Annotated in this window: 56 protein-coding genes; 30 read left to right on the top strand and 26 right to left on the bottom strand. The window is 70.8% G+C overall.

Going from position 1 to position 54691, the window contains the following annotated elements:
- Nucleotides 1-14: 14 nt before the first annotated feature.
- The 6 genes from GGQ91_RS09370 to GGQ91_RS09345 form a co-directional block, all read right to left on the bottom strand.
- Complete coding sequence (locus GGQ91_RS09370) at nt 15-890, bottom strand: bifunctional helix-turn-helix transcriptional regulator/GNAT family N-acetyltransferase (protein WP_182591855.1); 876 nt, start codon at nt 888-890, stop codon at nt 15-17.
- 32 nt (nt 891-922) lie between these two features.
- Nucleotides 923-1765 (bottom strand): hopanoid biosynthesis-associated protein HpnK, encoded by an 843-nt coding sequence (gene hpnK, locus GGQ91_RS09365; RefSeq protein WP_182591854.1) that lies wholly within the window; start codon nt 1763-1765, stop codon nt 923-925.
- A 120-nt stretch (nt 1766-1885) separates the two neighbouring features.
- Nucleotides 1886-3319, bottom strand: a complete 1434-nt coding sequence (hpnJ, locus tag GGQ91_RS09360) for a hopanoid biosynthesis associated radical SAM protein HpnJ (protein ID WP_043386333.1) — start codon at nt 3317-3319, stop codon at nt 1886-1888.
- Between the two features lie 57 nt (nt 3320-3376).
- Nucleotides 3377-4585, bottom strand: coding sequence for a bacteriohopanetetrol glucosamine biosynthesis glycosyltransferase HpnI (hpnI, locus tag GGQ91_RS09355; protein WP_182591853.1), 1209 nt, complete (start codon nt 4583-4585; stop codon nt 3377-3379).
- Nucleotides 4586-4672: 87 nt separating this feature from the next.
- Entirely contained in the window at nt 4673-5326 is a 654-nt protein-coding gene (locus GGQ91_RS09350; protein ID WP_043350575.1) for an MlaC/ttg2D family ABC transporter substrate-binding protein, read from the bottom strand.
- Nucleotides 5317-6429 carry a flippase-like domain-containing protein gene (locus GGQ91_RS09345; RefSeq protein ID WP_043350577.1) on the bottom strand — a complete coding sequence of 371 codons (1113 nt, stop codon included), beginning with the start codon at nt 6427-6429 and terminating at the stop codon, nt 5317-5319. The genes GGQ91_RS09350 and GGQ91_RS09345 overlap by 10 nt, the downstream gene beginning before the upstream one ends.
- A gap of 209 nt (nt 6430-6638) precedes the next feature.
- Between GGQ91_RS09345 and GGQ91_RS09340 the strand changes: the two genes are divergently transcribed.
- Nucleotides 6639-7814 carry an amidinotransferase gene (locus GGQ91_RS09340; protein ID WP_043350578.1) on the top strand — a complete coding sequence of 392 codons (1176 nt, stop codon included), beginning with the start codon at nt 6639-6641 and terminating at the stop codon, nt 7812-7814.
- Nucleotides 7815-8002: 188 nt separating this feature from the next.
- Here GGQ91_RS09340 and GGQ91_RS09335 read toward each other — a convergent pair whose 3' ends face one another.
- Nucleotides 8003-9013 carry an alpha/beta fold hydrolase gene (locus tag GGQ91_RS09335; RefSeq protein WP_182591852.1) on the bottom strand — a complete coding sequence of 337 codons (1011 nt, stop codon included), beginning with the start codon at nt 9011-9013 and terminating at the stop codon, nt 8003-8005.
- Nucleotides 9014-9186: 173 nt separating this feature from the next.
- Between GGQ91_RS09335 and GGQ91_RS09330 the strand changes: the two genes are divergently transcribed.
- Together GGQ91_RS09330 and kdsA are read left to right on the top strand one after the other, a co-directional pair.
- Nucleotides 9187-9675, top strand: a complete 489-nt coding sequence (locus GGQ91_RS09330; protein ID WP_182591851.1) for a hypothetical protein — start codon at nt 9187-9189, stop codon at nt 9673-9675.
- A 10-nt stretch (nt 9676-9685) separates the two neighbouring features.
- Nucleotides 9686-10540: a 3-deoxy-8-phosphooctulonate synthase gene (gene kdsA / locus GGQ91_RS09325; protein ID WP_043756093.1), complete on the top strand. Its 855-nt coding sequence runs from the start codon at nt 9686-9688 to the stop codon at nt 10538-10540.
- Nucleotides 10541-10545: 5 nt separating this feature from the next.
- On the opposite strand, the gene GGQ91_RS09320 is transcribed toward kdsA, so the two are convergent.
- On the bottom strand, nt 10546-11220 hold the full coding sequence (locus tag GGQ91_RS09320; protein ID WP_182591850.1) for a class I SAM-dependent methyltransferase: 675 nt from the start codon (nt 11218-11220) through the stop codon (nt 10546-10548).
- 334 nt (nt 11221-11554) lie between these two features.
- Here GGQ91_RS09320 and GGQ91_RS09315 point away from each other — a divergent pair, with 334 nt between their 5' ends.
- Complete coding sequence (locus tag GGQ91_RS09315; RefSeq protein ID WP_043756095.1) at nt 11555-11893, top strand: hypothetical protein; 339 nt, start codon at nt 11555-11557, stop codon at nt 11891-11893.
- Between the two features lie 64 nt (nt 11894-11957).
- Here the strand turns inward: GGQ91_RS09315 and queF are convergent, their stop codons facing one another.
- Complete coding sequence (gene queF, locus GGQ91_RS09310) at nt 11958-12410, bottom strand: preQ(1) synthase (protein ID WP_182592128.1); 453 nt, start codon at nt 12408-12410, stop codon at nt 11958-11960.
- Nucleotides 12411-12604: 194 nt separating this feature from the next.
- Here queF and eno point away from each other — a divergent pair, with 194 nt between their 5' ends.
- A complete protein-coding gene (gene eno, locus GGQ91_RS09305) occupies nt 12605-13894 on the top strand; it encodes a phosphopyruvate hydratase (protein WP_043356273.1) in 1290 nt (429 codons plus the stop codon).
- Nucleotides 13891-14295: a DUF3574 domain-containing protein gene (locus GGQ91_RS28105; protein ID WP_236962139.1), complete on the top strand. Its 405-nt coding sequence runs from the start codon at nt 13891-13893 to the stop codon at nt 14293-14295. Before eno ends, GGQ91_RS28105 begins: the two co-directional genes overlap by 4 nt.
- A 56-nt stretch (nt 14296-14351) precedes the next feature.
- On the opposite strand, the gene GGQ91_RS09295 is transcribed toward GGQ91_RS28105, so the two are convergent.
- On the bottom strand, nt 14352-15554 hold the full coding sequence (locus tag GGQ91_RS09295) for an adenylate/guanylate cyclase domain-containing protein (RefSeq protein ID WP_182591849.1): 1203 nt from the start codon (nt 15552-15554) through the stop codon (nt 14352-14354).
- Nucleotides 15555-15649: 95 nt separating this feature from the next.
- Between GGQ91_RS09295 and GGQ91_RS09290 the strand changes: the two genes are divergently transcribed.
- The 7 genes from GGQ91_RS09290 to lpdA all read left to right on the top strand — a co-directional run bounded on the left by GGQ91_RS09290 (nt 15650) and on the right by lpdA (nt 22528).
- A complete protein-coding gene (locus tag GGQ91_RS09290) occupies nt 15650-15961 on the top strand; it encodes an FtsB family cell division protein (RefSeq protein ID WP_043356265.1) in 312 nt (103 codons plus the stop codon).
- Between the two features lie 137 nt (nt 15962-16098).
- Nucleotides 16099-17172, top strand: coding sequence for a pyruvate dehydrogenase (acetyl-transferring) E1 component subunit alpha (gene pdhA / locus GGQ91_RS09285; RefSeq protein ID WP_043356263.1), 1074 nt, complete (start codon nt 16099-16101; stop codon nt 17170-17172).
- 58 nt (nt 17173-17230) lie between these two features.
- Entirely contained in the window at nt 17231-18673 is a 1443-nt protein-coding gene (locus GGQ91_RS09280) for a pyruvate dehydrogenase complex E1 component subunit beta (RefSeq protein ID WP_043356260.1), read from the top strand.
- A 70-nt stretch (nt 18674-18743) separates the two neighbouring features.
- Nucleotides 18744-19031, top strand: a complete 288-nt coding sequence (locus GGQ91_RS09275; RefSeq protein WP_043356258.1) for a DUF5076 domain-containing protein — start codon at nt 18744-18746, stop codon at nt 19029-19031.
- 15 nt (nt 19032-19046) lie between these two features.
- Nucleotides 19047-19640: a Uma2 family endonuclease gene (locus GGQ91_RS09270; RefSeq protein WP_075379790.1), complete on the top strand. Its 594-nt coding sequence runs from the start codon at nt 19047-19049 to the stop codon at nt 19638-19640.
- 4 nt (nt 19641-19644) lie between these two features.
- The gene (locus GGQ91_RS09265; protein WP_182591848.1) at nt 19645-21075 is read left to right on the top strand and encodes a pyruvate dehydrogenase complex dihydrolipoamide acetyltransferase; all 1431 of its coding nucleotides are present in this window, start codon (nt 19645-19647) and stop codon (nt 21073-21075) included.
- Between the two features lie 13 nt (nt 21076-21088).
- Entirely contained in the window at nt 21089-22528 is a 1440-nt protein-coding gene (gene lpdA / locus GGQ91_RS09260) for a dihydrolipoyl dehydrogenase (RefSeq protein ID WP_053610584.1), read from the top strand.
- A 62-nt stretch (nt 22529-22590) separates the two neighbouring features.
- Here lpdA and GGQ91_RS09255 read toward each other — a convergent pair whose 3' ends face one another.
- Together GGQ91_RS09255 and GGQ91_RS09250 are read right to left on the bottom strand one after the other, a co-directional pair.
- Nucleotides 22591-22794 (bottom strand): hypothetical protein, encoded by a 204-nt coding sequence (locus GGQ91_RS09255; RefSeq protein ID WP_043356243.1) that lies wholly within the window; start codon nt 22792-22794, stop codon nt 22591-22593.
- A 133-nt stretch (nt 22795-22927) separates the two neighbouring features.
- On the bottom strand, nt 22928-23146 hold the full coding sequence (locus GGQ91_RS09250; protein ID WP_051045078.1) for a hypothetical protein: 219 nt from the start codon (nt 23144-23146) through the stop codon (nt 22928-22930).
- Nucleotides 23147-23355: 209 nt separating this feature from the next.
- Between GGQ91_RS09250 and GGQ91_RS09245 the strand changes: the two genes are divergently transcribed.
- Nucleotides 23356-24372 (top strand): threo-3-hydroxy-L-aspartate ammonia-lyase, encoded by a 1017-nt coding sequence (locus GGQ91_RS09245; RefSeq protein WP_403091088.1) that lies wholly within the window; start codon nt 23356-23358, stop codon nt 24370-24372.
- Between the two features lie 122 nt (nt 24373-24494).
- Entirely contained in the window at nt 24495-24872 is a 378-nt protein-coding gene (locus GGQ91_RS09240) for a HesB/IscA family protein (RefSeq protein WP_043356239.1), read from the top strand.
- Nucleotides 24873-24984: 112 nt separating this feature from the next.
- Here the strand turns inward: GGQ91_RS09240 and GGQ91_RS09235 are convergent, their stop codons facing one another.
- From GGQ91_RS09235 to GGQ91_RS28100, 3 genes are all read right to left on the bottom strand, one after another.
- Nucleotides 24985-26043: a GGDEF domain-containing protein gene (locus tag GGQ91_RS09235; protein WP_043356236.1), complete on the bottom strand. Its 1059-nt coding sequence runs from the start codon at nt 26041-26043 to the stop codon at nt 24985-24987.
- A 101-nt stretch (nt 26044-26144) separates the two neighbouring features.
- A complete protein-coding gene (locus GGQ91_RS09230) occupies nt 26145-27722 on the bottom strand; it encodes a DEAD/DEAH box helicase (protein WP_182591847.1) in 1578 nt (525 codons plus the stop codon).
- A gap of 209 nt (nt 27723-27931) precedes the next feature.
- On the bottom strand, nt 27932-28159 hold the full coding sequence (locus tag GGQ91_RS28100) for a hypothetical protein (protein ID WP_246410639.1): 228 nt from the start codon (nt 28157-28159) through the stop codon (nt 27932-27934).
- Between the two features lie 623 nt (nt 28160-28782).
- Between GGQ91_RS28100 and GGQ91_RS09220 the strand changes: the two genes are divergently transcribed.
- Both GGQ91_RS09220 and GGQ91_RS09215 read left to right on the top strand, forming a co-directional pair.
- Nucleotides 28783-29649, top strand: a complete 867-nt coding sequence (locus GGQ91_RS09220; protein WP_043349412.1) for an outer membrane protein — start codon at nt 28783-28785, stop codon at nt 29647-29649.
- A gap of 226 nt (nt 29650-29875) precedes the next feature.
- Nucleotides 29876-30367, top strand: coding sequence for a PRC-barrel domain-containing protein (locus tag GGQ91_RS09215; protein WP_043349409.1), 492 nt, complete (start codon nt 29876-29878; stop codon nt 30365-30367).
- A 45-nt stretch (nt 30368-30412) separates the two neighbouring features.
- On the opposite strand, the gene parE is transcribed toward GGQ91_RS09215, so the two are convergent.
- Nucleotides 30413-32485: a DNA topoisomerase IV subunit B gene (gene parE / locus GGQ91_RS09210; RefSeq protein ID WP_182591845.1), complete on the bottom strand. Its 2073-nt coding sequence runs from the start codon at nt 32483-32485 to the stop codon at nt 30413-30415.
- Between the two features lie 359 nt (nt 32486-32844).
- Here parE and GGQ91_RS09205 point away from each other — a divergent pair, with 359 nt between their 5' ends.
- Entirely contained in the window at nt 32845-33033 is a 189-nt protein-coding gene (locus GGQ91_RS09205; protein ID WP_182591844.1) for a hypothetical protein, read from the top strand.
- A gap of 180 nt (nt 33034-33213) precedes the next feature.
- Here the strand turns inward: GGQ91_RS09205 and topA are convergent, their stop codons facing one another.
- The 3 genes from topA to GGQ91_RS09190 all read right to left on the bottom strand — a co-directional run bounded on the left by topA (nt 33214) and on the right by GGQ91_RS09190 (nt 37908).
- The gene (gene topA, locus GGQ91_RS09200) at nt 33214-35898 is read right to left on the bottom strand and encodes a type I DNA topoisomerase (protein WP_043387664.1); all 2685 of its coding nucleotides are present in this window, start codon (nt 35896-35898) and stop codon (nt 33214-33216) included.
- A 205-nt stretch (nt 35899-36103) separates the two neighbouring features.
- Entirely contained in the window at nt 36104-37051 is a 948-nt protein-coding gene (locus GGQ91_RS09195; protein WP_043387666.1) for a molybdopterin-dependent oxidoreductase, read from the bottom strand.
- Nucleotides 37048-37908: a cytochrome b/b6 domain-containing protein gene (locus GGQ91_RS09190; RefSeq protein ID WP_043387667.1), complete on the bottom strand. Its 861-nt coding sequence runs from the start codon at nt 37906-37908 to the stop codon at nt 37048-37050. Before GGQ91_RS09190 ends, GGQ91_RS09195 begins: the two co-directional genes overlap by 4 nt.
- A gap of 357 nt (nt 37909-38265) precedes the next feature.
- On the opposite strand from GGQ91_RS09190, the gene GGQ91_RS09185 reads away from it, so the two are divergent.
- The 3 genes from GGQ91_RS09185 (at nt 38266) to coaA (ending at nt 40647) form a co-directional block, all read left to right on the top strand.
- Complete coding sequence (locus tag GGQ91_RS09185) at nt 38266-39213, top strand: aspartate carbamoyltransferase catalytic subunit (RefSeq protein WP_043356791.1); 948 nt, start codon at nt 38266-38268, stop codon at nt 39211-39213.
- A gap of 124 nt (nt 39214-39337) precedes the next feature.
- Nucleotides 39338-39661, top strand: coding sequence for a phosphoribosyl-ATP diphosphatase (locus GGQ91_RS09180; RefSeq protein ID WP_043356782.1), 324 nt, complete (start codon nt 39338-39340; stop codon nt 39659-39661).
- Entirely contained in the window at nt 39658-40647 is a 990-nt protein-coding gene (gene coaA, locus GGQ91_RS09175; RefSeq protein ID WP_043356784.1) for a type I pantothenate kinase, read from the top strand. Before GGQ91_RS09180 ends, coaA begins: the two co-directional genes overlap by 4 nt.
- A gap of 109 nt (nt 40648-40756) precedes the next feature.
- Here coaA and thpR read toward each other — a convergent pair whose 3' ends face one another.
- Nucleotides 40757-41296: an RNA 2',3'-cyclic phosphodiesterase gene (gene thpR / locus GGQ91_RS09170; protein ID WP_053610801.1), complete on the bottom strand. Its 540-nt coding sequence runs from the start codon at nt 41294-41296 to the stop codon at nt 40757-40759.
- Nucleotides 41296-41991 carry an arylesterase gene (locus GGQ91_RS09165; protein ID WP_436266875.1) on the bottom strand — a complete coding sequence of 232 codons (696 nt, stop codon included), beginning with the start codon at nt 41989-41991 and terminating at the stop codon, nt 41296-41298. Before GGQ91_RS09165 ends, thpR begins: the two co-directional genes overlap by 1 nt.
- Before the next feature lie 93 nt (nt 41992-42084).
- Here GGQ91_RS09165 and GGQ91_RS09160 point away from each other — a divergent pair, with 93 nt between their 5' ends.
- Both GGQ91_RS09160 and GGQ91_RS09155 read left to right on the top strand, forming a co-directional pair.
- Nucleotides 42085-42786, top strand: a complete 702-nt coding sequence (locus tag GGQ91_RS09160) for an ABC transporter ATP-binding protein (protein WP_374701379.1) — start codon at nt 42085-42087, stop codon at nt 42784-42786.
- Nucleotides 42786-45362, top strand: coding sequence for an ABC transporter permease (locus GGQ91_RS09155; protein WP_182591843.1), 2577 nt, complete (start codon nt 42786-42788; stop codon nt 45360-45362). Before GGQ91_RS09160 ends, GGQ91_RS09155 begins: the two co-directional genes overlap by 1 nt.
- A 57-nt stretch (nt 45363-45419) precedes the next feature.
- Here the strand turns inward: GGQ91_RS09155 and GGQ91_RS09150 are convergent, their stop codons facing one another.
- Together GGQ91_RS09150 and GGQ91_RS09145 are read right to left on the bottom strand one after the other, a co-directional pair.
- Nucleotides 45420-45899 carry a hypothetical protein gene (locus GGQ91_RS09150; protein WP_182591842.1) on the bottom strand — a complete coding sequence of 160 codons (480 nt, stop codon included), beginning with the start codon at nt 45897-45899 and terminating at the stop codon, nt 45420-45422.
- A 35-nt stretch (nt 45900-45934) separates the two neighbouring features.
- Nucleotides 45935-46267 carry a KH domain-containing protein gene (locus GGQ91_RS09145; protein ID WP_236952873.1) on the bottom strand — a complete coding sequence of 111 codons (333 nt, stop codon included), beginning with the start codon at nt 46265-46267 and terminating at the stop codon, nt 45935-45937.
- 111 nt (nt 46268-46378) lie between these two features.
- On the opposite strand from GGQ91_RS09145, the gene GGQ91_RS09140 reads away from it, so the two are divergent.
- From GGQ91_RS09140 to GGQ91_RS09130, 3 genes are all read left to right on the top strand, one after another.
- Nucleotides 46379-46966, top strand: coding sequence for a PAS domain-containing protein (locus tag GGQ91_RS09140; protein ID WP_043355306.1), 588 nt, complete (start codon nt 46379-46381; stop codon nt 46964-46966).
- A gap of 376 nt (nt 46967-47342) precedes the next feature.
- Nucleotides 47343-48113 carry a Bax inhibitor-1/YccA family protein gene (locus GGQ91_RS09135; protein ID WP_043355307.1) on the top strand — a complete coding sequence of 257 codons (771 nt, stop codon included), beginning with the start codon at nt 47343-47345 and terminating at the stop codon, nt 48111-48113.
- A 95-nt stretch (nt 48114-48208) separates the two neighbouring features.
- A complete protein-coding gene (locus tag GGQ91_RS09130) occupies nt 48209-49111 on the top strand; it encodes a dihydrodipicolinate synthase family protein (RefSeq protein WP_182591841.1) in 903 nt (300 codons plus the stop codon).
- 38 nt (nt 49112-49149) lie between these two features.
- On the opposite strand, the gene GGQ91_RS09125 is transcribed toward GGQ91_RS09130, so the two are convergent.
- Nucleotides 49150-49524: a DUF2794 domain-containing protein gene (locus GGQ91_RS09125; protein ID WP_043355313.1), complete on the bottom strand. Its 375-nt coding sequence runs from the start codon at nt 49522-49524 to the stop codon at nt 49150-49152.
- Between the two features lie 353 nt (nt 49525-49877).
- Between GGQ91_RS09125 and bluB the strand changes: the two genes are divergently transcribed.
- Both bluB and GGQ91_RS09115 read left to right on the top strand, forming a co-directional pair.
- Nucleotides 49878-50516 carry a 5,6-dimethylbenzimidazole synthase gene (gene bluB, locus GGQ91_RS09120; protein WP_043355309.1) on the top strand — a complete coding sequence of 213 codons (639 nt, stop codon included), beginning with the start codon at nt 49878-49880 and terminating at the stop codon, nt 50514-50516.
- 174 nt (nt 50517-50690) lie between these two features.
- On the top strand, nt 50691-51200 hold the full coding sequence (locus GGQ91_RS09115; RefSeq protein WP_182591840.1) for a L,D-transpeptidase: 510 nt from the start codon (nt 50691-50693) through the stop codon (nt 51198-51200).
- Between the two features lie 12 nt (nt 51201-51212).
- On the opposite strand, the gene GGQ91_RS09110 is transcribed toward GGQ91_RS09115, so the two are convergent.
- A complete protein-coding gene (locus tag GGQ91_RS09110) occupies nt 51213-51521 on the bottom strand; it encodes a cupin domain-containing protein (protein WP_043387678.1) in 309 nt (102 codons plus the stop codon).
- Nucleotides 51522-51737: 216 nt separating this feature from the next.
- On the opposite strand from GGQ91_RS09110, the gene GGQ91_RS09105 reads away from it, so the two are divergent.
- Entirely contained in the window at nt 51738-52751 is a 1014-nt protein-coding gene (locus GGQ91_RS09105) for a 2-keto-3-deoxygluconate permease (RefSeq protein WP_246410637.1), read from the top strand.
- A 33-nt stretch (nt 52752-52784) separates the two neighbouring features.
- On the opposite strand, the gene GGQ91_RS09100 is transcribed toward GGQ91_RS09105, so the two are convergent.
- Entirely contained in the window at nt 52785-53036 is a 252-nt protein-coding gene (locus tag GGQ91_RS09100) for a DUF1674 domain-containing protein (protein ID WP_043345843.1), read from the bottom strand.
- Between the two features lie 56 nt (nt 53037-53092).
- Between GGQ91_RS09100 and GGQ91_RS09095 the strand changes: the two genes are divergently transcribed.
- Nucleotides 53093-54472 (top strand): transcription antitermination factor NusB, encoded by a 1380-nt coding sequence (locus GGQ91_RS09095; protein ID WP_182591839.1) that lies wholly within the window; start codon nt 53093-53095, stop codon nt 54470-54472.
- Nucleotides 54473-54691 lie beyond the last annotated feature (219 nt).

The following is a 54691-nucleotide window of genomic DNA, read 5'->3' as shown; positions in this document are numbered from 1 at the left end:
CGCTACGGAAGGCCTCAGAGGGCCTTCTCGAAGAAATGGTCCGGGTAGGGGTCGTCGTTGAACCGGTCGATCTCCACCCAGCCCGATCGCCGGTAGAGCGTCAGGGCCTCGGGGAGGGCACTGTTGGTGTCGAGCCGCAGCGTCCGGATCCCGAGGTCGCGGGCGGCCACCTCGGCCGCCTGCATCAGCCGCTTGGCAAGGCCCAGCCCGCGGGCCGCGGGATCGATCCAGAGCCGCTTGATCTCCGCGACCGCGCCGCCGTTCCCCTTGAGCCCGACGCATCCGACCGGCAGGCCGTCGCCGCTCGCGAGCAGGAATACGCCGCGTGGGCGCACCATGGCGGCGGCCTCGGGGTCGCACGACCGCGCGACGTCGAACCCGCCGGCGAATCGGCTGGCCAGCTCGGCGTAGTAGGCGTCGAGGCAGGCGCGGGACGCCGCGCCGGTCGGATCAGTCTCCGTGATGGCGATGGCGTCGTGGCCGAGAACCAGGGCGACCCGGTCCATGGCGTGCAGGAGCGCGTCCACCTGCGGCGCGCGCTCCAGCAGGGCGACGGCGCGGGCATCCGACAGCGCCTCGTAGGCCGCGAACTCGCTCCGCCCGGCCTCGGTCAGCGACGCGATCCGGCGACGGGCATCCGCGGGATGCGGCGCCGTCGCGACCAGTCCCTCCTCCTCCAGGCCCCGCAGGAGACGGCTCATCAGGCCGGAATCGAGGCCGAGATAGGTGCGGATCGCGCCGACCTCCGTGCGCCCGGCCCCAATCGCGTTCAGGACGCGTGCGGCCCCCAGGGGACGGCCCCGGCCGAGGAACGAGGAATCGAGCGCACCGACCTCAGCGGTGACGGCACGGGCGAACCGGCGGACATGGGCGATCTCGGCGGACGTCATTTTATCTGACTAAAGTCAGATATCGGCGCTGGTCAACTGAGGAAGTCGGAGAAGCCGCCGCGGATCGCGCCCGAGGCTTCGGCTGCCGCGCGGGAGGCGGGGGCGGTCAGCGCATCGCGCTCGTCGGCATAGCGGTAGCCCGGCGCCTCGCCCGGGAAGCCGCCGCCGGTGGCCGGATGGGTGTAGAGTTCGGTCAGGCCGTCGGGGAGCTGGGCCAGCAGCGCCGCGACGCGCACCGGTGTCATGGCGCCGGACCAGGCCAGGCCGAGGGTGCGGTCGGGGATCAGCAGCCCGGCCTGACGGGCGCGCACGGCGAGCAGCGCCGCCCAGGGGGCGATGTCGAGGGCGGCCCGCGGCCGCGCTCCGGGCTCGGCGCGGCGCAGGATCTCCCGCGGCTCCCGGGGCACCCGCAGGGCGCGCATGCCGAAGTCGCGGCCGATGCGCAGCACCGCGCCCGCGATCAGCGGATGGACGTGGAAATGCTTGTGGGCGTTGACATGGTCGAGCGGCAGGCCGGTCGCCCGGTAGGCCTCGAACTGGGCGCGGATCTCGGCCGCGAGCTGCCGCCGGGCGGCGGGCTTGCGGGCGAAGTCGAGGCCGAGGCGCCCCATGTCGGCGCGCATCAGACCGGCCGCGTCGGTCAGGTCGGGCAGGTCCGCGGGGGGGAGGGTGGGCCACGCCTCGACGAGGACGAGGTGCAGCCCGACCCGCAGGGACGGCATCCGCCGGGCCCGCGCCACCGCGTCGGCGGCGGCCGGCGCCGAGACCATCAGGCTCGCCGCCGTGAGGATCCCGTCGCGATGGGCCTGCTCGACGGCCTCGTTGACCTCGGGGCTCAGCCCGAAATCGTCCGCGGTGACGACCAGACGCTTCACGCAAACCTCGTAACGGGTGTCGAGAGGGCGTGCCCTCTCGCGGGTCCAGGGCGGAGCCCTGGGTAGGGGGCGGGGCTCTGCCCCGCTCCCCGCCGGGGCCGAAGGCCCCGGACCCCTGACTTACGCCGCCTTGGCGGTGCCCTGACGCTCCTTGAGGAAGCGGTAGAACTCGACGCCCTCGCGCAGGCGGCGCTTCATCATGTCGGGCGAGCGCACCATCTCGCTCACGATCGAGGCGATCTTCGGCGCCCGGAAGTAGAACTTCTTGTAGAACTCCTCGACCGAGGTGAAGATCTCGGTGTGCGAGAGGTGCGGGTAGTGCAGCGGCGCGACCTGCACGCCGTTCTCGTCGACGAGTTCGGCGTTCTCGATGTCGAGCCAGCCGTTCTCCACCGCCTGCTTGTACAGGAAGGTGCCCGGGTAGGGCGCGGCCAGGGAGACCTGGATCGTGTGCGGGTTGATCCGCTTGGCGAAGGCGATCGTCTCCTGGATCGTCTCCTTGGTCTCGCCCGGCAGGCCGAGGATGAAGGTGCCGTGGATGGCGATGCCCAGGTCGTGGCAATCCTTGGTGAACTTCTCGGCGACCTCGACCCGCATGCCCTTCTTGATGTTGTGCAGGATGGTCTGGTTGCCGGACTCGTAGCCGACCAGCAGCAGGCGCAGGCCGTTCTCCTTGAGCACCTTCAGGGTCTCGCGCGGCACGTTCGCCTTGGCGTTGCACGACCACGTGACGCCGAGCTTGCCGAGCTCGCGGGCGATCTCCTCGGCGCGCGGGAGGTTGTCGGTGAAGGTGTCGTCGTCGAAGAAGAACTCCTTGGTCTGCGGGAACTCCTTCAGGCAGTACTTGATCTCTTCGATCACGTGGGCGACCGAGCGGGTGCGGTAGGTGTGGCCGCCGACGGTCTGCGGCCAGAGGCAGAAGGTGCAGCGGCTCTTGCAGCCCCGGCCGGAGTAGAACGAGATGTAGGGGTGCTTCAGGTAGCCGATGAAGTACTTCTCCATCTCCAGGTCGCGCTTGTAGACGCTGGTGACGAAGGGCAGCTGGTCCATGTCGGTCATGATCTCGCGGTCCTCGTTATGGACCACGACACCGTTGGCGTCGCGATAGGACAGGCCCTTGATCTCCGACATCGGGACGCCCTCGGCGACTTCCTTGACGGTGAAGTCGAACTCGTTGCGGGCGCAGAAATCGACCACCGGGGCCTGGGCCATGGCGCCGGCGGCGTCGACCGCGACCTTGGCGCCGATCAGGCCGGCGATCAGCTTCGGGTTGGCGGCCTTCAGCGCCTCGATCGTCTTCACGTCGGACTTGAACGACGGCACCGAGGTGTGGAGCACGACGAGGTCGAAGTCGTTGGCCTGGGCCACGATCTCGGGAAGCTTGATGTTGTGCGGCGGCGCGTCGATCAGCTTCGAGTTCGGCACCAGGGCGGCCGGCTGGGCCAGCCAAGTCGGGTACCAGAACGACTTGATCTCGCGCTTGGCTTGATAGCGGGAGCCGGCACCGCCGTCGAAACCGTCGAAGGTGGGGGCCTGGAGGAAGAGCGTGCGCATGGGGTTCAAGGCCTCAGGGCAATGCCGGGGGGAGGGGGAAGGAAGCGAAAGCCGGGATCAGCGGGTGGGCGCGCCGGCATCGCGGCCGAGTTCGGCGTCCGGGATCAGGGTGCCATCCGCAACCACGTGATAATCGTGACCTTTCCATGTCACCGCCCCCGACACGAAGGCCCAGGAGAAGTTCAGGAAGGAGAGGATGTCGCGGATCGGCAACAGTCCGTAGGGGTGCGGAGCCAAGCCGAAGGCACGCTCCAGTTGCCGACAGAGCAGGACCCGACTCGCCAGCGCCGCAGCGGCGACCCAGAGCGCGCCGGTGCCGGCGCCGGGCAGGAGGGCGCCCAGCAAGGCGAGGGGGAAGGCGTGGGTGACGATCGAGCCGGCATAGCCGGCCGGATCGACGGTGCGGATGGTGCGGTTCCAGCGCAGCTCGTGCCGCCACAGGCCGGCGAGGTCGGTGTCGACGCTGGTATGGCCGATGGTGAAGCTGGGGATCGCCACACGGCCGCCGAGGCCGCGCAGGGCGGCGCCGATGGCGTAATCGTCCGCGAGATCGTTGCGGAAGGTGCGGAAGCCCCCCACCGCCTCGAGGCTCGCCCGGGTGAAGGCCACGGTGGAGCCGAAGCAGGGCTTCGCCAATCCGAGGCTCAGGCCCATCACCACGTTGGGCAGGAACTGCGTGTCGATCGCGAGCGTCGAGAGCTGGTCGTAAAGGCCGCGATAAGCGGGCACGCCGTGATACAGGCAGGTGACGCCGGTGACGCCGTCCTGCGACAGCTCCGCCACGAGGCGCTCCAGATAGTCGGGGCCGACCACCATGTCGCTGTCGGCCAACACCACCACGTCGTGGGCGATGGCCTCGGCCATGTTGATCAGGTTCGAGACCTTCCGGTTCGAGCCGTGCTGGCGGCCGTCGATCACGAGATCGATGCGGGCATCGGGATAGGCCTGCTGCAGCCGCTCCACCACGCCGATCGCCGGATCGGTGGTCCTCTGGACGCCGAACAGGATCTGGACCGGCCCGGCATAGTCCTGGCGCAGCACGGTCTCGAGATTCGCGTAGAGGTTCGGCTCGAGACCGCAGAGCGGCTTGAGGACGGTCACGGAAGGCCGGGCCGCGCCGCCGGCAAGCACCGGGGGGCGGCGCGCCGCGTAGCGGCCGGCGCAGACGGCGGCGGCCAAGCCGTAGACGCAGCCCGCCGCCGCCAGGATCAGGCAGAGCAGCGAAAGCCACGAGAGGCCGAGCAGCGCCAGCGAAGAGACATCCATCCGGTCGGATCCGTGCGGTCGTCCGGCCGCCTCAGGCGGCGAAGGCCGCGAACGGCCGGTTCAGGTCGGCACTGGCGGAGACGACGCTCACGGCGTCGGCTTCGCGGCGAGCATGCCGTCGGCCCGCGCCCGGAGGAACTTCACGACGCCGTCGGCCCCCCCGGATTTCAGCGGCGCCGACAGGGCGTTCCGCTGCGCGGCGATCTCGCTGACATCGCCGTTGAGCAGCACATCCTGGATGCGGTTGTCGGCGTTGACCACGAAGTCGACGGCGGAATCGTCGCCATCCGCCGCGGTGACGCGGGTCGGCACCACGCGCTGGGCGCCGCGCTCCTCGATCTTCGGGGTCACCTCGAACTTGCCGCCGGCGGCGCGGGCCAGCCGGTTGGCGTAGGTGACGGTCAGGCTGCGCTTGAAGGCGTCGATCACCGCCGCCTGCTGCTCCGGGGTGAAGCTCGACCATTTCGAGCCCACGGCGATGCGGGTCATGGCGGGAAAATCGAACGCCTTCTCGATCGCGGGCCCGACGGCCTCGACCCGCGCCGGCAGGGGGCTCGGGCCATCCTTCAGCGCCGCCGCGAAGGCGGCGTAGAGGTCGCGCACGGTCTGAACGGCGGCCTCGTCGGCAGCCCAGGCGGGACCCGCGGCGAGCAGCGGCAGGGCCAAGGGAACGGTGATCGAGGGAACGGTGCTCAAGGGAGCGGCGACGAGGGCGGCCGCGAGCCGGCGGGTCAGGCGCACTTCTTCAACTCCTCGCCGTCACCGAGCCGCGATCCCATGCGCGGCGGGGCGTAGCTGTAGAACGGCCCCAGCGTCGCGGGCGGCGCGATCCTCTTGGCCTTGCGTCCGGCCTCCGGAACCGGCTCGCGCTCCTCCTCCTCGGGCGCCTCGGACCGGAGCTTGGACTCGATCCGGTGCCAGAGCAGGAGGCTCGGGAGCCCGACGCCGAGATCGGCGAAGCGCTTGACCAGGGAGAGGGCGAGCGCCGCCTCGGCCGGGATATCGAACAGGCCGCACAGGGCGATCAGGCCGCCCTCCTGCGCGCCGAGGGCACCGGGCACCGCGAAGGCCGCGCCGCGCACCGCCTGGGCGAGGCTCTCGATCATCAGCGCCTGCGCGAAATCGATGGGATAGCCCATGAAGCGCAGGCAGACGTAGACCTCCAGCGTTCCGATCACCCAGCCGGCGAGGTGCACCGCCAGAGCCAGCGCGAAACGCCCGTGGTTGCCGTAGAGCCGGCGCAGGCTGTCGTACAGCTGGTCGATCGCGCCGAAGGCGCGCCATTCGCGCCCCGAGGCGAAGCGGCTGAGCAGCCCCTGGATCAGGCGGTGCCCGGCCCGCCGCTGGATCAGGTAGAAGGCGCCGAGGGCCGGGACCGCCAGGGCCAGGCCGCCCTCGACCGTGTGGGCGATCGGGCCGTCGCCGGAGATCAGGACCAGCAGGGCGAGGCCGACCACGGTGAACAGGAGCTGTGTCAGCGCCTGGGTCATCAGATCGACGAACATGCTGGCGCCCGCGAGCGCGCCGGGGACGTTGCGCTTCGACAGGAGGCGCGCGCCGACGAAGTCGCCGCCGACGGTGGCAACGGGCAGCAGCGTGTTGATGCCCTCACGGACGAAGCGGAGGGACACGCAGTCGGCGAGCTTGGCCGCGGCCCGCGGAAAGACCACGTACCAGCCGAGCCCCGCCCAGGCGACGGCCACGATGCGGGCGAGCACCACCAGGGCGGCGCCCCAGCCGGCGCTCACGACGGCGGCCGACACATCCTCCAGTCCGGAGGACATGAACAGGCCGACGACCGTGCACAGACCGGCGATCGAGGCCAGGGTCGTGAGGCGCTTCATTGTCGTCTTTCAAGCTCGCAAAAGGCTTGATGCGGGAAATCGGTCACGGTCGCGGCAGAAATAGGTCCGTCGGCCCGGGAACGTTTCTGTCACGTTGCAGCACGGATTAGCGGTGTCTATCACCCGTTTGACACACCGGGTGCCAAAGCGGCGCGGGGCTTGAGCGCCTACGCAGAAGGCCGCGGCACGTCGCAGAAGGGGCACACGTCATGGAGCGCGAATCACCGATCACGGCCCTCGAGGCCGTGACCGACGAAACGCATGCCGGCGGCCTTACGGGCAGAATGGAACCGGGTGTCCCGGCCCCCCAGTCCCCGGTCATGGCTTGGAACGAGTGGGATCCGCTGGAGGAGGTGATCGTCGGCTCCCTCGACGGCGCCACGATCCCGACCCATCACCTCACGGTGATCTTCAACCTGCCGCGCGCCGCGCAGCCGTTCTACCGGCTGGCGAGCGGGTGGAAGTATCCGAAGTTCATGAAGAAGCTCGCCCAGGCCGAGCTCGACAATTTCATCACGATCCTGGCCGGCGAGGGCGTAAAGGTCCGCCGCCCCGACGCGGTGGACTTCTCCAAGAAGTTCAAGGCCCCGCGCTGGTCCTCCCGGGGCTTCTGCGTGGCCTGCCCGCGCGACCCGTATCTCGTCATCGGCGACGAGATCATCGAGAGCCCGATGTGCTGGCGCTCGCGCTACTTCGAGGGCGACGCCTACCGGTCGCTGTTCAAGGAATACTTCCGCGCCGGCGCCCGCTGGACCTCGGCCCCGCGGCCGCAGCTCACGGACGACCTCTACAACTACGATTACCGGGTGCCGAACCTGAAGGCCGGCGAGCCCATGCAGTTCACGGTGAACGAGTTCGAGCCGGTCTTCGACGCCGCCGACTTTGTGCGCTGCGGCCGCGACCTGTTCGTCACCCGCTCCAACGTGACGAACCTGATGGGCATCGAGTGGCTGCGCCGCCACCTCGGCCCGGGCTTCCGCATCCACGAGATCGAGAGCCGCTGCCCGCAGCCGATGCACATCGACTCGTCGTTCATGCCGCTGGCCCCCGGCAAGGTGCTGGTGAACCCGGACTATGTCGACGTCGAGAAGCTGCCGGCGGTCCTCAAGAAGTGGGACGTGCTGATCGCCCCGCGCCCCGACCCGGTTGAGGGCTTCATGAGCAAGATCTCGATGTGCTCGCCCTGGACCTCGATCAACGTGCTCGCGATCACCGAGAAGAAGATCGTCGTCGACCAGAGCCAGCCGACGCTGATCAAGGCTCTGAAGGATTGGGGCTTCGACCCGATCCCGGCGCCGTTCCTCAGCTACGGCCCGTTCGGCGGCTCGTTCCACTGCGCGACCCTCGACGTCCGCCGCCGCGGCGTGCTGAAGTCGTACTTCTAGCACCGGTCCACGCCGACGACCGTCATCGCCGGTCGTCGGCGATCGCCGGAGATCCGAACCACGCCCCGCATCCTGAGGCGGCGGGCGATCAACGATCGCTCGGCACCCCAGGATGAGATCGAGGACGGGATGGGCCGGTCGAGCACGCCGTCAGATGCATCCGCGCCGGCACGCAGACGACCGGACTTTCACGGCGCGGACATCCCCTTGATCAGCGCCGTGTTGAATCCCTCGGGGTCGGACATCTGCGGCGCGTGGCCCAGGGCCGGGAACTCCACGAGCCTGGCCCCCGGGATCGCCTGGGCGGCCGCCTTGCCGAGCTCCGGGTAGTTCCCGAGCCGGCCCCGCACCTCCGGCGGGGCGAGGTCCTTGCCGATCGCCGTGTTGTCCTTCTGGCCGATCATCAGCAGGGTCGGCACCGCGATCTGCGGGAACCGGTAGACCACCGGCTCGGTGACGATCATGTCGTAGAGGAGCGCCGAATCCCAGGCGACCGCCTCCTTGCCGGTGCCGCCGTTGAGACCCGCCAGCATCGTCACCCAGGGCTCGTAGCGGGGCTCCCACTGGCCGGCATAGTAGGTCGCCGTCTCGTAGGCTCGGATCGAATCCGCCGTCACCTTCAGCTCGCGCTCGTACCAGTGCTCCACCGAGGTCGGCGGCACGCCCTTGGCGGCCCAGTCCTCCAGGCCGATCGGGTTGACCAGCACGAGCTGCTCCACCGCCTTGGGGTAGAGCAGGGCGTAATGGGCGGCCAGCATGCCGCCCGTGGAATGGCCGACCAGGACCGGGCGCTCGATCCCGAGCTTGGCCAGGAGGGCGTGGGTGTTCTCGGCGAGCTGCCGGAAGGTGAACTGGTAGGCCGCCGGCTTGCTCGACTTGCAGAAGCCGATCTGGTCCGGCGCGATCACCCGGTACCCGGCGGCGCTGAGCGCCCGGATCTGGCTCTCCCAGGTGGCGGCGCAGAAGTTCTTGCCGTGCAAAAGCACCGCGGTCCGGCCGTTCGGCGTCGCCGGTCGGACGTCGAGATAGGCCATCTGCAGCGGCTGGCGCTGCGAGGTGAACAGGAACCGCTCCACCGGGAACGGGTAGGCGAAGCCCTCGAGCTCCGGCCCGTAGGTCGGCTGCGGTTGCGGCTCCGCGGAGACGCCGCCGGGCAGCGCCAGGGCCAGGAGGGCGGAGGCGAGGACGGTTCGAAGCATGGCCGCGACGGAGCCTGATCTGCGAGCGGCGTGCGGCGCCGCGCCGCCCGCTCAGATCGGGCATCCGGGATGCCCTGTCCATGCGCAGTCGGCATTTGTCGCGCCGCGGCTACGCGGCTCGGGCAACCCGCGCTATCTGCTGCGTGCCGATCTGTCCTGTCGCGGATTTCCCCATGCTGCGCCTCTCCGCTCTGACTGTCCTCGTCGGCGTGTTCAGTCTCGGATCCGCACCAGCCCGCGCCGCCGACGCCTGCGACGCGCTCGCCGCGACGGTGATCCGCGCGACCGGAGCCTCCCTGGCCGGTCGGACGGGCCCCGTCGCGGTATTCCGGGCGCAGGATGCCGAGCGGATGAGCCTCGATTGCCGCGCCCCCGCCCGGCTGACCGTGGCATCCCTCGATCGCGAGCCGCCCCCGGGCTACTTCATCCTGATCGGCCGCGCGGCGCGGGCGCTGGCCGGGGCTGACGCCGCCTCGGCCGAGGTTCTGGCGCTCAACCTCCACCAGGCCAGCCTTCTGGCGCAGGCCCCGCGCCGGGGCGGCATCGGCCCGATCCTGATGCTGTGCGAGACCGGGGCCCGGACCGATGGCCTGAGGGACGACCTCACCGTCTGCCGGCTGGCCCACAGGCCCGGGCTTTCGCGGATCCGCCGCGCGGGCTAGACCGGCCCGCATGTCGCAGATCGAGACACCCGGCCCCGTCGTCCAAGTCGGCGGCGTCCGCTTCGCCAATCACCTGCCGCTGACGCTGATCGCCGGCCCATGCCAGCTCGAAGGGCGCCAGCACGCCCTGGAGATCGCCGCCGCCCTCAAGGAGATGGCCGCGGGCCTCGGCGTCGGTCTCGTGTTCAAGACCTCCTTCGACAAGGCCAACCGCACCTCCGGCAGCGCCGCCCGGGGCATCGGCCTCGACGGGGCGCTCCCGGTCTTCGCCGAGATCCGCGAAACCCTCGGGCTGCCGGTGCTGACCGACGTGCACGCCGCCGAGCAATGCGCCCCCGCCGCCGAGGCGGTGGACGTGCTCCAGATCCCCGCCTTCCTGTGCCGCCAGACCGACCTGCTGCTGGCCGCGGCCGCGACCGGCCGGGCGGTCAACATCAAGAAGGGTCAGTTCCTGGCGCCCTGGGACATGAAGCACGTCGCCGCCAAGGTGACGGAGGCCGGCAATCCCAACGTCATCGTCACCGAGCGCGGCGCCTCCTTCGGCTACAACACCCTGGTCTCGGACATGCGCAGTCTGCCGATCATGGCGCAGGTCACGCAGGGCGCGCCGGTGGTGTTCGACGCCACCCACTCGGTGCAGCAGCCCGGCGGCCAGGGGGCGAGTTCCGGCGGCCAGCGGGAATTCGTCGCCGTCCTCGCCCGCGCCGCCGTGGCGGTGGGCGTGGCGGGCGTGTTCATCGAGACGCATCCCGACCCGGACCGGGCCCCCTCGGACGGCCCCAACATGGTGGCGCTGAAGGACCTGCCGGCGCTGCTCGAGGAACTCCTCGCCTTCGACCGCCTCGCCAAGCGCCGGACCGCCTGAGCGGCTCAGGCGGCCTCCGGCTCCAGCACGTGGATCCGCAGGGGCTGGACGAGGCCGAACCGCCCGTCCGCCTCGCGCGCGGCCGCCTTGTGGAAAGCCTCCGCGATCACGGGGCGCCGGTCCCGAATGGTCGCGGCGCGGGCCGGGTCCACGGCGCTGACGCGGGCGAGGAAGGCGTCGAGGGAGTCGAAGTGCTCCCGCCGCTCGACGGTCACGTCGCGGCGGCACGCGTAGGCGCGGCGGGCCAGGGCGTCGGCGATGGCCGCCTGGGCCGCGGCCCGGACCGCCGTCTCGTCCTCGATCGGCCGCAGGGCGTCGAAGAAGCTGCCCTCCGCCAGGGGCTCCACCACGACGAGCCGGCCGCCCGGGACCATCACGCGCGCCGCCTCGGCGAGGGCGGCCGCCGGGTCCGGCACGTGGTGCAGGGCGTTCAGCATCACGGCGCCGTCGAAGCCGGCATCGGGGAAGGGCAGGGCCTCGCCGGTCGCGGACTCGAAGCGCGCCTCCGGCACGGTCTCCCGCGCCCGGGCGAGCGCCGCCCCACCGGGGTCGATGCCGGTGACCGCCGCGCCGGCGTCAGCCAGCCGGCGCGCGAGCGCCCCGGGCCCGCAGCCGATGTCGAGGATCCGCTTGCCGGGCAGGGGCGCGAAGCTGTCGCGGATCAGGGTCCAGGCATCCATCGTCGGTCCTCCGGACGGAGCCGTAGCACGACCGCCCCGGAGGAGGGCGGATTTCCGCCGCCGGGCCCGGCCGATCGGCCAATGCGCCGCCCTCGGGCCCCGGCCGCCACCGTCGCCGGCCGCGGCCGCGCCAGGCTCTTCGCAAGAGTTCGGGCGTGCTCCACAGGCGAACGCTCAAGCTTGACCGCAATCACGGCGGCGCGAGCGCCGATGAACAACGGTTCAGGATCCCGACTGTGTGCGCATACGCACCAAAACTCCGGGCGAGATCTGGAACGGTATCGGGGTGACAACGTTATCGGGCATGTTCGATCGAGGATCGAGAAGGAACACTATGCGCAAGATCGGTATCATCGCCACCGCCGCCGCCATGGCCATTGGCAGCGTCGCCGCCACGACGGGCGCCGAGGCGCGTCCGTGGGGCTACCACGGCGGTTACGGCGGCTACGGCCACGGCTACTACCGCGGCCGCCGCGGCATCGGCACCGGTGCCGCCATCGGCCTCGGCATCGCCGGCCTCGCCGCCGGTGCGATCGCCGCCGGCGCGGCCCGCGACAGCTACTACGGCGGTGGCTACGGCTACGCCCCGTCCTACGGCTACGGCTACGCCCCGGTCTACGGCGGCTACGGCTACGCGGCTCCGGGCTACGGCTACTACGGCTACGGCTACTGAGATCTGAGATCCGGATGGATCGGGGGCGACCGGCGCGAGCCGGTCGCCCTTTTCGTTTGGCCGGTCAGCGTCCGCGGTAGGGCGGCACACCCGGATCCGGCAGCCACGCGTTCTTCGGCAGCTCGCCCGTCTGCCAGAACACGTCGATCGGGATGCCGCCGCGGGGATACCAGAAGCCGCCGATGCGCAGGTAGCGCGGCTCCAGGAGGTCGCGCAGCCGCTTGCCGATCGCCACGGTGCAATCCTCGTGGAACGCGCCGTGGTTGCGGAATGAGCCGAGGTAGAGCTTCAGCGACTTCGACTCCACGAGCCAGTCGCCGGGCACGTAGTCGATCACCAGGATCGCGAAATCCGGCTGCCCGGTGACCGGGCAGATCGAGGTGAATTCGGGCGCGGTGAACCGGGCGACGTAGTCGGTGTCCGCGTGCGGGTTCGGGACCCGGTCGAGTCGCGCCTCCTCGGAGGAGGTGGGGAAGGGCGTCGGCTGGCCGAGCTGGAGGTCGTTGGCGGAGGTCATGGCGGGCATATAAAGCCTGTCGGCGCCGCGCGCATCTGTCTGATCCGCGACGCTTTCCCGGGTGGACCGGGCTGTGCGCCGCCCGTCCCGACGCTTGCCGCCGGCCGCCGCTTGACGGATAAGCCGCCGCGATGCGCCGCACCCTCTGATTTGGGCGCGGCCACCGACCCGCGGCCCCCGCGAGAGGACGTTCCATGACCGCGATCACCAATATCAGCGCCCGCGAGATTCTCGACAGCCGCGGCAACCCCACGGTCGAAGTCGACGTCATCCTGGAGGACGGCTCCTTCGGCCGCGCCGCGGTGCCGTCGGGCGCCTCCACCGGCGCCCACGAGGCCGTGGAGCTGCGCGACGGCGACAAGAATCGGTTCCTCGGCAAGGGCGTCCTCAAGGCGGTCGAGGCGGCCCAGACCGAGATCCTCGACGCGATCGGCGGCATGGAGGCCGAGGATCAGGTCGCGGTCGACGAGGCGATGATCGAGCTCGACGGCACGCCCAACAAGGCGCGGCTCGGCGCCAACGCGATCCTGGGCGTCTCGCTGGCGGTGGCCAAGGCTGCGGCCGAGGCGTCCGGCCTGCCGCTCTACCGCTACGTCGGCGGCGTGCAGGGCCGGGTGCTGCCGGTGCCGATGATGAACATCATCAACGGCGGGGCGCATGCCGACAACCCGATCGACTTCCAGGAATTCATGATCATGCCGGTGGGCGCCGATTCGCTCGCCGAGGCCGTGCGCATGGGCTCCGAGGTGTTCCACACCCTCAAGGGCAAGCTGAAGAAGGCCGGCCACAACACCAATGTCGGCGACGAAGGCGGCTTCGCTCCGAACCTGCCGTCTGCCGAGGCCGCTCTCGACTTCGTGATGGAGGCGATCAGCGCCGCCGGCTTCAAGCCCGGCCAGGACATGGCCCTGGCGCTCGACTGCGCCGCCACCGAGTTCTTCAAGGACGGCGCCTACGCCTACGAGGGCGAGGGGAAGACCCGCACCATCGAGGCGCAGGTCGATTACCTCGCGCAGCTCGTCGCCACCTATCCGATCGTCTCCATCGAGGACGGCATGTCGGAGGACGACTGGGCCGGCTGGAAGCTCCTGACCGACAAGATCGGCGCGCAGTGCCAGCTCGTGGGCGACGACCTGTTCGTCACCAACGTCGAGCGCCTGTCCCGCGGCATCGCGGAGGGCACGGCCAACTCGATCCTGATCAAGGTCAACCAGATCGGCTCGCTCACCGAGACCCTGGCGGCGGTCGATATGGCCCAGCGCGCCGGCTACACCGCGGTGATGTCGCACCGTTCCGGCGAGACCGAGGATTCGACCATCGCCGACCTCGCGGTCGCCACCAATTGCGGGCAGATCAAGACCGGCTCGCTCGCCCGCTCGGACAGACTGGCCAAGTACAACCAGCTGATCCGCATCGAGGAAGGCCTGGGCCCGCAGGCGCTCTATGCCGGCCCGGCGGCGCTCAAGCAGCTCGCCCGGCGCTGATCCGGCGGATCCTGCTGACCGGCCTGCTCACCCTCGGAGCGGCCGGCCCGGCCTGTGCCGACCCGCTCTGCGACGGCGCACGTCCGACGCTCAGCGCGCAACTGCTGTTCGGCCTGTCGCGGCCGGATGGCGGCCTCATCCCGCAGCGGGCCTTCGACCGGTTTCTGGCCGAGCGGATCACCCCCCGCTTCCCGGACGGGCTGACGGTGTTCTCCGGTCGGGGCCAGTGGCGCGGGCCGGACGGACGGCGCGTGCATGAGGCTGCCCGCATCGTCCTCATCGTCACCGGGGCGACGCCCGAGGCGGTCGCGGCCCTGCGCAGCATCAAGGAAGAGTACCGGGAGCACTTCGCCCAGGGCGCCGTCGGGCTGGTGCTGCAGCGGAGCTGTGCGCTGTTCTGAGGGCGGCGGCAGGACGGGGGGAGGCCGGTCTTCCGGGCCCCGCAGCCTGCGCCGCCTCAGGCCGACGTGGCATCGGACGGCTCCGCCGGCACGGTCCAGACCCGCATCGGCCGCGACAGGCCCCGCAACTCGATCGTCCCGACAGGCTCCAGCCGCCGGGCGCACCGCTCGGCGAAGGAATCCGAGACCAGGAGCGCATGGCCGAGGGCCGCGCACTGGCTCTCGATCCGGCTGGCCTCGTTGACCGCCCGCCCGATGATCGTGAAGTCGAGGCGCCGCTCGGTCCCGACATTGCCGTAGATGACCGTCCCGAAATGCACCACGCACTCGGCCGGCAGCTCCGGCAGACCCGCGGCGCGGCGGCGGTCGTTGAGCGCCGCGTTGGCGGCGAGCCCCTCGGTCGCGGCATCCAGGGCGCCGCCGCAGACCGGGCAGGGGAGGGTGTCGGCGTCCGGCACCGGGAAGATGGCCAGGAACCCGTCACCCAGGAATTTCAGGATCTCGCCGCCGTGCCGCGCCACCGGGTCGCCCAGCGCGTCGAAATGCTCGTTGAGCCACGTGACCATGTCGGCCGGATCGACCCGGTCGGCCAGCGCCGTGAAGCCGCGCAGGTCCGTCAGCAGGATGGCGGCCGGAATGGCCCGCCCCTCGCCGCGCCGGATCTGGCCGTCGAGCACCCGCTCGGCGGTGGAACGGCCGAGATAGGTCGCCGACACCTCGCGGAACGTGTGGGCCAAGCTCATCTTGGCGATCGCCAGCGTCAGGAACGGCAGGACGTCGGCGATGGCCGACAGGTGCGCCTCGGTGAAGCCGCCGGCGCCGCGGGTGCAGAACGACACCGCGATGCCGCGCAGCGCGGTGCCGGGCGCAAACTCGACGATGTGCAGCACGTAATCGACGCCGCCCTGTGCCCCGAGGGCCTTCAGGACCGGAAAGTCCGTCTCCAGCTCGGGCGCGTCGAGGCGCCAGCGGCCGAAGGTCTCGCCCTTCTCCACCAGCGCGTAGACGGGGCTCAGGAGCCAGTCGCTCTCCTCGTCGGCACCGTGGGCGTTGGCCACGAAGGACAGCCCCTCGCCCGCGTGCCAGTTCAGGCTGACGCCGCGCAGGGTCGGATCGAGGGCCGGGGCCATGACGCTGACCCGCCAGACGGGGATGCCCGCGCCGACCAGCGCCTCGCAGAATCCGGAGAGCAGGCTGTCGTGGTCGTCGGTCGCCGTTGCGTGCGCGGCGACCCAGCGTCCCAGATGCGTCAGGTCCATCCCTCAGCCTCGCCCCTGTCCGTGCCGATCACGCCCCGAACCTGTCGCGGCACGATCGCAAAGAACCATTAACCTTTCCGCGCGAGGGTCGCGCCATGGTCGTGCGCCGCCGAGTCAGAATGGTTGTGTTGCCGCTGGGTCTCTGGACCCTGTCGGCGCTCGTGGTCGGCTATTTCGTGTGGCAGGCCGAGAGCGGCAACCGCGGACTCGAAGCCAAGAAGGCGCTGAAAATCCGCGCCTACGGCCTCAATCAGGAACTCGCCGCCGTGCGGGCCGAGCGCGCCACCTGGGAGCACCGGGTCGCGCTGCTGAAGAGCGACCAGATCGACCGCGACCTCCTGGAGGAACGGGCGCGGATCGTGCTCGGCCGGGTCCACGCCAACGACGTGGTTATCATCACGCCCTGATCGCCGCCGGGCCCCGTGAGTCCGCCCCGAAAGTCCTCTGACAAGAGCGGCTTCCTGTCAGAGCGGCAGCCCTCGCTTTCCAATCCTCGCTGTCCTACACCCCCACCACGTCGCGTGGAATCACGGGGAGAGCGCCGATGGACGCCGCCAAGGAGCCTGCCAAGGACGCTTCGTCCTCCCAATCGCAGGCCGCGAGCCCTCAGGCGGCCGAGGCGCACAAGCCGGCGCCCAACATGCCGCAATTCACCCGGGACGAGGATCTCCACGCCTACCACGAGATGCTGCTGATCCGGCGCTTCGAGGAGAAGGCCGGCCAGCTCTACGGCATGGGCCTGATCGGCGGCTTCTGCCACCTCTATATCGGCCAGGAGGCCGTGGTGATCGGCATGCAGATGGCCTCGGTCGAGGGCGACCAGGTCATCACCGGCTACCGCGACCACGGCCACATGCTGGCCTGCGGCATGGACCCGAAGGGCGTCATGGCCGAGCTGACCGGCCGCCGCGGCGGCTACAGCCGCGGCAAGGGCGGCTCGATGCACATGTTCAGCCGCGAGAAGCAGTTCTTCGGCGGCCACGGGATCGTCGGCGCGCAGGTCTCGCTGGGCACGGGCCTCGCCTTCGCCGACCATTACCGGGAGAACGGCAAGGTCAGCCTGACCTATATGGGCGACGGCGCGGCCAACCAGGGCCAGGTCTACGAGAGCTTCAACATGGCGGCGCTCTGGAAGCTGCCGGTCGTCTACGTCATCGAGAACAACCGCTACGCCATGGGCACCTCGGTGGCCCGGGCCTCGGCGCAGACGGACTTCTCGAAGCGCGGCCTCTCCTTCGGCATCCCCGGCGAGCAGGTCGACGGCATGGACGTGCGCACCGTCCGCGAGGCCGCCACCCGGGCGATCGAGCACGCCCGCAGTGGCCAGGGGCCCTACATCCTGGAGATGCAGACCTACCGCTATCGCGGCCACTCCATGTCCGATCCGGCCAAGTACCGGACCAAGGACGAGGTCTCGAAGATGCGCGACGAGCACGACCCGATCGAGATGGTGCGCAAGCGCCTGCTCGAGCTGCACGGCGTGCCCGAAGCCGAGCTGAAGGCCACCGACGCCAAGGTCCGCGAGACGGTGAACGCCTCGGCCGAGTTCGCCACCAACGATCCCGAGCCGGATCCGTCCGAGCTGTGGACCGACATCCTGCTGGACGCGCACGCCTGAGCGCGTCGCCGACGACGCTGGCCGCCCCCCGAACGAGACGACGACCGCAGAGCTGAGCATGGCGACCGACATCCTGATGCCCGCCCTCTCGCCCACCATGGAGGAGGGCAAGCTCGCCAAGTGGCTGAAGAAGGAGGGCGACCCGATCAAGTCCGGCGACGTGCTGGCCGAGATCGAGACCGACAAGGCCACCATGGAGGTGGAGGCCATCGACGAGGGCGTGCTCGCCAAGATCCTGATCGCGGAGGGCACCGAGGGCGTCGCGGTCAACACGCCGATCGCCGTCATCGCCGGCGAGGGCGAGGATCCGGCGAGCGTCCAGTCCGGCGGCGGGGCGAAGCCCAACGGCGCCGGCGGCCATCCGGCGCCGACGCCCGACATGCAGGCCGAGGGCATGGCCGACAAGCCCGCGCCCGCCGCCAAGACCGGCGACGACGCCCCGAAGGCGCCGGCGGCACCCGCCGTCATCACCAACAAGGCCCGAGAGCCGGTGATGGAGGAGTTCCCGGCCGACACGCCGATGGTCACCCAGACGGTCCGCGAGGCCCTGCGCGACGCCATGGCCGAGGAGATGCGCCGCGACGGCGACGTCTTCGTCATGGGCGAGGAGGTCGCCGAGTATCAGGGCGCCTACAAGGTCACCCAGAACCTGCTGCAGGAATTCGGACCGAAGCGCGTGGTCGACACCCCGATCACCGAGCACGGCTTCGCCGGCATCGGCGTCGGCGCGGCGCTCGCCGGGCTGAAGCCGATCGTGGAGTTCATGACCTTCAACTTCGCCATGCAGGCGATCGACCAGATCATCAACTCGGCAGCCAAGACCCTCTACATGTCCGGCGGCCAGCTCGGCTGCCCGATCGTGTTCCGCGGCCCGAACGGCGCGGCCGCCCGCGTCGCCGCCCAGCACAGCCACGATTACGCCGCGTGGTACTCCAACGTGCCGGGCCTCAAGGTGATCGCGCCCTACACGGCCTCCGACGCCAAGGGCCTGCTCAAGGCCGCGATCCGCGACCCGAACCCGGTGATCTTCCTCGAGAACGAGATCCTGTACGGGCAGTCGTTCCCGGTGCCGCAGCTCGACGACTTCGTGCTGCCGATCGGCAAGGCGCGGATCCACCGCACCGGCAGCGACGTGACCATCGTGTCCTTCGCAATCGGCATGACCTACGCCCTCAAGGCCGCGCAGGCCCTGGCCGAGCAGGGCATCGAGGCTGAGGTGATCGACCTGCGCACGATCCGCCCGATGGACACCGAGACGGTGGTGGAATCGGTGAAGAAGACCGGCCGCTGCATCACCGTCGAGGAGGGCTTCCCGCAATCCGGCGTCGGCGCCGAGATCGTGGCGCGCCTGATGGTCGACGCCTTCGATTTCCTGGACGCGCCGGTCCTGCGCATCACCGGCAAGGACGTGCCGATGCCCTACGCGGCCAATCTGGAGAAGCTGGCGCTGCCGAATGTGGCGGAGGTGGTCGAGGCCGCCAAGAGCGTCTGCTACAAGTGACGGGCGCGCGGGCGGGGCGCATGTCCCCGCCTCCGTCCCGGCAGGGGGCCCAAGGAACAGCCGGCGCGCCATGAGCCAAGATTCCAGCAGCGACTTCGCCGAACTCGCCATCCCGCCCGACGCCCTCGAACAGGGCGGCATCGAGGTGCTGCGCGCCGCCGTGGTCGACGGCGCGGTGAGCGTGGCCCTCCGCCGCTCCTTCGACGACCCGGCCACCTGGGGCCGGCTCCTGGCCGATCTCGCCCGACAGGCAGCCCGCGCCTACGCGCTGGAGACCGACATGTCGGAGGAGGAGGCGGTCGAGCGCATCCGCGCGGGCTGGGAGGCCGAGGGGCTCGACCCCGGCGGCCTCAACTAGCGATGGCTGCCGACCATGGCTGAGGCGGCTGTCCGGCAGGCGACCTACGCGGATCTGGAGGCCGTCCCCGCGCATCTCGTCGCCGAGATCATCGACGGTGTGCTGGAGACGCACCCGCGGCCGCGGCCCCGGCACGCGATGGCCGCGTCCGATTTGTCCACCTTGCTGGGCACCCCGTTCCGTTATGGACGCGGCGGACCCGGCGGCTGGATTTTCATGATTGAACCGGAACTCCACCTGGGTGCCCATGTCGTGGTGCCGGATCTGGCGGCTTGGCGCCGGGAGCGGGTGCCGACCGACTTGGAAGCGGCCCACATCGAGATCGCGCCGGACTCGGTCTGCGAGATCCTCTCGCCCTCCACGGTCCGCCTCGATCGCGGGCGCAAGCGCCGCATCTATGCGGAGGCCAAGATCGGTCACCTCTGGCTGCTCGATCCGGCCGCGGGCGTGCTCGAAGGCTTCGCCCTCGCGGACGGGCGCTGGGTGCTCCTCGCCACGGTCCAGCGCGGCGAGAGCGTGGCCCTTCCACCCTTCGACGCCGTCCCGTTCCCCCTCGACGACCTCTTTCCCTTCGACGATCCGGCCGCCCCGGCCTTGCCCGAGACCTGATGCCATGCCGATCAACGTGCTGATGCCCGCGCTCTCCCCGACCATGGAGAAGGGCAACCTCGCCAAGTGGCTCAAGAAGGAGGGCGACGCGGTCAAGTCCGGCGACGTGCTGGCCGAGATCGAGACCGACAAGGCCACCATGGAGGTGGAGGCCATCGACGAGGGCGTGCTCGCCAAGATCCTCGTGCCCGAGGGCACCGCGGACGTTCCGGTCAACGACCTGATCGCCATCATCGCCGCCGAGGGCGAGGACGTGTCGGAGGCCGCCGCCGGCGGTGCGCCGAAGGCAGCCTCCAACGGAGCGGCCAAGCCTGGCGCCAAGCCTGATGCCAAGCCTGAGCCGAAGGCCGACGCCTCGGCGGCCAACCAGAACACCACGCCCGGCGGCGGCCACATGGGGTACGAGCGGGTGAACGCGGCGCCGGAAGGCGCGCAGCCCGGCGGGGCGCCGCAGGCCAGCACGGGCGGACGGGTCTTCGCTTCGCCGCTCGCCCGGCGGATCGCCAAGCAGGAGGGTGTCGATCTCGGCGCCGTCCAGGGCAGCGGCCCGCACGGCCGCATCATCGCCCGGGACGTCCAGGCCGCGAAGGCCTCCGGGGCCACCCAGGCGCCCGCCGCCCCCCAGGCCGCCGAGGCGCCGAAGGCGGCCACCCCCGCCCCGAAGGCCGCCGCCGCGGGCGGCGCGCCGGCCGGCCTCACGACCGATCAGGTCAAGGGCTTCTACGCCAAGGATGCCTATGAGGAGGTGCCCCTCGACGGCATGCGCAAGACCATCGCCAAGCGCCTCACCGAGGCGATGCAGGTCGCCCCGCACTTCTACCTGACGGTGGATTGCGAGCTCGACGCGCTGATGAAGCTGCGGGAGACGCTCAACGGCTCCGCGGCCAAGGACAAGGACGGGAAGCCCGCCTTCAAGCTCTCGGTGAACGACTTCGTCATCAAGGCGATGGGCCTCGCGCTGACCCGCGTGCCGGCCGCCAACGCGGTCTGGGCCGAGGACCGGATCCTGCGCTTCAAGCACGCCGAGGTCGGCGTCGCGGTCGCCATCGACGGCGGGCTGTTCACCCCGGTGATCCGCCGGGCGGACGAGAAGACGCTCTCGACCATCTCCAACGAGATGAAGGACTTCGCCGCCCGCGCCCGCGCCAAGAAGCTGAAGCCCGAGGAGTACCAGGGCGGCGTCACCTCGGTGTCGAACCTCGGCATGTTCGGCATCAAGCACTTCACCGCGGTGATCAACCCGCCGCAATCGAGCATCCTGGCGGTGGGCGCCGGCGAGAAGCGCGTCGTCGTGAAGGACGGGGCGCCGGCCGTGGTCCAGGTCATGACCTGCACCCTGTCCTGCGACCACCGCGTCCTCGACGGCGCGCTCGGCGCGGAGCTGGTCTCGGCCTTCAAGGGGCTGATCGAGAACCCGATGGGCATGCTGGTCTGAGCCGGAGCACACGATGTCCGACACCTACGACGTCCTCATCATCGGCGCCGGGCCCGGCGGCTACGTCACGGCGATCCGCGCGGCGCAGCTCGGGTTCAAGACCGCCGTGGTCGACCGCGAGCATCTCGGCGGCATCTGCCTGAACTGGGGCTGCATCCCCACCAAGGCGCTGCTGCGCTCGGCCGAGATCTACCACTACTTCCAGCACGCCGGTGATTACGGGCTGACGGCGGAAAAGGTCGGGTTCGACACCGCCGCCATCGTGAAGCGCTCCCGCGGCGTCTCGGGCCGGCTCAACGGCGGCGTCGGCATGCTGCTCAAGAAGAACAAGGTCGACGTGATCTGGGGCGAGGCCGCGGTCGACAGCGCCGCACAGGGCAACCAGCCCGGCCAGGTCACCGTGACGGAGACCAAGCGCGCCGAGGCGCCGAAGGGCGCCAAGGGGGCCGGCACCTACAAAGCCAAGCACATCATCGTGGCGACCGGCGCCCGGCCCCGGGCGATCCCCGGGATCGAGCCCGACAAGAATCTGATCTGGACTTACTATGAGGCCATGGTCCCCGAGACGATGCCCAAGAGCCTGCTGGTCATGGGCTCGGGCGCGATCGGCATCGAGTTCGCCTCGTTCTACCGCACCATGGGCGCCGAGGTGACCGTGGTGGAGCTGCTGCCGCAGATCCTGCCCGTGGAGGATGCCGAGATCGCAGGCCTCGCCCGCAAGCGCTTCGAGAAGCAGGGGATCAAGATCCTCACCGGCGCCAAGGTCACGAAGGTCGAGAAGGGCGCGGATTCGGTCACGGCGACCATCGAGGGCGGTGACGGCAAGACCCAGCAGATCACCGCGGAGAAGCTGATCTCGGCGGTGGGCGTGGTCGGCAACATCGAGAATATCGGGCTGGAGAAGCTCGGGGTGAAGATCGACCGTGGGATCGTGGTGACGGACGGGCTCGGCCGCACCAACGTGCCCGGCCTCTACGCGATCGGCGACGTCGCCGGCCCGCCGATGCTCGCCCACAAGGCGGAGCACGAGGGCGTCATCTGCATCGAGACGATCAAGGGCCTGCACACCCACCCGATGGACAAGGCCAAGATCCCGGGCTGCACCTATTGCCAGCCGCAGATCGCCAGCGTCGGCCTGACCGAGGCCAAGGCCAAGGAGCAGGGCTTTGCCGTGAAGGTCGGCCGCTTCCCCTTCGCGGGCAACGGCAAGGCGATCGCGCTGGGCGAGCCGGACGGGCTGATCAAGACCGTGTTCGATGCCAAGACCGGCCAGCTGCTCGGCGCCCACATGGTCGGCGCCGAGGTGACCGAGCTGATCCAGGGCTACGTGGTGGCGATGAACCTGGAGAGCACCGAGGAGGAGCTGATGCACACGGTGTTCCCGCACCCGACGCTCAGCGAGATGATGCACGAGAGCGTGCTCGACGCCTACGGCAAGGTGATTCACACCTGATCCGGCAGTGGGAAGCCGGGCTCGGGTCGGGCTCCGGTCCGGCCCAGGCCGGCACGGGTCCGTCAGTCCGAACCGGGCGCCGCCGCGCGCGTCAGGCTCACCAGCTGAAACAGGAGGATCACCGCGACCGTCGCCGTACTGCCGCCGACGGGGATCAGGAGCAGCGCCGCGATGGGATCGAGCCCCCGGACGAGCAGCAGCGTGATGCAGCTGCCGAGCACGGACGCGAGGGTCATCCGGAAGATGCAGCATTCGGAAGGTTGCATGGTCCCTCCAGTCGAGCGTCCACGGGAATGTGGGAGCGCAGGGCGGTCCGGCAACCATAAATAGATAAAACTCAAAAACAAATGCTGAGGTTGCGCAAGGCGATCGCGATCCGCGCCGACACCGGAACGCCCGTCAGCGGCGCAGCCGATCCACCGGCTCGGCCTGATCCGGCGAGGGGACGTAAGCGCACCACTCGCAGATGCCGCGCTCGGCGCCGCGCTGTGCGTTGCGCTGCGAACAGAGCGGGCAGACGAGCAGGATCAGCCGCCGACCGGATTGCAGGGCCAGCCCGCGGCCCCGGAATGTGACCTCGGTCGCCGCATCGCCGGAGGCCTGATCCCGGGCGCTCATGACGCCACCCTGCCGACCGCCGGCCGGATCGCAGGTCTGCACATGGTCTCGATCCGCATGGCGATGCCGCCCCCCAGCGTTCCTGCCAAGACGTCGCTGCGGGGATAAGCGGCGAAGGGCCGAATGGCTCCGCTTCCGCATGTGGACCGGGCCGGATGCGCACGGACCGAAACGGCCCTATGACGTCCGGCACGACCGGCGCAGGAGCGATGCGAAACGCGATGCAGGACACGATGCAGGGCGACCCCATCGACGCGGCCGGCGGCCTTCCCACCTTCGCCGACGTGGCCCGCGCCGCGGAGCGGATCGCCGGAGCCGCCCATCGCACGCCGGTCCTGACCTCGCGCACCGCGGACGCGATGACCGGCAGCCGGCTGTTCTTCAAGGCGGAGAACCTGCAACGGGCCGGCGCCTTCAAGTTCCGCGGGGCCTACAACGCGATCAGCGCCCTTCCGGAGGCGGCCCGCGCCCGCGGGGTGATCACGTATTCCTCCGGCAACCACGCCCAGGCGATCGCGCTGGCGAGCCGGTTGCTCGGCGCCCCCGCCACCATCATCATGCCGGGCGACGCCCCCGCCGCGAAGATCGCCGCCACGCGCGGCTACGGCGCCGAGGTGGTCCTGTACGACCGCTACAGCCAGGATCGCGAGGCGCTCGGCCGGGAGATCGCGCAGGCCCGCGGCCTGACGCTGATCCCCCCCTTCAATCATCCCGACGTCATTGCCGGGCAGGGGACCCTGGCTCAGGAGCTGATCGAGACGGTCGGCCCCCTCGACATGCTGGTGGCCTGCCTGGGCGGCGGCGGCCAGCTCGCGGGCTGCGCGCTGGCCGCGGCGGAGCTGTCGCCGGGCTGCCGCGTGATCGGCGTCGAGCCGGAGGCGGGCAATGACGGGCAGCGCTCGTTCCGCGAGGGCCGGATCGTCACGATTCCCGTGCCCCGCACCATCGCCGACGGGGCGCAGTCGACGGCGCTGGGCGACCTCACCTTCGCGATCATCCGCGCGGGGGTGTCCGACATCCTCACCGTCACCGACGCGCAGCTCGTCGAGACCATGCGGTTCTTCGCCAGCCGGATGAAGCTCGTGGTCGAGCCGACCGGCTGCCTCGCGGCGGCGGCGGTGCTCCACGGGCTCGTGGACGTCACGGACAAGCGCGTCGGCGTGGTGATCAGCGGCGGCAACGTCGATCTGGCGGCCTTCGCGCGGCTCACCGGCGAGTCGGCCTGAGGCGTCGATTGCCGGGCCGGTGTGCTCCCGCCGCGGTGGACCGGCCCCGACCCAATGCTTATCTTGTGACTGCCAGAATGCGCGTCCCCGGGCCTTGAACCCGGATGGGCGGGAGGATGACAATGTCCACGAGCTTCAAGGTTCTGTCGCTGACCGATCGGGCTGCCGATCGGATCAAGGCGATCATGGCGGAGGCCGACCGGCCGATCGCCGGTCTGCGCGTCGGTGTCCGGAACGGCGGCTGCGCCGGGATGTCGTACACGATGGAGTATGCCGAGGCGGTCAAGCCCGGCGAGGACGTGGTCGAGGATCGCGGCGTTCGCGTCTTCGTCGATCCGAAGGCTGTGCTGTTCCTGCTCGGCACGGAGATGGACTTCACCACCACCAAGCTGGCGTCGCAGTTCGTGTTCAACAACCCGAACCAGACCTCGGCCTGCGGTTGCGGAGAATCCGTGGCGATCACGCCGGTCTCGGCGGACCGCCTGTCCGCGCCGGCCTGAGGCTCCCGCTCACCGTCGGCGCGGGGAGCGCGGCGGCCCGGCCGCGCCCCCGGCGCGGAGGGTCTCCCGCTCCCGAAGCGCTTCGCCGCGGGCGGGCGCCGTCGCGGCGCCCCTAGGCCACCTGCGACAGCGACTCGGCCGCATCGTCCAGAAAGCGATTCCGGCCCGCGCGCTTGGCCGCGAACATGCACAGGTCGGCCCGCTCCATCAGCGAGGCCGGCGTATCCCCCGGGCACAGCACCGCGACCCCCAGGGAGATGGTGATCTTGCCGAGCGACTCGCCGGTCGAGCGCTTGACCAGTTCGCGCCCCATCACGCTGGTGCGGACCGTCTCGGCCACCCGCTTGGCCACGGTGCGGTCGGCCCCGGGGAGGATGATGCCGAACTCCTCGCCGCCGAACCGGGCGAGCTGCGCCTGCTTCCCGGCATTCTCGCGCATCACGATCGCCACGAGCCGCAGGACCTGGTCGCCCGTGAGGTGACCGTACAGGTCGTTGAAGCGCTTGAAGAAATCGATGTCGAGGATGATCAGGCTCATGGGATCGGTGCGCGCCCGCGCCGAATCCATGGCCGCCTTCAGCGTCTCCTCGAAATGCTTGCGGTTCGCCAGCCCGGTCAGGGCGTCGGTCAGGCTCTCGCGCCGGCTCGCATCGAGCTTCTCGCGCAGCGTCTCGATCTCGCTGCGCGTCTCGCGCATGCGGGCCTCGAGGATCCGGTTGTTGGCGGCGACTTCCCGGGTCGTGGCGGCCAGGGTCGCCACGATCTCGCCGAACCGCGCCCGGCTCGGGAGGCCCTGGGAGAGATCCTGGGCGACGCCGCGCAGCGATTCGCTGTACTGCGCCGTCGAGCCCAGGGAGAGGTCCAGGATCTCGGTGACCGCCGCGATCTCGCTCAGGACCACGCGGCTGACGTCGTCGGTGGTGCTCGCGAGGCGCCGCCCGTCGAGATAGGTCTCGTGCAGATCGTCGATGTCGCTCTCGGTAAGGCAGCCGTTCTGGGTGGTGAGGCGCTTCACGGCATCGGCGAGGAGCGGCAGCTCGCCCGACACGTAGGCATACCAGACCGCGTAGGCGCGCGGCGTCGCGGAGGGGCCGTAGTCGCGGATCAGGTCATGGCTGCGCTTCGCCAATGCGAAGCTGCGATCGCGGTCCGAATAGGTCTCCTGGCTCATCCGTATCCCGTGGTCCCGGGCGATCGGCGCGCATGCGCCGCGACCCTGACTTGATATACGGCAGTCTGGTAGCCGGACTGTTAAGCTCGAAAAGACCCTTGTTACCTTTCTTTCTTCGCCAACACTGGTCGAAGTAGAAATGCCGGGACGTGGGAACCCAAACCGACGGGCGTATCACCGTCCGCATCGTTCCGGCGCCCGCGCTCCTCGCGCCCGGCCGCGCCGGCGCGCGCCGTCGTGCGTCCCGCAGCACGGCTCTCCGGGCGAGCCTCTTGGCGCCCCTCCTGCCGACTCTCTTGACGACTCTCCTGGCGTGCCTCCGGACGCTGCGCGGCCGCCGCACCGCGACCGGTGCGTGCCCGCGGACGCTCCTCCCGGGCCTCCTCGGCCTCGCCGGCGCTCCGGATCTCCTTGGCGTCGCCGCTCCTCGCGCGACCGCCCCGGGCAGCACCGCCCTTGTCGCCGGCCTTCGCGGAGCGCGCGCCGCGGCGGCCCTCGCCCGACCGGCCGCGGTGACGCGTCCCGGTGTCGCCGGACGGCTCGGCCACCGTCGAAAGATCGCCGTCCAGCCAGGGGATCGGCTGGCCGATCAGCGCCTCGATGGCGCCGAGGGAGCGCGTGTCCTCGGGGGCGACCAGCGTATAGGCCGTGCCGCTCCGGCCCGCGCGGCCGGTGCGGCCGATCCGGTGGACGTAATCCTCGGGGTGATGCGGCACGTCGAAGTTGAAGACGTGGCTCACGGCGGGGATATCGAGGCCGCGCGCCGCCACGTCGCTGGCGACGAGCAGGGCGGTCTCGCCGTTGCGGAACGCGTCCAGGGCGGCGGTCCGCGCCCGCTGATCCATGTCACCGTGGAGGGCGGCGGCGTCGAAGCCGTGGCTGACCAGGGACTTCTGGAGCAGGGCGACGTCGCGCTTGCGGTTGCAGAAGATGATCCCGTTCTTGAGTTCCGCCTCGCCGCGGATCAGGTCGCGCAAGCGCTCGCGCTTGGCATGCCCCTCGGCGCCGGTTGCGACCAGGCGCTGGGTGATCGTCGTGGCCGTGGAGGCGGGACGGGCGACCTCGACCCGCTGGGGGTTGTGCAGGAACATGTCCGCCAGCCGCTCGATCTCCGGCGGCATGGTCGCGGAGAAGAACAGGGTCTGCCGGGTGAACGGCACCATCTTCACGATGCGCTCGATATCGGGGATGAACCCCATGTCGAGCATGCGGTCGGCCTCGTCGATGACGAGCAGCTCGACGCCGGTGAGCAGGAGCTTGCCGCGCTCGAAATGGTCGAGGAGGCGACCGGGTGTCGCGATCAGCACGTCCGTACCGCGCATCAGCTTGGCGTCCTGGTCGGCGAAGGACACGCCGCCGATGATCAGGGCCACGTTGAGCTTGTGGTTGGTGCCGTAGCGGTCGAAATTCTCGACCACCTGGGCTGCCAGTTCGCGGGTCGGTTCCAGGATCAGGGTCCGGGGCATCCGGGCCCGGGCGCGTCCGTTCTCCAGGAGCGTCAGCATCGGCAGCGTGAACGCCGCCGTCTTGCCGGTTCCCGTCTGGGCGATGCCGAGGACGTCGCGACGCGCCAGCACATGGGGAATGGCCTCGGCCTGGATCGGCGTCGGCTCGGTATAACCCGCCGCTTCGACGGCGTTCAGGACTTTGTCACTCAGTCCCAGGTCGGAAAAAGGCATCTGCGTTCAGGAACCGTTGCGCGCCCGGCCGGCGCGAAGGACACCGTCGCGGCAACGGCTGGGAAAGGCTCGCGCGGGGCGATCGGGCGCTCCCGGGGCCGCGGGGCGCATCACGCATGTCAGTTAGGGCCCTGGCGCGACTTGTCAATCTCGCAATGGTGATGGCGCCCGCCGACGCACAGGGGATCGGGCGCCAAAACGGGCCTCGATCAGGGCCGGAGACGGTCGGATGCGGGCACGAGGCAGGGATCCAGGCGGGTGGACCGGGCGAATTCCGATGCCGCGAGGGCGCCGGTCGTCTGCGGGTCCGCGATCCCCGGATGGGCCGGTCCCGCCAGGGCGGCGACCGCGGCGGCCGTCGGTGCCGCATCGGGCCGGCTGAGCCGCGCGAGCTGATAGGCGGCAACCACCGTGAGGATCCCGACGAGTCCCGCCATGCGCAGGGTCCAGGGCAGGGGCCCGGCGGCCCGCCTCGGCCGCGCAGGATGCGATGCCGGGCCGGGAAGGCTCCCCGAAAGAGCGGCCATCCCCTCCGGGGTCCGGCGCCTGCCGAAGGTTCTCCGGCTCCGTTCGTCGTGGTTGAGCATGGATGGACGGCTGTCTCCGCCGGGCGAGGCGGCCGGCCGCGACGCGGGAGCCGGCAGGAAGCCGGTCGCGGGCTCTCGAGAGGGTCGGCCCGCCCGCAGCGACGGACCATCGGCGGATACGGTTAACCGATCGCTTACGACCGCGCGCACCCTCTCGCCAAAGTTGTGCCGGAATAAAACGGCCGCCCTGCATGCAACCGGCGAGACGTCGGACGCTATCACGACACCCGTTGAGGCGCGCCCGAATATGCACGTCGCGCAACACAGCTAGTCTTCCGAGCCTTTTCAGCTGTCCGCGTACAGTCTCGACGGGCAAGCGAGCCGGCTGCTTGGGAGACGGTCGGTTAGTCTTCATCTTTCGTTGACGGGATGTCCCTAGTCTGAGGATGCTTGTTGCAGGAAAGCGACAGACCCGCCATCCGAGAGCGCCTAGAAGGCTGCCGGCTCAAGCTAACCCCAGGACCGACACCACCATGAAGAAGCTCCTCCTCGCATCCACCGTCCTCGCCGGCTTGACCGCAACGGCGTCCGCCGCCGACCTGCCGCGCCGCGCTGCGCCGCCGCCGGTGTTCACGCCGGTGCCGGTGTTCACCTGGACCGGCTTCTACGTCGGTGTGAACGCCGGCTACGGCTTCGACGCCAACAGCCGCAACACCACCAGCTACGCCCTGCCGGGCGGCTCGCTGATCAACTCCCCCGGCACCTCGGGCGTCGTCAGCGTCAACAACCGCAACAACAACGACGGCTTCTCGGGCGGCGCCCAGATCGGCTACAACTACCAGTTCACGCCGGGCTCGGGCGTGGTGATCGGCTTCGAGGCCGACGCCCAGTACGTCGACTTCGCCCGCCGCGCCAACGCCACCCAGAACTACAGCTTCCTGGGCTTCCCCGGCGTCGCCTTCTCCAACCCGCCCGCCTTCGTCGCCACCAGCGGCAACGGCCTCGACTACTTCGGCACCGTCCGCGGCCGCCTCGGCTACGCCTTCGACCGCACCCTCGTGTACGGCACCGGCGGCTTCGCCTACGGATCCGGCCAGGACGACCAGAACTTCTCCGGCAACCGCTTCCGCGACAGCTTCCGCACCGGCTGGGCCGCCGGCGGCGGCGTCGAGTACGCCCTGCCCACCGACTCCTTCCTGAACTTCTTCCGCTCCTCGGCCGTCACCCTGAAGGTCGAAGGCCTGTACGTCAGCCTCGACCGCCAGAAGAACTCCGCCGGCGGCGTCTTCTACGGCAACCTCCTGCCCCCGAACGGCACCGCCTACCTCAACGGCGCCGCCGCCAAGACCGAGTTCGCCGTCGTCCGCGCCGGCCTGAACTACAAGTTCGGCTCGTACTAAGATCGAACGTCGGAGCCGGCTCGACCGGCTCCGCGCAACGGAAGGGCTCGGCCGCAAGGCCGGGCCCTTCCGCGTTTCAGGGTCGTGCCGCCGGACGGGTCGGGTGCGACAGGGAGCGCCGGAACCGCGCGTGCCACCCGCGATTGAGACCGCGGCGCCTCATGGGGACCGAGCGGGGACCGGAACGGGAACCGCGACGGGTCCGGGCGCACCGGAGCGATCAGCCATGCGAAGCCGAATACTTCTCCTGTCGCTCGCGGCCCTGGCTCTGGCGGGAGCGCCTGCACGTGCGCAGGATGCCTCCGTGATCGGCAAGGATACGGTCCTGCCGGGCACGGGGCCGGGGACCTCGACGGACGGCCAGGGCGTCGGGCGGCTGATGGCGGCGGCGAATGCCGAGGACGCCGCCAAGCGTCAGGGGCTCAAGCCTGTGGCCTTCCTGGCCTCCAAGATGATCGGCGTGACGGTGCGCAACGCGGCAGGCGACAGCGTCGGCAAGATCGACGACCTGCTGATCACCGATGGCGGGACCCTCAAGGCCGTTGTGATCGATGTCGGCGGCTTCCTCGGCCTGGGCAGCAAGGTCATCGCCGTGGAGCCTGGTGCCCTGGTGCTGCGGCCGGGAGGCGAGCGGTTCTCGGCGGTCCTCAACATGAGCACCGACACGGTGTCGGCGGCCCAGCCCTTCGACCCGGCCAAGGCGGTTACCAAGCCCTGACGGTCCGGGCGGCCGGCGCGGTGGAAACCGCGTCGGCGCGACGGTTCAGATGTCGAGGTCGGCCCCCTCGGCGAAGGCCGCACGCTCGCTGATGAAGGCGAAGCGGCCCTCGGGCTTGTTGCCCATCAGCCGCTCGACCGTATCGCCGGTCGATTCCCGGGCCTCGTCCAGGACCGCGACCCGCAGCAACGTGCGCTTCTTCGGGTCCATGGTGGTCTCCTTGAGCTGGGCCGGCATCATCTCGCCGAGGCCCTTGAACCGGCCGATCTCGACCTTGCCGGCCTTGAACACCGTCTTGATGATCCGCTCCCGGTCGGCGTCGTCCCGGGCATAGGCCACCTTGGAGCCCTGCTGCAGCCGGTAGAGCGGCGGGATCGCGAGGTAGAGATGCCCGCGGTCGATGAGCTTGGGCATCTGGCGGTAGAAGAAGGTGATCAGCAGCGAGGCAATGTGGGCGCCGTCGACGTCGGCGTCCGTCATGATGATCACCTTGTCGTAGCGCAGGTCGGCCTCGCGGAAGGCCGCGCCGGTGCCGCAGCCGAGCGCCAGGGTGAGGTCGGAGATCAGCTGGTTGGCGCCGAGCTTGTCCCGGCTCGCAGAGGCGACATTGAGGATCTTGCCGCGCAAGGGGAGGATCGCCTGGGTCGCCCGGTCGCGGGCCTGCTTGGCGGAGCCGCCGGCCGAATCGCCCTCGACGATGAAGATCTCCGAGCCCGCGGTGCCGGCGGCCGAGCAATCGGCGAGCTTGCCGGGCAGGCGGAGCTTGCGGGTGGCGCTCTTGCGGGCGACCTCCTTCTCCTGGCGGCGGCGCAGGCGCTCCTCGGCCCGGTCGATCACCCAGTCGAGCAGCTTGTTGGCCTGGGCCGGGGAGGCGGCGAGCCAATGGTCGAAGGCGTCGCGCACCGCCGTCTCGACGATGCGCTGGGCCTCCACGGTGGCGAGCTTGTCCTTGGTCTGGCCCTGGAACTCGGGCTCGCGGATGAAGACCGAGAGCATGGACGCGCAGGTCGCCATGACGTCGTCGGTGGTCACCGCGGTCATGCGCTTGGCCTGGTTCACGCGCTCGGCGTGCTCGCGCAGGCCCCGGAGCAGGGCGACCCGCAGGCCGGCCTCGTGGGTGCCGCCCTCGGGCGTCGGGATGGTGTTGCAGTAGGAATGCGAGAACCCGTCCTCGGCGACCATCCAGGCCACCGCCCATTCCAGCGACCCGTGCGAGCCCGGCTTGGTGATCTTGCCGGAGAACATCGCGTCGGTGACCAGCTCCTTGCCGTCGATGTCGCGGGCGAGATAGTCGCGCAGGCCGTCGGGGAAGCGGTGCACGGCTTCCGCAGGTACGCCCTCCAGCCCCTCGAGGAGGGCGGGGGCGCAGCGCCAGCGGATCTCGACGCCGCCGAACAGGTAGGCCTTCGAACGCGCCATCTTGAACAGGCGGCGCGGGTCGAATTTCAGCGAGCCGAAGATCTGCGCGTCCGGGTGGAAGCGGACCCGGGTGCCGCGCCGGTTCTGCACCCGGCCGATCAGCTCCAGCGCGCCCTGCGCGTGGCCCCGCGAGAAGGTCTGGCGATACAGGGTCTGGTTGCGCGCCACCTCGACCTCGAGGAGGTCGGAGAGCGCATTCACCACCGAGATGCCGACGCCGTGCAGGCCGCCCGAGGTCTCGTAGACCTTCGAGTCGAACTTACCGCCGGCATGCAGCGTGGTCATGATGACCTCGAGCGCCGACTTGCCGGGAAATTTCGGATGCGGGTCGACCGGGATGCCGCGGCCGTTGTCGGTGACCACGAGGGCACCGGTCTCCTCCAGCTCCACCTCGATGAAGCTGGCATGGCCGGCCACCGCCTCGTCCATGGAGTTGTCGATCACCTCGGCGAAGAGGTGGTGCAGCGCCCGCTCGTCGGTGCCGCCGATATACATGCCGGGGCGGCGCCGGACCGGCTCCAGCCCCTCCAGCACCTCGATGTCGGAGGCGGTGTAGCCGGAATCGGGCTCGGCCGCTGCGAGCGCCGTCACGGAGGCCGTGGCGTCCAGGCGCCGCCGCGGCTCCGGCGCGCGAGAGGGGGCTGTCGAGGCGGCCGCCTTGCCGCCCGGTCCGAACAGGTCGCGGGCCGGATCGCTCACGCGCGGCCTCCGCGGGCGCGGCGCATCGGCCGGCTCGGATTCGCGCAGACGGGTCTTGGGTCGTGGAGCATGCGCCTTCATCCCCGCATGATAGCGGAACAAAACGTAAACATCAAAACCGTTCGCCCCCAGGCGACGCGGCCGCACCATCGCATGCTGCGGCGCCGCGAGCGAGGGCCGGAACCGCCCCGACCCCCGAGGGGGCCAGGCGGCCCGTCATCACGACGTTGCACAACGATGGGTTAAGGCTTTCCCGTGACCAGCCTGTTCGACCTCCACAGGCCGCCGCCGGAACAGACCGGGACGATCGACGTTGACGGCGGAGATAAATCTTGACCGTGGTCAGGGAGCCGCAGCCCATGAGCGATGCCGCGATCGAGGCCCGCCGCCTCACGTTGATCCGCTTCGAGCACGCGGCCGGCGCCGCCTTCGGCTGCGACGACGACGCGGCCGGCGTGCCGCCCAGCCGGGCGCTCATGAATTCCACCACGATCGCGCTGGCGACCTTCGCGACGGCGCTCGCGGCAACCATCACCTACCTCGTCTGAACCAGGCGGCCGGACCCGGAAAACGGGACGTGCATCCCGTTCTCCGCGTCGGTCTGCTCCTGTCCCCCACCGCCGCCGGGAGAGCAGCGCAGAACCGCGTGCCCGCCCTGGACACGGACCGGCGCGGCTGACGCGCCTTGCACCCGGCGAGCGGGTGAAGGCCGCCTGGACCTGTCTGCGTCAGCCGGCGCCCGTCTTCTTGGCCGCGGTCTTCTTGGCGGCGGGCTTCTTCGCTGCCGTCTTCTTGGCCGCCGGCTTGGCGCCGCTCGCCGCGCGCGTCGCGGTCTTCCGGACAGCGCCCCGTTTCGCCGGCTTGCCGCCGCCCGAGGCACGCTTGGCGTTGACCAGGGCGATCCCCTCGTCGAGCGTCAGCGCCTCGGCGCTCATGGTCTTCGGCAGCGTGGCGTTCACCTCGCCGTCGGTGACGTAGGGGCCGTACTTGCCGGCCTTCACCACGAGGTCGCGCCCGCTCGCAGCGTCCGTGCCGAGCGGGCGGCCGGGATCGGCAGCCGGACGGCCGCGGCCGCCGCCCTGCTCCTTGGCGACGATCAGGTCGATGGCGCGGTTGCCGCCGATCTCCAGCACGTCGTCGTCCTTGCCGAGATTGGCGTAGGTCTTCCCATGCTGCACGTAGGGCCCGAACCGGCCGAGATTGGCCAGGATCGGCTCGCCGGTCTCGGGGTGGCGCGCCACCTCGCGGGGCAGCGCCAGCAGGGCCAGCGCCTTCTGCAGGTCGACCGCCGAGGGACTCAGCCCCTTCGGCAGGGAGGAACGCTTCGGCTTCTCCGCCCCCTTCTCGGTGGAGGCCTCACCGAGCTGCAGGAACGGCCCGAATCGGCCGTCGCGCAGCGTCACCGGCAGGCCGGTGGCGGGATCGTCGCCCAGCACCCGGACGCCCGGCTGGCCGCCCTCGGCCGAGGAGCCGTCCCCCTCGCCCTCGACGCCCGAGGCCGAGAGCTGGCGGGTGTACTTGCACTCGGGATAGTTCGAGCAGCCGATGAAGGCGCCGAACTTGCCGAGCTTCAGCGACAATTGTCCGGTCCCGCAGACCGTGCAGGTGCGCGGGTTCGAGCCGTCGCCCTTGTCGGGGAAGATGTGCGGCCCGAGGAGGCCGTTCAGCGCCTCCAGCACGTCGGTGACGCGCAGCTCCTTGGTCTCGCCGATCGCCGCGGAGAAATCGCGCCAGAAGTCGCGCAGCACCGCCCGCCAGTCGATCTCGGCATTGGAGACGCGGTCGAGCTGCTCCTCGAGGTCGGCGGTGAAATCGTACTCGACGTAGCGCCGGAAGAAGCTCTCCAGGAAGCCCGTGACGAGCCGCCCCTTGTCCTCCGGCTGCAGCCGCTTCTTCTCGATCTTGACGTACTCGCGGTCGCGCAGCGTCTGGAGCACCGCCGCGTAGGTCGACGGGCGGCCGATGCCGAGTTCCTCCATGCGCTTCACGAGGCTCGCCTCGGAATAGCGCGGCGGCGGCTCGGTGAAGTGCTGGGTCGAGCTGATCCGCTCGCGGGTGAGCGGGTCGCCGGCCTTCATGGGCGGCAGGCGGCGGCTCTCCTCGTCCTCCTCGTCGTCCTTGCCCTCCTGGTAGAGGGTGAGGAAGCCGTCGAACTTCACAACCTGGCCGGTGGCGCGCAGGTCGATCTGGCGGGGGCCGACCTTCGCCGTGACGTCCACGGTGGTCCGCTCCAGCTCGGCCGATTCCATCTGGCTCGCCATGGTGCGGGTCCAGATGAGATCGTAGAGCCGGGCCTGCTCGGGCTCGAGGTGGCGCGCCACCATCTTGGGCAGGCGGCTCATGTCGGTGGGCCGCACCGCCTCGTGGGCCTCCTGGGCGTTCTTGGCCTTGACGCTGTACTTGCGCGGCACGTCGGGCACGTAGCGGTCGCCGAACTCCTTGCCGATGACCCGGCGGGCGTCCTGGATCGCCTCGGGCGCCATATCGACGCCGTCGGTCCGCATGTAGGTGATGATGCCGACGGTCTCGCCGCCGATATCGACGCCCTCGTAGAGACGCTGGGCGACCCGCATGGTCTGGGCCGGCGCCATCCCGAGCTTGCGCGAGGCCTCCTGCTGCAGGGTCGAGGTGGTGAAGGGCGGCTGCGGGTGGCGCTTGGCGGGCTTCGCCTCGACGCTCGCCACCTGGAAGGTCGCGAGTTCGAGGTCGCGCTTGAAGGCGGCGGCCTCGTCGCCGGTGCCGACGTCGAGGCGCTGGATGCGCTTGCCGTCGGCGCCGACGAGGCGGGCCTCGAAGGTCGCGCCGTCGGCGGTCGTCAGCGTGGCGATGAGCGTCCAGTACTCGCGCGGCTTGAACCGCTCGATCTCCATCTCGCGCTCGACGACGAGGCGCAGCGCCACCGACTGGACGCGGCCCGCCGAGCGGGCGCCCGGGAGCTTGCGCCACAGGACCGGGGAGAGGTTGAAGCCGACGAGGTAGTCCAGCGCCCGGCGCGCCAGATAGGCGTCGACCAGGGCCTGGTCGATCTCCCGGGGCTTGCGCATCGCCGCCTCGACCGAGGCCTTGGTGATGGCGTTGAAGGTGACGCGTTCGACCGGGATGCCCTTGAGCGCCTTGCGGGCGGTCAAGGCCTCCAGCACGTGCCAGGAGATCGCCTCGCCCTCGCGATCCGGGTCGGTAGCCAGAATCAGCTTGTCGGCGCCCTTGACCGCCTTGGCGATCTCGGAGACCCGGCTCGCCCCGCGGTCGGCCAGTTCCCAGACCATGTGGAAATCCTGCTCGGGATCCACGGAGCCGTCCTTGGCCGGCAGGTCGCGGATGTGCCCGAACGAGGCGATCACTTCATAGTCGCGGCCGAGATACTTATTGATCGTCTTGGCTTTGGCCGGCGACTCGACGACGACGACTTTCATTCAGACCTCTGCCCCTGACGGGACCTGAGCGCGACGGACGAATTCTGATCGTAATTCGCGTGGGACATATGCCCGCCGTCGGGCCGGGGCCGCGCGCCGGGGACAAGTGGGTCACGGGCGGCGGGATGTCAAATGGCGGGCTGTGCCGCCGGTGTGGGGTCGAGCCGCTCCGTCGCGCATGCCCCGGCTGGCGCGGCGCCGAAACTCAGATCCCCGCGTACCATTCGTAGCCGCGGTCCTCCCAGTAGCCACCGCCGCCCTGGCCGATGCCGTTGAGCGATTCCACCATCTCGACGCGCATCACGTACTTGGCCTGCTTGTAGCCGAGCTGGCGCTCGACCCGCAGGCGCAGGGGCGCGCCGTTGGAGACGGGCAGCGGCTTGCCGTTGAGGTCGTAGGCCAGGATCGTCTGCGGGTTGAAGGCGTCGTAGAGGTCGATGCTCTCGTAGTAGCGGATCGGCGTACGCTTATCCTCGGGCTCCGCGGCCGGGCTGCCCTGGCCCCAATCGTCCTTGGGCGCGTCGGTGGCGGTGGGCGCGCCGCCCCAATCCTCGGCGGCGGCGAGCTGGATGTAGGCGTCGCGCACCGCGCCCGGATGCCCGGGGCGCCCCAGGAAGGCGCCGTCGCCGCCTTCGAGGCCGCCGCCGGCATATTCCAGCGTGTCGGCGCAGTGGAACACCGCGTAGCGCGCCTGCGGCTTCAGCCCGGCCCGCTTCAGCACCTCGGCGAGCGGCACGCCGGCCCATTGCCCGATGCAGCTCCAGCCCTCCACGCAATCGTGACGGGTGATCTGGGTCCGCGACGGCAGGGCGCGCAGGTCCGCGAGGCTCAGCGACAGCGGCGTCTGGACGAGCCCGTCGACCGTGAGCTTGAACTCGGCGAACTTCTTGGCCGCGAGGGCCCGGTAGGCGCGGTCCGGCGGGTCGATGGTGCCGTTCGGCTTGAACCAGGGCGAGATCATCGCGGCCGGGAATTCCCGGGCCAGGGTCGTCGGCGACATCAGCAGGCGCTGGACGTACTGGTTGGCGTCCTCGCCGACCTGGAGGGTCTGCCGGCCCGCATCGGATCCGGCGAATCTGTCGCAGCCGCCGAGCAGGGCGGTGCCCATCAGGCCGGCGCCGGCGGTGAGGAGGTTGCGGCGGTGGAGGATCATCGGGCACCTTCCCGGTCACGGCCGAGGCTGAACCAGCCGGTGATCATGCCGCGCATGTTGTTGACGAGGCCGGAGACCAGCACCAGCAGCACGTGGACCACCACGAACAGCACGATGAGCCCGGCGGCGATGAAGTGGACGCTGCGCGCCGATTGCCGGCCCCCGAACAGCTCGGTGAGCCAGGGCCAGGCGGCATCCATCCCGGGCGACATGGCGAGTCCCGCGAGCACCATCGCAGGTAAAAGGCCCAGCACCAGGACGAGATAGGTGAGCTTCTGGATGACGTTGTAGCGCTTGGCCTCCGTGCCCTCGGGGAAGCGCAGGAGCAGGTGCTCCTTCACGGAAGCCCCGAAGTGGCGGATCTGGTCCCCGTCCGGAATCAGGCGACGGCGGAGCTGGCCGCTGAACAGGCCGTAGGTGAGATAGACGGCGCCGTTGATCACCAGCAGCCACGCGAACAGGAAGTGCCAGCGGCGGCCCGTGGCGAGGTCCTGGTCGGCCGGCAGGGTCGCCCAGGACGGGAAGGCCCGCTCCACCTCCGTGCCGCCCTCACGCGACAGGCCGAGAACGCCCGTGGTGTCGAAGGTCCGCGTGCCGACCGTCACCACACCGCGGCTCTTGCCGTCGCGGCCCTGATCGCTCGTGATGGCGAGCGCCGGGTCGTCGAAGGTCGAGACCGCGCCCCAGTAGAGCGCGGGGTGGGCGTTGAAGATCTGGAGGCCGCTCATCAGCAGCACGAGCAGCACCGCGGCGTTGATCCAGTGCGCCAGACGGATCACCAGCGGATGGCGGTAGAACCACCGGCGCCCCTGCCGGTCGACGGTCTCGGGGGCTTGGAGAGCAGGGGAGGCGGCCAAGAATCGGGTCCCGGTTGGGCGTCGCTGGGCCGGGGATCGTCCGAACCCCGACCGTTCGGGCCAATACGTGGCGCGAGGAGCACCGGTTACCATCGGGCGGAAAAAAGGCCGCAGGTGCCGTCCGGCTTCCCCGGCGCGGCGGCGGTCTGCAGGGGCTGCGGGGGCTCCAGGCACGGGGCCGAGGGCGGAGCGCGGCCTGTCCCCTTTCCGAGCGGACGGGCCAGCCGGGAGCTCACGCCGAGCCAGCCCCTGTGCGCCGGAGGACGCGTCCCGGCCTGAACCACGATGGATGCGCGCGATGGATGCATCGGACAGCCTTGCCGGGACGGCGCGCCGCACCTACACCCGGGCCTCATCATGACGACGCCCGCGCCCCCGGCCTTCCCGCACCGGCACCTCCTCGGCATCGAGGGTCTGACCCGGCCCGACATCGAAGGGCTGCTCGACGCCGCCGAATCCGCCGTCGACCTCTCGCGGCAGGTTGAGAAGAAGCGCACGACCCTGCGGGGCCGCACGCAGATCAACCTGTTCTTCGAGCCCTCGACGCGGACGCAATCCTCCTTCGAACTCGCCGGCAAGCGGCTCGGCGCCGACGTGATGAACATGTCGGTCGCCTCGTCCTCGGTGAAGAAGGGCGAGACCCTGATCGACACCGCGGCGACGCTGAACGCCATGCGGCCCGACATCATCGTGGTCCGCCACGAATCGGCCGGCGCCGTGCACCTGCTCGCCCGGAAGGTCGATTGCGCGGTGGTCAACGCGGGCGACGGCGCCCACGAGCACCCGACCCAGGCGCTCCTCGACGCGCTCACCATCCGCCGCAACAAGGGCCGGATCGAGGGCCTGCAGGTGGCGATCTGCGGCGACGTCCTGCACTCCCGGGTGGCGCGCTCCAACATCATCCTGCTCCAGGCCATGGGTGCCCGGGTCCGCCTGATCGCGCCCTCGACGCTGCTGCCCGCCGGCATCGAGCGCTTCGGCGTCGAGACCTTCACGGACATGCGCAAGGGTCTCGTCGGCTGCGACATCGTGATGATGCTGCGCCTCCAGCGGGAGCGCATGAACGGTTCGTTCGTGCCCTCCGTGAAGGAGTATTTCCGCTATTTCGGCCTCGACGCCGAGAAGCTGGCGCTCGCCAAGCCCGATGCCCTGGTGATGCATCCGGGCCCGATGAACCGCGGCGTCGAGATCGCCTCGGACGTCGCCGACGGGGCGCAGTCGCTGATCCGCGAGCAGGTGGAGATGGGTGTCGCCGTGCGCATGGCGGTGCTGGAAGCGCTCGCCCGGCATCTCCCGAACGGCTGAGCCCCGGACAAAGCCCATCCGCCTTCACCCGCGCCGCTTGCTCGCAGGGCGGTCGTGGCGCAGTTTCCTGCCGAAATCCGGCCCGGATCCGTATAAGGGGCCGGCGCAACATGCAGATCGCTTCATGACCGCCTACACGCTCGCCGACCTCGCCGCCCTCGTGGCGAGCCGCGCCGGGACCGATCCGGCCACCTCCTACACGGCCAAGCTCCTGTCCGAGGGCCCCGCCAAGGCGGCCAAGAAGCTCGGCGAGGAGGCGGTCGAGGCGGCGATCGCGGCCGTGCAGGGCGACAAGACCGGCCTGAGGAATGAGGCCGCCGACGTGCTCTATCACCTCGTCGTGCTGCTCCGGGCCGGCGGCGTGGAGCTCGAGGCGGTGATGGCCGAGCTGGAGCGCCGGACGGCCCAGAGCGGCATCGCCGAGAAGGCCGCGAGGCGCCACGCGTGAACGCGGCCGCGCTGCCGGGCTCGGTCGAGGCGATCCTCGACGCGTCGGACCGGCTCTCGCCCTATCGCCGCTTCAGCCGGGAGGAATGGGCGCAGCTGCGCGCCGACACGCCGCTCACCCTCAACCAGGAGGATCTGGAGCGGCTGCAATCGATCAACGATCCGATCTCGGTCGAGGAGGTGGTGGCGATCTACCTGCCGCTGTCGCGCCTGCTGGCCCTCTACGTCGCGGCGACGCAGGGGCTGTTCAAGGCGACGCAGCGCTTCCTGATGGCCGAGCGCGAGACCAAGGCGCCTTACATCATCGGGCTCGCGGGCTCGGTGGCGGTGGGCAAGTCCACCACGGCCCGCATCCTGACAGCGCTGCTGGCGCGCTGGCCCAACACGCCGAAGGTCGACCTCGTCACCACCGACGGGTTCCTGCTGCCCAACGCCGAACTCGCCGCCAACGGCCTGATGGAGCGCAAGGGCTTTCCCGAAAGCTACGACACCGCCGCGCTGCTGCGCTTCCTCCACGACGTGAAGGCCGGCCACAAGCGCGTGACCGCGCCGCTCTACTCGCACCTCGTCTACGACCGGGTGCCCGGGGAGGAGCGGGTGGTGGAGAGCCCCGACATCCTGATCGTCGAGGGCCTGAACGTGCTCCAGCCCGCCCGCCTGCCGCGGGACGGCACCGCGATCCCGTTCGTGTCCGACTTCTTCGACTTCTCGATCTATCTCGACGGCCACGAGGACGACCTGCACCGCTGGTACGTCACCCGCTTCATGAAGCTGCGCCAGACCGCCTTCCGCGACCCGCGCTCCTACTTCCGGAAATACGCCGAGATCCCGGAAACCGAGGCGCTCGACATCGCCGACCGGCTCTGGACCACGATCAACCTGCCGAACCTGCGCGAGAACATCGTGCCCACGCGGCAGCGGGCGAGCCTGATCCTCACCAAGGGCGCGAGCCACCGGATCGAGAGCGTGGCGCTGCGGCGGCTGTAGGTCGGTCCAACCCTCCAGCTGATCCTGAGGTGACCGCGAAGCGGGCCTCGAAGGAGGTCTTCCGGGCCCACAGAGCCCTCTGGACGAGGAGAGGCCTGAAGCGAACGCCTCACGCGAACGGAAAGTCCGCCTCCGCCACATACGGCCCACCCCCGGTCGAGTCCCGCGCCGAGAACAGCGTCACCCGGTCAACCGCGAAGGCCAGCGGCGCGAAGACCGGCGCCTGCGACAGGTACATCGCCGTCGCCTCCGGCGTGGCGTCGCGGCGCAGCCGGGCCAGGGTGACATGCGGGGTGAACTTCCGCCGTTCCGGCTCGACCCCGGCGCGGCGCACCAGCCGCTCCTGCTCGGCCTGGAGATCCGTCAGCGCCGGATCGGCCACCACCGCCGCGTAGAGCGCCCGCGGTTTGTCGCCGCCGAAGATGCCGAGGCCGTCGAGGGTCACCGTCAGGGGCGGGCGTACCCGCATCTCGGCCAGCGCCTCCACGACATCGTCGGCGACGGTGACCTCGACATCCCCGAGGAAGCGCAGGGTGACGTGAAAGTCGCCGGGCTCGATCCAGCGGGCGCCGGGCAGCCCGCCCTGGAAGCCCTTGAGGGCGTCGGCAACCGCCGGCGGCACGGCGAGCCCTGTGAACAGGCGCGGCATCAGCGGACCGGCGCCTGGCGGATCCGGTCCAGGAACGAATCGACCGTCGGCAGCATGCGCGCCGCGATGGTCTCGACGCCCTGCCGGTTCGGGTGGATCATGTCATCGAGGTGCTGCGCCCGGTCGCCCACGATCCCGTCGAGGAAGAACGGGTAGAGGGTCAGCCCGTAGCGCTTGGCGAGGGCCGGAAAGATCGCGTCGAACCGCGCCTTGTAGTCCGGCCCGAGATTGGGTGCCGCCTGCATGCCGGCCAGCAGGACCGGGATGCCCCGGGCCTTCAGCCGCTCGATGATCGCCGACAGCGCCCCCTCGGTCACCTTCGGGTCGGTGCCGCGGAGCATGTCGTTGGCGCCGAGTTCGAGGATCACGCCCGCGGTCCCGTCGGGCACCGACCAGTCGACCCGGTCGAGGCCACCGGTGGCGGTGTCGCCGGAGACGCCGGCATTGGACACGGTCACGTCTTCGCCCTTGGCCTTGAGCAGCCGCTCCAGGACGGTGGGGAAGGCGGCATCGGCGGGCAGCCGGTAACCGGCGGTCAGGCTGTCGCCCAGGGCGACGAGCTTGACCGGGCCGTTCGGCGCGGCCTGCGGTGCCGTCATGAAAGGGACCATGAGGACGGCTAGCGCTGCGGCAAACAGGGCCGTGCGCCGGAACACAGCGCCGCCGTCATGGCGCGGCCCCAATGCGGATCCCATATCGCGGTGCCCCCGCGGCCCGTGCAGCCAAGTTCGCAGCCAACCGAGGACCTCGCGCGCCATGCTCGTCATCGCCCACAGATCGGCTCGCCCGTGAGCCAAGGCAAGGTGCTGCGCGATCCGGCGATCGCGCTGTCGAACATCGATCTCAGCCTCGGCCGCGGCGCCGCCCGGGTCCACATCCTCCGCGGCATCTCGCTCACCGTCGACCGCGGCGAGGCTGTGGGGCTCGTCGGTCCGTCCGGCTCCGGCAAGTCGACGCTTCTGATGGTCATGGCCGGGCTGGAGCGGCCCGATTCCGGCGGCGTGGTCATCGAGGAGACCGATCTCGTCCGCCTCGACGAGGACGCGCTCGCCCGCTTCCGGGGCCGGCGCATCGGCATCGTGTTCCAGGCCTTCCACCTCGTGCCGACCATGACGGCGCTGGAGAACGTGGCGCTGCCGCTGGAACTCGCCGACCGGCCCGGCGCCCACGAGCGGGCCCGCGCCGAGCTGGAGGCGGTGGGCCTCGGGCACCGGCTGCACCATTACCCGGCGCAACTCTCGGGGGGCGAGCAGCAGCGCGTCGCCATCGCCCGGGCGGTCGCCCCCGACCCGGCGATCCTGGTCGCCGACGAGCCCACCGGCAACCTCGACGAGGCCACCGGCCGGCAGATCGTCGATCTCCTGTTCCGGCTGAAGCGCGACCGCGGCGCGACCCTGGTGCTCGTCACCCACGACAACGGCCTCGCCCGCCTGTGCGACCGCACGGTGCGCCTGCGCTCGGGCCGGATCGAGGAAGCGGTGACCGCCTGATGCACGGCACGATCACCCGACCGGACCCCGGCCCCCGCCGCCTCCCGCTCATCCTGCGGCTGGCGCTCCGCGAACTGCGCGCCGGCCTCACGGGCTTCGCGGTGTTCCTCGCCTGCATCGCGCTGGGCGTCGCGGCGATCGCGGGCGTGGCGTCGATCTCGCGCTCGCTCTCGGACGGGCTCGGCCGGGAGGGGCGGCGGATCCTCGGCGGCGACCTCGCCTACAACCTGATCAACCGCGAGGCCACCGAGGCCGAGCGGCAGGCCCTGGCGCGGGAAGGCCGGCTCGATAGCGTCGCCTCCCTGCGGGCCATGGCGGTGGCGGAGAGCGGCGACGCGGCCCTCGTCGAGCTGAAGGCCGTCGACCCGGCCACCTATCCGGCGGCGGGCGACCTCGCCACCGACCCGCCGGGCCGCCTCGCCGACCGGCTGGCCGAACGGGACGGGGTGCCGGGGGCGCTCGCCGACCCGGCCCTGCTCACGCGCCTCGACGTCAAGGTCGGGGACCGGATCGCGCTGGCCGGGCACAAGGTGGCGATCCGCGGCACCATCGTGTCCGAGCCCGACAAGATCGCCGGCGGCATCGGCTTCGGGCCGCGGCTGATGATCTCCGAGCCGACGCTGCGCGCCACCGGTCTCGTCCAGCCCGGCAGCCTCAACCGCTGGAGCTACCGGATCCTCCTGCCGCCGGGCACGCCGGATGCCGATCTCGACGCCGCGCAGGCCCGGATCCGTGCCGCGACGCCGGAGGCGGGCTGGGAGGTCCGCTCGCGCAGCAACGCCGACCCGCGCTTCGCCAAGAGCATCGAGCGCTTCACGCAGTTCCTGACCCTGGTCGGGCTCACCGCGCTGATCGTCGGCGGCGTCGGCGTCGGCAATGCCGTCCACGCCTTCGTGGAGCGCAAGCGGGCCTCGATCGCGACCCTCAAGAGCGTCGGCGCGCCCGGCTCGCAGGTGGTCGCTCTGTACCTGACGCAGGTGATGCTGATCGCCGGGATCGGCACCCTGATCGGGCTCGCGATCGGCGCGAGCCTGCCCTTCCTCCTCGACGCGCTGTTCTCCGCCGACCTGCCGCTGCCCCTGAACCCGACGCTCGCCCCGGGCGAACTCGCGCTCGCGGCCGCCTACGGGCTCCTCACCGCCTTCGCCTTCGCGATCACCCCACTCGGCCGTGCCCACGACGTGCCGGTCTCCGGCCTGTTCCGCGACACCGTCGATCCCGCACGGGTGAGGCCGCGCTGGCGCTACCGGATCTGGTTGGGCCTGAGCCTCGCGGCGCTGGTCGGCCTGTCGGTGGTCACCGCCTTTGACCGGCGTGTGGCGCTGATCTTCATCGCGGCGGCCGCCATCGCCTTCGGCCTGCTGCACGGGGTGGCTCTCGGCCTGATGGCGCTCGCCCGCCGCCTGCCGCATCCAAGCTGGCCCGCGCCCCGGATGGCGCTCGCCAACCTCCACCGGCCGGGGGCCCTGACGCCCGCCATCGTCCTGTCGCTGGGCCTCGGCGTGACGCTCCTCGTGACGCTCAGCCTGATCGACGCCAATGTCCGCCGGACGATCAGCGCGACCCTGCCGGCCCGCGCGCCGAACCTCTTCTTCCTGGACATCCCCTCGCGGGACGCCGCCCAGTTCCGCGAGTTCCTGGCGCGCGCCGCCCCGAACGGGAAGATCGAGGACGTGCCGATGATGCGCGGCCGGATCGTCGCCCTGAACGGCGTGCCGGCCAGCAAGATCCGGCCCCCGGAGGACGCCGCCTGGGTGCTCGACGGCGACCGGGGCATCACCTACGCCGACACGGTGCCGGAGGGCTCGAGCCTCACCGAAGGCGCGTGGTGGAGCGCCGAGCAGGGCGCCAAGCCGCTGGTCTCCTTCGAGGCCGACCTCGCCCGCCAGCTCGGCCTCAAGCTCGGCGACACCGTGACGGTGAACGTGCTCGGCCACGACCTCACCGCGACGATCTTCAACCTGCGCCGGGTGGAGTGGCGCAATCTCGGCATCAACTTCGTGATGGTGTTCTCGCCGGGGACCTTCCGCGGCGCGCCGCATTCCGACCTCGCCACGCTGACGCTACCGGGCGGCACCGACGCGGCCGCCGAGAACCACATCCTGCGCGACGTCGCCAAGACCTTCCCGTCGGTGAGCGCCGTGCGGGTCAAGGACGCGCTGGACGCGATCGGCGACCTCGTCGGCCGGCTGGTCCTGGCGATCCGGGGGGCGAGCGCGGTGGCGGTCCTGGCGAGCCTGTTCGTTCTGGCCGGCGCCATCGCGGCCGGGCACCGGGCGCGGCTCTACGATGCCGTGGTGCTCAAGGTGCTGGGCGCGCGCCGGTCGCGGCTGCTCGCCGCCTACGCCCTCGAATACGCCGCCCTGGGCCTCGCCACGGCCCTGTTCGGCCTCATGGCCGGGACGCTCGCAGGGTGGGTGATCGTCGCCAAGGTCATGCACCTCGACTTCCGCCTCGACCTGTCGGGCGCGCTGGTGGCGGCGACGGCCGCCGTCGCGCTGGCGATCCTCCTCGGGCTCGCCGGCACTTGGCGGATCCTGGGGCAGAAGCCGGCGCCGTATCTGCGGCAGATCTGAGGAGCGCCTCCCGGTCCCGGGAGGACCGCCCGGGCGCTCAGACCCGACGGGCCGCCGTCAGCGCCAGAATGTCCACCAGGGCCGTCGCACGACGGGCACCTCGCGATAGCCGCTTCCCGAAAAGCCGTGCTGGAACGCCCCGGGCGCACTCTCCGCGACGTCCGCAGGCCGGGGGAACGGCTTGGAGCCGCCGAGCAGGAGGTTCTCGACCAGGAAATCGAGACACCGCGCCTGATACTCGGCTCCGTGCGTCGCGAGCATCGGCTTCGCGCACAGGGCCGACACGACGCGGTATGTCTCGCCGTGCCGCTCAAATCCGACCCGGTAGACGCCGTGGCCGGTCCAGCTCCGGTGGAAGTAGAGATCGAGTCCGTCGAGATAGATGAACCACTTGTCTTCCATCACCTCCGGACGCAGCCCCTTCGCCAGCTCCGCGAATTGGGCGGGGTCGAAGGCCGCGCGATAGGGGATCGGGGACATCGCCGCGAAGGGCAGGCGCTTCCAATCGTCCGGCTTCGCCGTCGCCCGCGTCGCCATGTTTCCGGGGTCTCCAGCCTTTGCCGCCGGCGGCGTCAGCCCTCGGCCGGTTCCGAGCCGACCATCCCGAGGACCGCCTCGCCGAAGCGTCGGCGCGCCGCCGGATCGAGCTGGCGGAAATGGACCTTCACCAGAGCCAGGAGCCGCTCCGTCTCCCAATCGATCGCCGGCCGCGTGGCGGGGCCGCACCGATCCGGCTGGTAGAACGCCTCGATCGGAAGATCGAGGGACTGCGCGATTCGAATGAGGGCTTGGGACGACGCAGTGTCCGCTTTCGCGCCGGCAATCATGCGCAGACGTTCGAGCCCGTTCTCATCCATGACCGACCCTCGAACATCTCCAGGAAGGCGCAAATCGACCCACAGCACCGCGGAGTGCCCGACCGCAACTTTATCCGCAAGTGAACTCTTTGTCATTTGTGTGATATATTGGTACGGAGAAAGACGTTCGGGCTCCGGCCGACCAGAGGACCAACCGTCATGGGCATTACCGTCATCGATGGCTACGGGGAGGATACGGAGCGTCTCCGTGCCGCCCTCGAAGCCTCGTGCGTCGTGGGTGCCTGGGAATGGGACCATGTCGGCGGCCGTGTCGTCTACGATGAGGGCGCGGCCATGTTGCTGACCGGCACCCCCGACCTCGCCAATCGCCCGATCAGCGGACCGATGGCACTGGCCGCGGTGCATCCGCAGGACATGACCTGGCTGATGGACCACATGCTCCGGGCCGTCCGGTCCGGTGGACTGGTGCTGGCCGAGTACCGCGTCTTCAAGACGGACGGCTCGGTGCGATGGCTCCTCAGCCGCGGACGGACGCATCGGGACGCGGCCGGCCAGCCGGTCCGCTCGCACGGGATCCTGATGGACATCACGGAGATCCGGGACGGCGGCGATCGCTACGTCCTGGGCAGGCCTCCTTCGGGGGGCGCCCCGCTGGAGCGCGCGGCCGACCTGGCGATCGCGCTCAAGGAGACGCTCACCGACGATATGCCGGCCGAGGTGCAGGTCGCCGCCGAGCTGATGCTGCTGAGCCTGGGCCGCGCCTTCGCCCGCAGGGCCGCGCACTGAGCCCTGGACGCCCGGTCCGCCGGAACCCTGCGGACGGGTGGCGGCTGGCCTGCGCCGGACAAACCGGCGCGGGCGCCGCCGCGGGTGGCATCAGGAAACCGTTAAGACTGCTCGCACGGCTATCGAAACACCTGCATCCCGGCAACCGTCAGTCGAAAGACACGCTTTGCAGCAGGAAATGCATTTTAATCCCTGCCCGGATGGACAAAAATACATCCTCCGGACACGGAAAACCCGGGCCGCAACCGTGGCCGGGGACTTGTGTCCAGGACGCGGGCGCAACATATTCCTGAGCGAGGCGCCAGCCTGGCGCCAGAGGTCCTGCGTGGGCCTCGCCCGAACACCACGCTGAGAGAGCCTCCGCAAGGAAACTCCCATGGCATTCGAGAATAGCCCCTTCCGGTACGGCGCCCAGCAGCCGACCGGCTACGCCGGCACCCAGGTCGAAGTCGACCAGGGCCTGCGCACCTTCATGCTCGGCGTCTACAACAACATGGTCGTCGGGCTTGGCATCTCGGGTCTCGTCGCGCTCGGCCTGAACATGGCCTCCGTGGCGGCCTACCAGGGCACCCGCCCGATCCTGACCCCGTTCGGTCAGACCCTCTATCTCAGCCCGCTGAAGTGGGTCCTGATGCTCGCCCCGCTGGCGTTCATCTTCGTCTTCTCCATGCGGATGGACCGGATGTCGGCCTCTTCCGCGCGGACGATGTTCTTCGCCTTCGCGGCGGTGATGGGCGCCTCGATGTCTTCGCTCCTGCTGGTCTTCACCGGTGGCAGCGTGGTCCAGGTGTTCTTCATCACGGCGGCGGCCTTCGGCTCGCTCAGCCTCTGGGGCTACACCACGAAGCGTAGCCTCTCGGGCATGGGCTCGTTCCTGATGATGGGCCTGATCGGCATCATCCTCGCGTCGCTGGTGAACATCTTCTTCGCCTCGTCGGCCCTCCAGTTTGCCATCTCGGTGCTGGGCGTGCTGATCTTCGCGGGGCTGACCGCCTACGACACGCAGAAGCTCAAGGAGATGTATCTCTACGGCGGCTTCGACGGTGAGATGGCGGCCAAGATGTCGGTGAACGGCGCCCTGACCCTCTATCTCGACTTCATCAACATGTTCCAGTTCCTGCTGAGCCTGATCGGCGACCGCCGCTAAGCCGCAAGAACCGATCGTTGAGAGAAACCCCGGCGGGCAACCGCCGGGGTTTCTTTTTGTCTCGCCGCACCGACCGGATGCGCTAAGCTCGGGCCATGCCCGCGCTCTCCGGCCTTTCCGGCCTCTCTGCCTTCCCGATCACCCCGAGCGACGCCGACGGTCGGGTCGATGCCGGAGCCCTGCAACGCCTGCTGGAGCCCCTCGTGGCCGCCGGGGTCGATTCGATCGGCCTGCTCGGCAGCACCGGGACCTACGCGTATCTGAGCCGCGACGAGCGCCGCCGGGCGGTGGCGATCGCCCGCGAGGCTGTGGGCGGCCGGGTACCGCTCCTGGTCGGCATCGGCGCCCTGCGCACCGACGAGGCCATCCGCCTCGCGCAGGACGCACGGGCGGCCGGCGCGGATGCGGGGCTGCTCGCCCCCGTCTCCTACACGCCGCTGACCGAGGCCGAGGTCGAGGCGCACTTCGCAGCCGTGGCGGAGGCGGGCGGATTACCCCTCGTCCTCTACGACAACCCCGCGACCACGCATTTCCGCTTCACGCCGGCGCTGATCGGCCGGCTCGCCCGCCGTCCCGGGATCGTGGCCGCCAAATGCGCCGCGCCGGCCCCGGCCGACGCCGCGGCCGGTGTCGCCGCCCTGCAGGCGGCGGTCCCGGCGGGCTTCCCCATCGGCTTCAGCGGCGACTGGAACGCGATCGAGGCGCTGATCGCCGGCGGCGCGGCATGGTACAGCGTGGCGGGCGGCCTGTTCCCCCGGACCTGCCGCGCGATCGTCCGGGCCGTGGAGGCCGGCGACACGGACCGGGCGCGCACCCTGAACGCGGAACTGGAGCCGCTCTGGACGCTGTTCCGGACCCATTCCAGCCTGCGGGTGGTCTACGCGTTGGCCGATCTGATGGGGCTGTGCCGCGCCGAGCCGCCGCGGCCGATCCGTCCCCTGCCGCCGGAGGTCGTGGCCGAGATCGCCGCGACCGTCCGGCGGATGCCCCTGTCCTGACGGGCGGAGCGGGATGCCGTGCGGGGTCAGACCGCCGGTCAGACCGCCTTGGGCGCCGGCTCCAGCACGGCGATGACCCGGGCGAGTTCCGAGCCGCGCTTCAGGATCTGGCCGCTCGCGGCGATGACCGCGTAGGCCCCCTGGCGGCGGGCAAGCTTGGGATCCTTCTCGATCCGGTAGAGCGGCATCTCGGAGGCGCGGCGGTAGATTGAGAACACCGCCCTGTCGCGGCGGAAGTCGAGGGCGTAGTCGCGCCATTCGCCCGCGGCCACCTGCCGGCCATAGAGGTTGAAGATCGTGCGCAGCTCATCCCGGTTGAAGGCGACCTGTGGAGGAGCCGCGCGGGCGGGGAAGGGAATGACATGCCCCGCCGCCTCGTCGGGCCTCGGCCCGGCGCTCGTCCTTTCGGTCATCACCACTCCGGTGCATCGTTCCTTTGCCGGATGATGGGCTTCGCCGCAGCGGCCCGCAAGAGTGACGGCCGCCCCGCGCCGTGACCTGCGAGACACGCCCAAGCGACAAAAAACATGGTTTGGCCAGATTCGCGCCTTTTGCAGGCCGCGTTGCCGCGCGACAACAGACGTCGAACCTCGCCGGGTCCTGCCCGGCCGGCGCCCGACACCCAGCTCCCCAGCCATCGGCCGCCGTTCGGGATCCCAGGATCCGGCACTCCGAGGTTTCGAGACCCAAGACTTCAGGCCGCCCCTCCGGGCGGCCTTTTTTCTGTTTCCCGTTGGGCCCGGGAAGCGGGTATGCCACCGACATCATGGGCCCGCCCGCCTTCGACGACGCCTTCCTGCACGACCTCGACGCGCTGTTCGCGTGGCGCCGCGACGTGCGCCGGTTCCGGACGGATCCGGTGGACGAGGCGTGCCTGCGCACCTGCCTGACGGCGGCCCACCGGGCGCCGTCGGTCGGCAACAGCCGGCCCTGGCGGTTCGTGCGCGTCTCGGATCCGGCGCGGCGCCGCGCGGTGTCGGACAACTTCTCCGGCTGCAACGCCGCCGCGGCCGCAGGCTACGATGCGGACCGCGCCGCCCGGTATCGCGGCCTCAAGCTCGCCGGCCTGCGGGAGGCGCCGGTCCATCTGGCCGTCTTCTGCGACGCGGCGACCGAGACCGGCCTCGGGCTCGGACGGGCCAGCATGCCGGAGACCCTGGCCTATTCGGTGGTGGGGGCGGTGCAGTGCTTCTGGCTCGCCGCCCGGGCGCGCGGCCTCGGCGTCGGCTGGGTCTCGATCCTGGAGCCGCAGACCGTCTCGGCGATCCTGGCGGTGCCGGAGACGTGGCGGCTCGTGGCCTATCTCTGCGTCGGACACCCGGTGGAGGAGCATCTCGACCCGGAGCTGGAGCGCCACGGCTGGCAGCCCGAGGACAAGCGGGGCAGCACGCTCTACGAGCGCTGAGGGGCGGCCGAGCGGCCCCGCCGCGCCCCCGCGCCGTCGATCGTGGTTGCTCTTTTACCGTGCCTCACGGATGCGGCACGCTGACCCCACATCAACCATAGCTATTCTTGGAACGGTAAGCTCGGCCGCGGATTACTTGCCCGCGTCAACTCTTGCTTGTCGAGGATCGTAGTGATGTCGGGTCAGGTGGCGGCTGTATTCGGTTTGGCCGGCGCGATGCTGGCCGGTTGTCTTCAAACGGCGCAGGCGCGCGAGGTCGTGCCGTTCCAGAACGGTGTCGCGCCGGGCTCGGTGGTGATCAGCGTGTCGCAGCGCAAGCTCTATCTCGTGAACGGCGACGGCACGGCGATCCGCTACCCCGTGGCGGTGGGCCGGCCCGGCAAGCAGTGGTTCGGCACGAAGCCGATCGACGGCAAGTACGTCGCCCCCGCCTGGTCGCCCCCCGCGGAGGTGAAGCGCGACAACCCGCGCCTGCCGAACCTCATCGCGGGCGGCTCGCCGCACAATCCGATGGGTGCGGCGGCCATGACCCTCGCGGGCGGCGAATACGCGATCCACGGCACCAACCGGCCGAGTTCGGTGGGCACCTACGCGTCCTATGGCTGCATCCGGATGTACAATCAGGACGTGGTCGACCTCTACGCGCGGGTCGATGTCGGCACGCAGGTCTACATGACCCACTGAGGCCCGCGGGCCTCAGCCGGCCGGCGGCGCGGTCGCCTCGACGGCCGTGAACGTCTCCAGGATCCGGTAGGTGTGCGCGGCGCCCGCCGGCACGCAGTAGGAATCGCCCGGAGCGAGGGCGAGGGTCTCGCCCTCCAGGACGAGTTCCGCCCGGCCGCTGACCACGTAGCCGACGGTCTCGTAGGCCGATTTGGTCATCGGCTTGTCGGCGTTCGGCTCCTCCGCCCGCCACATCCGCATCCCGAGCCGCTCGCCGCGGGCCAGGGTGATCGCGCCGTGCGGTCCCGCGACCGCGCTGCGCGCCGATACCGTTGTCGCCATGCTCGCCTCCTCCGGGTGAATCCGCTCAACGGGCCCGGAGGCTCGACGTTCCGCGCCGGACGTTCCGTGCCCGACGGCGCGCCGCTTGACGGCCCGCCCCGGGCCCCGACAGGATGACGCACCGGTTCGACAGACGCCCGACAGAGGCGCGGACCGGGGCGGCGCCCGCGAACCCGCCCGGGTCCGATGCGCCGGCGAGCGATCCGGATCGGGAGGATGCGCGCCATGCAGATCAAGGCGGCGATCGACAGGATTCCCGGCGGCCTGATGCTGGTGCCGCTGCTGCTCGGAGCCCTGTGCAGGACCTTCGCGCCGGGGTCCCCGGCCTATTTCAAGGGCTTCACGCAGGGGATCATGACCGGCGTGACCCCGATCCTGGCGGTCTGGTTCTTCTGCATGGGCGCCTCGGTCAGCCTGAGGGCGACCGGGACGGTGCTGCGCAAGTCCGGCACGCTGGTGGCGACCAAGCTGGTCGCCGCCTGGGCGATCGTGCTGGTGGCCGGGCTGTTCATCCCGCCCGAGGGGATCCAGACCGGCTTCTTCGCCGGCCTGTCGATCCTGGCGATCGTCTGCGCGATGGATATGACCAATGGCGGCCTCTACGCCTCGCTGATGCAGACCTACGGCAGCCGCGAGGAGGCCGGCGCCTTCATCCTCACGTCGATCGAATCCGGCCCGCTGATGAGCATGATCATCCTCGGGGCTTCCGGGGCGGCGCATTTCGAGCCGCAGATCTTCGCGGGCGCGGTATTGCCCTTCCTCGTCGGCTTCGCGCTCGGCAACCTCGACCCGAAGCTCCGGGCCCTGTTCGCCCCGGGCGGCCAGCTGATGATCCCGTTCTTCGCCTTCGCGCTGGGGAACACAGTGGACCTCAGCAACCTGCTCTCGCCGCTCGCGGGGCTCGGCATCGTGCTGGCGCTGGCGGTGATCGTCCTGACCGGCATCCCGCTGATCCTGGCCGACCGGGCGATCGGGGGCGGGACCGGCACGGCGAGGCTGGCGGCCTCCTCGACGGCCGGGGCCGCCGCCGCCAACCCGCTGGCGATCGCCGCCGTCGCCCCGCACTTCGCCCCGGCCGCGCAGACCGCCACCGTGCTGGTGACGATCTGCATCATCGTCACCTCGATCCTCGTGCCGATCCTGACCGGGCTCTGGTACCGGCGGTTCGGGGCGGGTGCGGCGGAGGCCCGGACCGAGGCCGGCCCGCCGCTGGCGGTCCCGGCCGAATAGGGCCGGACCGGTGCGCCGGCCCCTGCGCCGTCCTTAGAAGTCGACCGCGAGGCCCTTCACCTCCCAGTCGTCGTAGCGCACCGGCTCCAGGCCGCCGCGCCCCTGGCGCTCGGGCCGGGCGCTGATCTCGGCGGCCCGGGCGTCGATCGCCGCGCGGCGCTCGGCGGCCTCGGCCAGGGCGCGCTGCGCCGCCGGGCTGAGCGCGCGGGGCGGGGCCGTGCCGTCGCCGGCCTCCGGTCCGTCCGGATCCTGCCTGTGCGGGTCTTGTGCGGTCGGCTCTTGCATCGCGCTCGCTCGAGTGTGAGGGCGTAGGCCCAGAAGACGTTGGATCTGGAGCAGAAGTGGCATCGCGGGACACAGGCCGCAACACGCGGAAGGAAGCTTCGACGGGCGAGACCGGGCCGGATACGGCGGGCCTGGGCGCGCGCCGCGCGGCGATGCAGGCGGTCGCGGCCCTGATCGGCCAGGAGCGCCCCCCCGCCCTCGACGACGCCCTCGCCCAGGCGATCCGCGCTGAGGCGCTGGCGCCGGCCGATGCCGGGCTGGCGCGGGCCATCGCGGTGGCGACCTTCCGCCGCTACGGGCTGATCCGCGCCGCCCTGGCCGCGCGGCTGGAGCGCGGGCTGCCCGCGGCCAAGCCGCAGCTCACGGCCCTTTTGGCCACCGCGACCGCCCAGCTCCTCGACCTCGCGGTCCCCGACCACGCCGCCGTCGACCTCGCGGTGCGGCTCGCCAAGGGGGATACCCGCACGGCCCATCTCGCCGGGCTGGTCAACGCGGTGCTGCGCCGGATCGCCCGGGAGCGCGACGCGATCCTGGCCGCGGACGCCGACGCCCTGACGGTCAACACGCCGGACTGGCTCGCCCGCCGCTGGGTCGCGGCCTACGGGCCCGAGCGCGCGGCGGCGATCGCCCGCGCCCATCTCGCCGGGGCCGCCATCGACCTGACCCCGCTGCGCGACACCGCCGACTGGGCGGAGCGGCTCGGCGCCGTGACCCTGCCGACCGGCTCCCTGCGCCTGCCGGAGAACGGCCCGGCGATCCCCGACCTCCCCGGCTTCCAGGAAGGGGCGTGGTGGGTCCAGGACGCCGCCGCGGCGCTCCCGGCCCGCCTCCTGGCGCCGCAGCCCGGAACCCGCGTCCTCGACCTCTGCGCGGCGCCCGGCGGCAAGACCCTGCAGCTCGCCGCCACCGGCGCGCAGGTCACCGCCGTCGACCGGTCCGCGCCGCGGCTGGAACGCCTGCGCGAGAACGTCGCGCGGCTCGGCTTCGCGGTCGAGATCGTGGTGGCCGACGCCCTCACCCTGGAGCCGCGGGACCACGACGCGGTCCTGCTCGACGCGCCGTGCTCGGCCACCGGGACGATCCGGCGCCACCCCGACGTGGCCTGGACCAAGGTGGAGGCCGATATCGGGCGACTCGCCGCGCTCCAGGCCAGGCTCCTCGACCACGCGGCCGGGCTGGTGCGGCCGGGCGGGCTTCTCGTCTACTGCACCTGCTCGCTGGAGCCGGAGGAGGGCGAGGCGCAGATCGCGGCCTTCCTGGCCCGCGACTCCCGGTTCACGCGGGTGCCGGTCCGGCCCGAGGAGGTCGGTGGCGCCGCGGCTCTGATCGACGGCAACGGCGACCTGCGCACCCTGCCGTGCCACCTGGCGGAGGTGCCGAACGCCCGCGGAGGCCTCGACGGCTTCTTCGCGAGCCGGCTCCGACGGGCGGATTGATCGGGTACGCAGGCCGGATCTCCGGAGGTGGACCGGCGGTCCGGTCCAGCCGCCCGTCCTTCCGGAGTGCCGCGGGCGGACAGGGAGAAATGGCGCGCGGCAGCGTGCGTCACGCCGCCCGCACCTTGACAATGTTCCTATTTTGTGCTTCCTGACCGCACCTGTCCGCGGCGGCCCGGGAGCGATCCCGGGGCGTCCTTCGGGGGCCCGCCCGGTGGC

Source organism: Methylobacterium fujisawaense, assembly GCF_014138435.1.
Lineage (GTDB): Bacteria > Pseudomonadota > Alphaproteobacteria > Rhizobiales > Beijerinckiaceae > Methylobacterium > Methylobacterium fujisawaense.
This window is presented reverse-complemented; position numbering and strand designations above follow the sequence as displayed.

Excerpts from the sequence above, each read along its gene's own strand:
- GGQ91_RS09370 (WP_182591855.1), bottom strand. The coding sequence starts at position 890 with ATGACGTCCGCCGAGATCGCCCATGTCCGCCGGTTCGCCCGTGCCGTC.
- hpnJ (WP_043386333.1), bottom strand. The coding sequence starts at position 3,319 with ATGCGCACGCTCTTCCTCCAGGCCCCCACCTTCGACGGTTTCGACGGC.
- hpnI (WP_182591853.1), bottom strand. The coding sequence starts at position 4,585 with ATGGATGTCTCTTCGCTGGCGCTGCTCGGCCTCTCGTGGCTTTCGCTG.
- GGQ91_RS09345 (WP_043350577.1), bottom strand. The coding sequence starts at position 6,429 with ATGAAGCGCCTCACGACCCTGGCCTCGATCGCCGGTCTGTGCACGGTC.
- GGQ91_RS09340 (WP_043350578.1), top strand. The coding sequence starts at position 6,639 with ATGGAGCGCGAATCACCGATCACGGCCCTCGAGGCCGTGACCGACGAA.
- GGQ91_RS09335 (WP_182591852.1), bottom strand. The coding sequence starts at position 9,013 with ATGCTTCGAACCGTCCTCGCCTCCGCCCTCCTGGCCCTGGCGCTGCCC.
- GGQ91_RS09330 (WP_182591851.1), top strand. The coding sequence starts at position 9,187 with ATGCTGCGCCTCTCCGCTCTGACTGTCCTCGTCGGCGTGTTCAGTCTC.
- kdsA (WP_043756093.1), top strand. The coding sequence starts at position 9,686 with ATGTCGCAGATCGAGACACCCGGCCCCGTCGTCCAAGTCGGCGGCGTC.
- GGQ91_RS09320 (WP_182591850.1), bottom strand. The coding sequence starts at position 11,220 with ATGGATGCCTGGACCCTGATCCGCGACAGCTTCGCGCCCCTGCCCGGC.
- GGQ91_RS09315 (WP_043756095.1), top strand. The coding sequence starts at position 11,555 with ATGCGCAAGATCGGTATCATCGCCACCGCCGCCGCCATGGCCATTGGC.
- queF (WP_182592128.1), bottom strand. The coding sequence starts at position 12,410 with ATGACCTCCGCCAACGACCTCCAGCTCGGCCAGCCGACGCCCTTCCCC.
- eno (WP_043356273.1), top strand. The coding sequence starts at position 12,605 with ATGACCGCGATCACCAATATCAGCGCCCGCGAGATTCTCGACAGCCGC.
- GGQ91_RS09295 (WP_182591849.1), bottom strand. The coding sequence starts at position 15,554 with ATGGACCTGACGCATCTGGGACGCTGGGTCGCCGCGCACGCAACGGCG.
- GGQ91_RS09290 (WP_043356265.1), top strand. The coding sequence starts at position 15,650 with ATGGTCGTGCGCCGCCGAGTCAGAATGGTTGTGTTGCCGCTGGGTCTC.
- pdhA (WP_043356263.1), top strand. The coding sequence starts at position 16,099 with ATGGACGCCGCCAAGGAGCCTGCCAAGGACGCTTCGTCCTCCCAATCG.
- GGQ91_RS09280 (WP_043356260.1), top strand. The coding sequence starts at position 17,231 with ATGGCGACCGACATCCTGATGCCCGCCCTCTCGCCCACCATGGAGGAG.
- GGQ91_RS09275 (WP_043356258.1), top strand. The coding sequence starts at position 18,744 with ATGAGCCAAGATTCCAGCAGCGACTTCGCCGAACTCGCCATCCCGCCC.
- GGQ91_RS09270 (WP_075379790.1), top strand. The coding sequence starts at position 19,047 with ATGGCTGAGGCGGCTGTCCGGCAGGCGACCTACGCGGATCTGGAGGCC.
- GGQ91_RS09265 (WP_182591848.1), top strand. The coding sequence starts at position 19,645 with ATGCCGATCAACGTGCTGATGCCCGCGCTCTCCCCGACCATGGAGAAG.
- lpdA (WP_053610584.1), top strand. The coding sequence starts at position 21,089 with ATGTCCGACACCTACGACGTCCTCATCATCGGCGCCGGGCCCGGCGGC.
- GGQ91_RS09255 (WP_043356243.1), bottom strand. The coding sequence starts at position 22,794 with ATGCAACCTTCCGAATGCTGCATCTTCCGGATGACCCTCGCGTCCGTG.
- GGQ91_RS09250 (WP_051045078.1), bottom strand. The coding sequence starts at position 23,146 with ATGAGCGCCCGGGATCAGGCCTCCGGCGATGCGGCGACCGAGGTCACA.
- GGQ91_RS09245 (WP_403091088.1), top strand. The coding sequence starts at position 23,356 with ATGCGAAACGCGATGCAGGACACGATGCAGGGCGACCCCATCGACGCG.
- GGQ91_RS09240 (WP_043356239.1), top strand. The coding sequence starts at position 24,495 with ATGTCCACGAGCTTCAAGGTTCTGTCGCTGACCGATCGGGCTGCCGAT.
- GGQ91_RS09235 (WP_043356236.1), bottom strand. The coding sequence starts at position 26,043 with ATGAGCCAGGAGACCTATTCGGACCGCGATCGCAGCTTCGCATTGGCG.
- GGQ91_RS09230 (WP_182591847.1), bottom strand. The coding sequence starts at position 27,722 with ATGCCTTTTTCCGACCTGGGACTGAGTGACAAAGTCCTGAACGCCGTC.
- GGQ91_RS28100 (WP_246410639.1), bottom strand. The coding sequence starts at position 28,159 with ATGGCGGGACTCGTCGGGATCCTCACGGTGGTTGCCGCCTATCAGCTC.
- GGQ91_RS09220 (WP_043349412.1), top strand. The coding sequence starts at position 28,783 with ATGAAGAAGCTCCTCCTCGCATCCACCGTCCTCGCCGGCTTGACCGCA.
- GGQ91_RS09215 (WP_043349409.1), top strand. The coding sequence starts at position 29,876 with ATGCGAAGCCGAATACTTCTCCTGTCGCTCGCGGCCCTGGCTCTGGCG.
- GGQ91_RS09205 (WP_182591844.1), top strand. The coding sequence starts at position 32,845 with ATGAGCGATGCCGCGATCGAGGCCCGCCGCCTCACGTTGATCCGCTTC.
- topA (WP_043387664.1), bottom strand. The coding sequence starts at position 35,898 with ATGAAAGTCGTCGTCGTCGAGTCGCCGGCCAAAGCCAAGACGATCAAT.
- GGQ91_RS09195 (WP_043387666.1), bottom strand. The coding sequence starts at position 37,051 with ATGATCCTCCACCGCCGCAACCTCCTCACCGCCGGCGCCGGCCTGATG.
- GGQ91_RS09185 (WP_043356791.1), top strand. The coding sequence starts at position 38,266 with ATGACGACGCCCGCGCCCCCGGCCTTCCCGCACCGGCACCTCCTCGGC.
- GGQ91_RS09180 (WP_043356782.1), top strand. The coding sequence starts at position 39,338 with ATGACCGCCTACACGCTCGCCGACCTCGCCGCCCTCGTGGCGAGCCGC.
- thpR (WP_053610801.1), bottom strand. The coding sequence starts at position 41,296 with ATGCCGCGCCTGTTCACAGGGCTCGCCGTGCCGCCGGCGGTTGCCGAC.
- GGQ91_RS09165 (WP_436266875.1), bottom strand. The coding sequence starts at position 41,991 with ATGGGATCCGCATTGGGGCCGCGCCATGACGGCGGCGCTGTGTTCCGG.
- GGQ91_RS09155 (WP_182591843.1), top strand. The coding sequence starts at position 42,786 with ATGCACGGCACGATCACCCGACCGGACCCCGGCCCCCGCCGCCTCCCG.
- GGQ91_RS09150 (WP_182591842.1), bottom strand. The coding sequence starts at position 45,899 with ATGGCGACGCGGGCGACGGCGAAGCCGGACGATTGGAAGCGCCTGCCC.
- GGQ91_RS09140 (WP_043355306.1), top strand. The coding sequence starts at position 46,379 with ATGGGCATTACCGTCATCGATGGCTACGGGGAGGATACGGAGCGTCTC.
- GGQ91_RS09135 (WP_043355307.1), top strand. The coding sequence starts at position 47,343 with ATGGCATTCGAGAATAGCCCCTTCCGGTACGGCGCCCAGCAGCCGACC.
- GGQ91_RS09130 (WP_182591841.1), top strand. The coding sequence starts at position 48,209 with ATGCCCGCGCTCTCCGGCCTTTCCGGCCTCTCTGCCTTCCCGATCACC.
- GGQ91_RS09125 (WP_043355313.1), bottom strand. The coding sequence starts at position 49,524 with ATGACCGAAAGGACGAGCGCCGGGCCGAGGCCCGACGAGGCGGCGGGG.
- bluB (WP_043355309.1), top strand. The coding sequence starts at position 49,878 with ATGGGCCCGCCCGCCTTCGACGACGCCTTCCTGCACGACCTCGACGCG.
- GGQ91_RS09115 (WP_182591840.1), top strand. The coding sequence starts at position 50,691 with ATGTCGGGTCAGGTGGCGGCTGTATTCGGTTTGGCCGGCGCGATGCTG.
- GGQ91_RS09110 (WP_043387678.1), bottom strand. The coding sequence starts at position 51,521 with ATGGCGACAACGGTATCGGCGCGCAGCGCGGTCGCGGGACCGCACGGC.
- GGQ91_RS09105 (WP_246410637.1), top strand. The coding sequence starts at position 51,738 with ATGCGCGCCATGCAGATCAAGGCGGCGATCGACAGGATTCCCGGCGGC.
- GGQ91_RS09100 (WP_043345843.1), bottom strand. The coding sequence starts at position 53,036 with ATGCAAGAGCCGACCGCACAAGACCCGCACAGGCAGGATCCGGACGGA.